The sequence below is a fragment of the Planktothrix paucivesiculata PCC 9631 genome (assembly GCF_900009265.2).
Taxonomy (GTDB): domain Bacteria; phylum Cyanobacteriota; class Cyanobacteriia; order Cyanobacteriales; family Microcoleaceae; genus Planktothrix; species Planktothrix paucivesiculata.
In genome coordinates this window covers 256,312-299,690 of sequence record NZ_LR735008.1, presented here as the reverse complement: position 1 = coordinate 299,690, position 43,379 = coordinate 256,312, and the positions used below count along the sequence as shown (strand labels likewise).

Genomic DNA, 43,379 nt, shown 5'->3' with positions numbered 1-43,379 from the left:
GAACAAACTTCTGTTTCTTCTGATGCTATCCCCGTTGATGCTAGAAGCCCACACTTACTCGTAGAGAAGTGTGGGTAGTTCACCAGCCCCTTGAAACTTGATCTATAATGGGGCTAAATTCATGCTCTGTTCCCATGGTTACAAAAGCTAAAAAAAAGCGAAAAACCACTCAAAAAAAATCTAAATCCAAGAAACCGACTTTAAGCAAACAAGAAATTAAACTTCGCCAAAAGCAACGGTCAAAAGCGATTAAGAAAGTTATATCTTCCTCGTCAGGAATTATTACTGCTGCTGTTGTTGTGGGAGCGATTTTATTTGTGGTTGCTGGCCCGAAATTAGCGATCGCCGGGGGAGGAGGAATTTTAATTGTAGCCCTATCCTATCTTTACCCAGATATGGCATTATGGGGGTTTTTAATTTATTTACCATTTAGTGGCACAGTCACCTACTGGATTGGTGGCGGAAGCCCCATATTTCAACTTGCTAAAGATGGCTTTTATTTTCCCGCCTTATTTGCCAAATATAAGGAATGGAAAAGCAAGCGAATGCCGATGATTGTTCCCAAAGGATTAAAGCAACCTTTGATGGTACTTCTCGCTATTTGTGGTTTAACTTTATTATTAGTAAATGGATTACAACAACTCAAACCCGAAGGCGACAAACCGATTTTACTCGGACTCATGGGGTTAAAATCTTTTATTGGATACTTGCCCTTAATTACCTGTGCCTATTATCAAATTAAAGGTAAAAAAGAACTCTTATTTTTAACTCGTTTAACCCTGGTTTTAGCCATAATTTGTTGTGTTTTAGGAGTCATACAATATCAATTTCTAGCCAGTGGCCGTTGCCAAGGAACCGATCACCTTACCGGGGATGATTTATTCAAAGCCACTCTGGATGCTAAATGTTTTGTAGGTGGATCTTTAGTTTTTAGTCCCTCTCAAAATATGATTCGTTTACCCGGAACCTTTGTGGCTCCTTGGCAATGGGCCTGGTTTTTAATTGCCAATGCCTTTTTTACCTTTGCTAGTGCTTTTAGCGATCCTTCTCCCCTGTGGCGAATGACGGGTTTAGTCGGAATGGCACTGGTATTTGTTAATGCCGTAATTTCCGGTCAACGAATTGCCTTAGCATTGGTTCCCGTTGTCACTATTATCTTGTTAGTTTTAACCGGACAAGTTGCTAACTTAAAAAGATTTCTTCCCATCCTCGCCGGACTGGGTTTAATCTTAGGAATTGCGGTAGCAGCCAGCCCAGCATTTTTACAAGAACGAGTCGATAGTTTTGTCAGTCGTTGGAATGCTTCCCCCCCCACCGATTTCATTTCCGAACAGTTTGGACATAGTAGCGGCGGACAAAAAGGGATTTTAGGAAAGGGACTGGGACGAGCCACAAATGCCGCTCGTATCTTTGGGAAAACCGCCTTAATTGAAACCTACTATCCTAAACTGATTTTTGAAATTGGGCCCTTGGGAGTTGCCGGTTTTCTCTATTTAGTGACTACCATGGTCGTTATTGGGTTTAAATCCTATCGTTCCGTTAAAGATAAAAATTTACGTAGTTTTGGGGCTTGTTTTTGGGTTTTTGTGTTAATTATTAGCTACAATACCTACTATTACCCCCTAGATGTTGATCCGGTTACAGTTTATTATTGGTATTTTGCTGGGGTACTCTTTAAACTCCCCGAAATTGATCGGGAAGAACGAAAAAAACTGCTCGAAGCTGGGGAAATCGATCCCGAGACTTAAGTGATTAGCGGGGTGCATTGAGATCATTTTTTTAGAAAAACTATTCTATCACTATTTAAACCTAATATTGGGAGAAAAAATTAATGAATTTACCGCTAATTTCTGTGATTATTCCCACCTATAATCGTGAACAAGTCCTACGGGAAACCTTAACAGAAGTATTACAACAAACCTATCCCAATTTTGAAGTTTTAGTAGTTGATCAAACCTCAACCCATGAACCCGAAACCCAAACCTATTTAGAACAGTTAACCCAATCTGGAAAAATTCAATGGTATCGTTTAGATTGGGCGAGTTTACCCGGGGCTAGAAATTACGCTGTTCGACGTTCTCAAGGAGATATTCTCTTATTTATTGATGATGATGTGCAACTTCCTGAAGGATTTTTAATGGCCCATGCTCGTAATTATATCCCCGGAGAAACCGCCGCCCCCGAGAAAATTGGCGCCGTTGCGGGACGAGTTTTTGATCGGATGAAATTAGGTGATTCTGGGGGAGAATTAACTATTGAAGATTTACCCCTGGAAGCTCAAGATCCGGGTATTGCTTGGTATCATATTGATTTAGTTCATACCATTAAACCCCAACAAGTTATTTCCGCCAGAGGATGTAATATGTCCTTCCGGCGAGAAATTTTTGAACAATTTGGTTTAACCTTTGATGAACGATTTAAAGGCAGTGCGGTGCGAGAAGAATCGGATTTTTGTTTAAGAATTAGAAAAACTGGATATGTTATTTGGTACGATCCCGAAGCCTATTTAATCCATTTAGGAGAAGAAGTTGGAGGCTGTCATGATATGAGTACCCGTTCCGTACAATATCAGATTACCTTTTACCATAATCACTTCTTAATGGGGTTAAAAAACCTAACTCCGGGTCAATGTTTCCGCTTTTTTGCTAAACTATTTGATTGTCATGTTTTAGGACATCCTCCCTGTAATAAAAGTGGTTCTCCCCTCAAAATTATTAGTCGTTTATTCTTCTATAAATTAGGCTTAATTAAGGCCCTAGGAACCTGGATCACCTCCCTCTGGGATCAAGGACAAATCTACACCCAACAAGACCCCTAAGCCGTTGTCGCGCCGTTGTTGCGCTTAAGCGCAAATCTTATAAGAGGGACACTCATCCCAACAATAGTAAAATGTTTAATAGTTTGTCTGCTTAAGCGCAAATCTTATAAGAGGGGCTAAAGCCCAACAACAAGCCCAACAACAAGCCCAACAACAGTAAAATCATAAAAACATTAAAAACCTATGAGAATTTTAGTAGCCAGTCATACCTATATTGTGGACTTAAATCGGGAAAAATTTAGAGCATTAGCCCGTTTACAACCCAATATAGAAGTAACAATAGTTGTTCCCAAACGTTGGCGACCCGGAGGCGTTCAGAATAAAATTATTGAATCTGAATATTTAGATGAAGGTAACTTTAAAGTGGTTCCGATTTCTAATTTTAGTGAAAATAATCAAGGCTTACTAACTTTTGGTTGGGATTTAGTCTCTCTCCTCAAAACCTTTAGACCGGATATTATTCAAGTTGAACAGGGTTCTAAAGCCCTTACCTATAGTCAATTGATTACTTTAAATAATCTTTTGGGTTTAAAAGCAAAAAATATCTTTTTTACTTGGTGGAATTTGCCTTATGAATTAAAATTCCCCGTTTCTCTCCTCGAAGCCTATAACCTAAAAAATACCGATGGAATTGTGGTGGGAAATCAAGATGGAAAAGATATTTTACGCCAAAAAGGATATCATAAACCCATTGAAGTTATGCCCCAATTAGGCATTGATGAACAGTTATTTAAACCCGAACCTCAGCCGGAATTAAAAGCCGAATTAGGAATTAAGCCCGATGAATTTGTAGTGGGATTTGTAGGACGTTTTGTTGAAGAAAAAGGATTAATGACCTTAGCCAAAGCCTTAGCAGGATTAAAAGAATATCCTTGGAAATGGGTATTATTAGGTCGGGGAGAATTGCGATCGCAACTCCTAGAAATAGCCGAAAAATTTGGATTTCAAGATCGATTAATCTTAATCGAAAGTGTCCCCCATGATCAGGTACAACGCTATATTAACCTGATGAATACCCTAGTTTTACCCTCCGAAACCACCTACAAATTTAAAACCCTAACCGCCGCCGGATGGAAAGAACAATTTGGTCATGTTTTAATAGAAGCTATGGCTTGTCAAGTTCCCGTCATTGGTTCCGACTCCGGTGAAATTCCCCATGTTATTGCCGATACCGGATTAATCTTTCCCGAAGGAAATGATCAAGCCTTGCAAAACAGCCTGAAACAGTTAATCACAGATCCCGAATTAGCCAAACATTTAGGAGAAAAAGGGTATCAACGAGCCATGACCCACTACACTAATAGGGCACTCGCTCAAGAATTGTTAATCTTTTATCAACAATTACTATAAAACCAATAAATTGATAATAAATATGGCTAAAATCACATTTTTTTTCCCGACTAACCTATGCACTCTCTTGTACTTTTTGCTCCTCTGGCCCCTCCCCACCCTCGCCCAAGAATCAGAACCCCAAGCTCCAGATCTCAACCCTAAATTAAACATCGGTGTAGTACAGCATTTTGGGGAGAAACCCACCGACCAACTGATTCTCAAAGCCCAACCCGGAGATCACCTAACCCTGAAATTTCCCACACCCGAAGGGGAAAAACAACTCCATACGGAGACGGTGATCCTGAAAATGGGAGTTGAACCCTTACCGGAACCGGAAGTTTCCGAACGAGTGGTTTTGAGCACCCACCGTAGCTATGAAAATGCCGAAGAAGATGCTGAAAAATGGCGATCGCTCGGTTTAGAGGTGGAACTGGCCCAACCCGATCGCTGGCAAGTTTGGGCCAAACGCAGCGTTTATCATACGCCTTTGTTGCGTCGCTGGTTAATCGATAGTTTACAGGCCCAAGGCCATAAAATTCCCCGCCTGGAAACCCAAGTGCTCACCCAGAAACGGACTCCCTATTGGATGGCCGCGGGATATCGCTACAACCGCAATCAACTAGAGATTACCAGCCCCCAGAATGTGATTCAAGTTAGTCAAAAAACCAATGACCCCGAACCTTTGGTTTATGGGGGGAATTTGCGACTCCAGCCCGACGCCTACGGAACCTATACCCTTGTGAATAACGTGCCGTTAGAGACCTATTTACGGGGCGTCGTACCCCATGAAATTGGAGCTTGGCCCCCGGCAGCCTCCATCGAAGCCCAGGCCGTTCTAGCGCGAACCTACGCCTTGCGAAATCTGCAACGGTTTGAAGCCGACAACTATCATCTGTGTGCTAATACGGACTGTCAAGTTTATAAAGGATTAACGGAAGTTTATCCCAGTACGGATCAAGCGATTGATGTGACTAAAGGGTTAGTTTTAACCCAGAATAATCAACTCACGGATGCGGTGTATTTTTCCACCAGTGGGGGAGTCACGGCAAATTATAATGATATTTGGAATGGAGAACCCCGGCCTTATTTACAAGGGGTGATTGATGCCCCGAATAAAATTTGGGATTTATCCCAACAAAATTTAGCTTTAGAACCGAATTTTAGAAAGTTTATCAATCTGAAAAGTGGATTTAATGAAGCGGGACAATTAGATTTTCGTTGGCGGGAAGAAACTACCTTAGAAGCCATTGCCGAACATCTACGATATTACTTAAAACGGCGTAATCTTCCCCAGGCTAATTTTAAAACCGTTAAAAAAGTTGAGGTGGTGGAGCGATCGGCAACGGGCCGAATTTTGAAAATGACAGTAACCACGGATCAAGGAGTTTTAGAAATTGCCAAGGATGAAATTCAAAGTGCCTTTTTACCACCGATTAGCACCCTATTTTATATTGATCCTGTTTACAATCCGAATAAAACTCTCAAAGGTTATGTTTTTGTTGGCGGCGGGTTTGGACATGGGGTGGGAATGAGTCAGACGGGATCATATCACCTGTCAAAATTAGGATGGTCAAGTGAACAGATTTTAAACTTTTACTTCCCAGGAACCCAACTACAACCTTTAAATTCATCCATGCTGTCGGGGAATTAATTATATTGCTCAGGAATTTCGACAAAAAATCCAAAAAGACCGCCATCGCTGCTAACCCCGCAAGGGTTTGGCAGTGATGGGATCAACAAAATTGAACTTCAAATCGAGAGCAAATTAATATAAATCTTCTTCTTTATTCGTCTCGATCACACAATCAGAAGTGGGGTAAGCTACGCAGGTTAAGACATATCCGTCTTTGATTTGGTCATCATCTAAGAAAGACTGATCGGATTGGTCAACCGTACCCGATTCAATTTTACCTGCACAGGTGGAACAAGCACCTGCACGACAAGAGGAGGGCAGTTCCAGTCCGGCTTCTTCTGCCGCATCTAAAATGTACTCATCATCAGGGACTTCAATTGTATGTTCGCCCTCGGGAGTTTTCAGTGTGACTTTGTAAACAGTAGCCATGTAGTGATCCTCTCATGAATTTCGATAAAAACTCTAAAAATCCCCTATCCCCAGCAAAAACTTTGATTATCTTTGGTCGGGATTGTAGATTTTCTTCGCCCTCTGATATTACGAGAAAAAGCCAAGGTTGTAAAACCCGATTGGGTTAGGTTTTGAATTGTATTTGTTATAACTTCTTAGAATTACATCTTAATTACTTATATTTAGTTCGAGTATTGCTCCGATCAGTTATTTTAGGCAAAATTAACCCCACCTCTAACACCGCAAAGGTTTAGGGGTGGGGGTCATCAAAAGCGTTAAAACTTTAACCTAGATTATAGTTCTTCTTCTTGATGAGTTAGGATCGTGCAATCAGAAGTCGGGTAAGCCACGCAAGTTAAAACGAATCCATCGGCAATTTGGTCATCATCCAAGAAATTCTGATCGTCTTGGTTGACCGTACCTGAAACCAGTTTACCTGTGCAGGATGAGCAGGAACCTGCACGACAGGAATAGGGCAAATCAATCCCTTCGTCATCTACTGCTGCGTCCAAAATGTAGACATCATCAGCGACGGAAATGGTTTTGTCGCCATCTGGGGTTTTCAATGTGACTTTATAAGTGGCCATGTAGTGTTCCTCTCGTAAATTTCGATAAAAATATAAAAATCCCTTATACAAGTCAAAAGCATTAATGGGCTTTTGGCTGCATTGCAGATTTTTTTCTCCTCTCGATATTAGGAGAAAAAGCCGAAGTTGTAAAACCTTGTCAACCTAGATTTAGAATGGGATTTGTTATAAATTTTTCTAATTGCATCTTGATTACTTATATCTAGCACCCTTGTCCCTAACCCTGATATCATGAGTCGATTTTTATTTTCCTCTGTTGGTAAGGTTTCCCAACCTCTACAAGTGGGAATTGTTGGTACTGGATATGTGGCCAAAATGCGGGCGGCGGCTTTAAAAACCGATTCGCGATCGCAACTGGTGGCCATGGCGGGTAATACCCCTACCTCCACCATTGCCTTTAGTCAAGAGTTTGATGTCACGGTTTTGGCTTCTTGGGCCGATTTAGTCGAACGGCCAGATATTGATTTGGTGATGATTTGTTCGGTAAATCGAGATCATGGCAAGATTGCCCGTTACGCTTTAGAACAGGATAAACACGTTGTCGTCGAATATCCCCTAAGTTTAGATCCCGAGGACGCAGAATCTTTAATTAACCTGGCTCAAGAGAAAAATAAACTCCTCCACGTCGAACATATTGAATTGTTGGGGGGACTGCATAATGCGATTAAAAATTCCCTGGCGGCCATTGGTCAAGTGTTCTATGTTCGTTATGTTACGATTAACCCCCAACATCCGGCCCCGGCTAAATGGACATATCAACCGTCTTTATTTGGTTTTCCCATAACTGGAGCATTGTCCCGTTTACATCGATTTACGGATTTATTTGGAACGGTAGCTAGTGTCAATTGTCAAGCCCAATATTGGGATATTGAACCGGATCTTTATAAAGCTTGTTTATGTAATATCCGGTTAATTTTTAATAATGGCATCCTGGGAGAATCTGTTTATGGGAAAGGGGAAGTTTTTTGGCAGTCTGATAATACTTTTACCCTCTATGGTGAACAGGGAACCTTAATTTTTACTCCCGCAAAGGGTCAACTGATTCAAAACGATACTATTCAAAATATTGAGGTAGCTTCCCGTCGGGGATTATTTGTTAAAGATACCCAGATGGTTTTAGATTTTCTCTATGAAGGCACACCCCTTTATGTTAGCCCGGAAGCGAGTTTATATACCCTAAAAGTGGCGGAAGCGGCGCGAATATCTAGTTTATCGGGGGAAACAATCAAGATTCATTCTTAGATTTAGATTATTTCCTAACATTTATTGGGGTTAATTTACAATAAAACCCAACACTTTTTTATAGATAGAAACCGGGTTTCAGAAACAATATAGATAATATAGATTTTTTACCCTAAATCAAGGCTAGAAACCCGGTTTCTGCGATTATTTGTGTTGTTCTAAATATTTTTGTACTCCTTTGCCCATATCTATCAAATTGGGTTCGAGTTTACTTCCTAGGATTTGTTCAAACAAACTAGCTAATTGAGTCTTGAGAAAATCGGGAATTCCATCAATTTTACTGGGGTCTAGTTGAATTTCTCCTCGTGTTTGAATCAGGGTATTATTTTTATCCTCTAAAAAGCTATTTTTCCCTGAACATTGGAATGATTCTGTAAAAATTTGGGTTTTAATTTGCCAATCTAAGGTAAAGTCTTGATTATTCCAGGTGTCGTATTCTGTCCAACGCAGTTTGTCCTGTTTTAATACATTTTCAATCAGGGCGGGAATATCTTCATCCGATTGCCAATCATAAACAGTATAAACCGTATCGGCTTCTACCCGACGAGAGACTAATTTAACATCATTTTTATTCGGTAATGAGTTAACTACATCCATTAAATTGTCTCTGTAGGTACTAAAAACCAGGGGACGAGGGAAGGGAATTTTGATGTCGGTGGCAAGTTTCATAATTAAGTTAGGTAAAATATTCTAATTTGATATTATACACTTTAAAAGATTAGGATTTCAGTTCCAAAAACTCATTTAAGTTTTCAAAAGTTCCCCCATAGGTAATTGTAGGGGTATCATAGCCTTTGAGATTAACAGTATATTGTTGAAAATTTTGTTTAGGACAAGCCTGGGCTAGATATTTATAGGTAGTTTCTCCTAATGCAATATCCATACCGATTTCTTTAGTCGAAGATTCTAAACGAAATGCTGCATTGACCGTATCTCCCAAGGCTGTATAATCCGCAGTTCCACCGCTTCCAGTATTGCCGACCATGGCATATCCGGTATTGATTCCCGCACCGACTCGCAACGGGAAAGGTAAGGGATAATGATTACTCAGTTCTATTGTAATTTTATGTAATTGACTTAATGCGTTAGCAATTTTTAACATTTCTTGGGGAGTGACTCCTTGGGTTCCATGAAACCAAACGGCCATAATTGCATCGCCAATATATTTATCAACCCAACTGCCATTTTCCCGAATAATTTGTCCGGCGTGACGAAACCAACGACCAATGACTTCAGATAAAATTCGTTCATCTAATTGTCGAGTTAAAACTGTAAAATCCCGAATATCCATGACCATGACCGATATCAAACGGCGAACCGTTAAGGTGGCGGTAAAATCTTCAGATTCGGGTTCGGAAGGGTCGGTTTCTTGGGTGACATCAGGACAATAGAATTCTACTTCCATTTGTCCGAAAACAATATGGTCTCCATTATGAAGGGTAATAGGAATAGTCACCCGCCGACCATTGACAAAAGAACCATTCCGACTTCCTAAATCAATTAAAAAAAACTCTCCATTTTCCATGCGTTGTAACATGGCATGGTTACGAGACATCCATCGGTCTTTGACGACAAAAGTGTTGTCCTCACTGCGACCCAATGTCCAGTAATTTTTACCCATCAGTGGTAAATAGCGATTACCACCTTCGGTATGTAAGACTAAATGGGGAGTTGGTTCCAAGGTCGTATAGCGCGCGATAGAGAGCATTGGGGGATTAAAAAGCCACACCGAATATTGCCACAATTTTGAGGGGCTGGGTGCGGAAGCCAAGTCCGCACGTTCAAGGGTCTAACCTTGAGTCACCGAAAGCTCCGATTTCGATAAAATTGCCCCCTGCTGTTGGAGGTAACTGAGTAAATCTAAACTTATATTAATTGCACCTGTAAAATTGGCTTCCTGAACCGTTGAATCCGTGAAATTAGCATCTTTCAAATTAGCTCCTCTGAGATTCCCATGATTCAAATTCGCTTCCACGAAATCAGCTTTTAATAAAGTGGCTCGACTCAGATCAGCATAACTCAAATTTGCCAAGGATAAAGTCGCCCCACTCAAGTCCGCCCCACTTAAGTCGGCTCCACTCAGGTTAGCCCCGGTTAAATCCGCCCGGGTCAAATTAGCCCCACTCAGGTTAGCCCCACTTAAATTAGCACAGTAGAGGTTAGCACCAACAAGATCGGCATTGTATAAATTCACCCCAATTAAGTTAGCCCGAAATAAGTTAGCCCGAAATAGGTGACATCGAAATAGGCTGGCTCCACTCAAGTCAGCATTATTAAAATCAGCCCGGAATAGGTCTGTATCTCGAAAATCGCGCTTTCCCGCTGCATAAGCACTCAAAACTTCTTCATTAGTCATATCTTATTTTCCCAACTTTAGGATCTATTCTATTGTCGCCCAAAAATAGGTTATCAAGCCCTCTCCTTCTGCTTGGGCCTTGAATCTGTCAACTTCTAGGGCGGTGAGTGTCAAAACTCCCTCAAATCAATGCTAATCTCTACAAAAGCGGTAAATTGGTGTTTGGTTAGGATGACTCCCCATCATCCACTTCAGCCTTACCAATGGATAACCCAAAAACCCCAACTTTACTTAGGGTTAAGGTGGTTGAGGCAATAGGGCTTGCCAATTGCTGATCAGGTTGTACCAGAACTGCCATCGGCTTTAATATTTGCAGACTTGCTCACATAATTTACGAGGTTCAGATCAGATGAATAAAGAACAACTGGTTCAAAACACAGCGATTAAAGCTGGTGTCACCAAAAAACAAGCGGATCTAATTGTTTCAGCTATTTGCGAATCGATCATGGAAGCGGTGGCGGATGGGGAAAAAGTGACTTTGGTGGGTTTTGGGTCATTTGAAGCCAGAGAACGCAAAGCCCGCGAAGGTCGTAATCCTAGCACGGGCGCGCCCATGACCATCCCAGCAACCACTGTTCCGGTATTCTCTGCGGGTAAAGCCTTCAAAGAGCTAGTTTCAGGGGTTTCTGATGAAGTGGCTTAAGCCTTAATCAGTGATCAGTGATTAGTGTGGAGACGTGCCATTGGGGAGTTAATTCCGCTCTTGCTATTGGCGCGTCCCTATGAGTGAGTTAATGGTTGATATTCCTAAGCTGTTGAGTATTAAAACCTTCTACTTGACCGATTCAATCAGACTGCGGGATCAATTAACGGGGGGTTTGGAGTTGCCCTCCCATGCAGCGAGGATAACCCTTTTCATCGCGTAATTGTAAGGTTTGATTTCCTTTTTTAATCTCTCCAACCATTATAATGGGTTGTCCTCCTCTGTTGACTCGCATTCCCGTCACTTCTACGGTGTCATTGGGTTGAATTTGAAAGTTTTGTTGTTCTAAATACCACCGGGGGCCAAGATGCAGTTCTAGGGTTTCTGTATTCGTTTTCATCAATAAATGAACCCCTTGAGACATTCGATTTCCTCGATTTCCGGCTTGTATTTCTGTTACTATTCCTTGAACTGTTTCTACACGACTCGGATCATACATTGACCCTGAATATTGCCCATTTCCCCCTGAACGTCCCCATCTACCTTGACCCATCATCGGATGGTTTTGACCCATGAGTTCGCGGCAGGGTGGCTCAAAATCATTGTCATTGTTCGGAGTTGGCTGGGGAGAATTTGAGTTAGGCTGTGCAAATAGAGGCGGGGAATTACTCAGGGAAATAAAAGCAATTCCCGCGACTATCAAAACACCTGCAATCTGAGTTTTAGATAAATTCATTTTCATAATTCAGTCCTCCTAATCAGTTAACCAATTTTACTGACAGTTATATGATAAAGTATCCCCTAGGGGGAGAGTCCCGTTAAGTTGATAAAACTTTAAAAAACATAGCAAAACTTCATCTGATTAAGAATAGATTAGTTTGTTGATTTACCTTGAGAATAAGTTATAAAAGTGGGGGTCGGTTTTAGGGGAAATCTAACAGTAAAAGTGCTACCCTTTCCGGGTTGACTTTCTACCTCAATACTACCACGATGGGCTTGAATAATAGCTTTAACAATGGCTAATCCTAAACCTGAACCTCCGGTTTTTCGAGAGCGATCGCTATGCACCCGATAAAACCGATCAAAGATGCGATTTTGTTCATTTAAAGGAATACCAATCCCCGTATCTTTAATTTGAATTATTGCCTGTTGATGACGGCTATCTAAAGATAAAATAATCTGACCACCGGGGGGAGTATATTGAATTGCATTAATAACTAAATTAAAAATAACTCGATAAATTTGTTCTTCATTTCCTATTATATAAATGGGTTCTGTACCTCTAATTTCTGTTTTTAAAAATATTTCGGCATTTAATACCATTGTAGCTAATTCTTCGTGAGTATCATTAATTAAATCATTTAAACAGCATGATTTTTTGGATAAGGATACGGTTGCTTGATCCATCCGAGATAATAATAATAAATCTTTGACTAATTCGGAAAGTCGATAATTTTGTCTTTCTACGGTTTTTAAAGTTTCTTTGGCTTCATTTTCGCTCAAAGGTTCCAGTCTAATTGTGGATTCTACGGTGGCACGAATGGCCGCTAAAGGTGTTCTTAATTCATGGGCTGCATCGGCGGTAAATTGTTGAATTTGTTGATAGGAATAATAAATCGGTTCCATGGCAATTCCCGATAATTTCCAACTGGCAAACCCTACTAAAATTAAAGCTAGGGGTAAACCAATAACCAAAATTAATGTTACAATGATCATATATTGATCAAAATCTTGGAGCGATCGCCCTAATTGTAGCGTTCCCCAATTCTGTTGATTTCGGGTATGTAAAATTAAAGAATATTGACGATAGCGAATTCTTTTTTTATCCCTGAAGGTTTGCCAAATTTCTCCTTTAGAATGCGGAAATAAATCGAGGCGATGGGTTCCGGTAAAAGCGACTAAATCCCCTGAATTATTTAATAAACGAATTAAATAAGAGTTATTGTGATAGGGTGCTAATCGATGAAACTCTTGTCCATTTTTATCAATAATAGGTAAACAATTAAATTTTGAAATAGGATCATTTAAGGGTGTCTTTTTATCGGATTTGGGATCGGGATAGTGAGTAAAAACTAACTGAATAAGCCCGGTATTTTCGGATTTTATCAAACACAAATCAGGAATAATTCTTAAAACATCTGGTTCTAATTTTCCTGGCTGTTGTAGAACCGTTTCTAAACTATCATGTAATGCTCCCGCAACGGATTCTATTTCTCGATCCAAGGTACTCCAATGGGCGTGGGCGATCGCTTCATAAACTCCTAAACCGCAAATACTGAGGATCACTCCCATTACCCCAGCATAGTAACAGGTTAACCGTAATTTTGTACTTTTAAAAAGTGAGTTTTGATTCATTAATTATTATCTATAATAAAACGATATCCTAACCCATAAACCGTTTCAATTAAAGGATCACAACCGATTTCAGAAAGTTTACGTCTGAGTAAACGAATTTGAGCCGCCACCACATTACTTTCCGGTTCTGAACCCACTTCCCAAAGTTGACCTAAGAGTTGATCTCGGGTAACAATTTGGTTAGGATGTCGCATAAAATAATCTAACAATTGAAACTCTTTCTGGGTTAAACGAATGGTCAAAGGATGATTCTTATATTTTTGAGAAGAAAATGTATATAATTGATAATCTAACATCAGATGATTCAGCTTTAATTGTTGGGGTTGCAGTTGAGGAGAACGCCGTTGTAAAGCGCGTAAACGGGCTAATAATTCTCCCATGCCAAAGGGTTTAACTAAATAATCATCCGCCCCCGCATCTAACCCCATAATTTTATCCGCTTCCGTATCCTTTGCTGTTAACATTAAAATCGGGATCAAACTCCCTTGGCGTCGTAGTTTTTGACAGAGTTCAATTCCCGATAACCCAGGTAATAACCAATCAAAAATCGCCAAAGTGTATTCCGTCCAGCGATTTTCCAGATAATTCCAAGCCTCTGTCCCATCCTGAACCCAATCTACAATATAGGCTTTTTGCGTTAATATCCGTTTAATGGCTTCCCCTAAATCGGGTTCATCTTCCACTAATAAAATTCTCATGGGTTAAAATGTCTAAAATGATCTAAAATTCTTTCCTGTATAAACGACCAAAATAGTGCTATGATTCGCCGACGTTCAACTCCTTGGATTCATCAAAAATCAAGATTTATTATTGCTAGTCTAGCTGCTTTTGGTGCAGTGATTACCGCCTATTTAACCCTAGTGAAACTGACGGGGGGAAATGCGGCTTGTCCGATAACCGGGTGTGATCAAGTTTTGTCAAGTCCCTATGCGGTGATCTTTGGTTTACCCTTGGCGTTATTCGGGTTTGTAGCCTATATTATTATGGCGGGGATGGCAGTTTCTCCGTGGTTAATTAACCCGGAAACTCAAAAAAGTTTAAGAACAAAAACAGAAGATTGGACGTGGCTCTTGATTTTTGCTCAAGCCACTGCCATGATGATTTTCAGTATTTATCTAATTTATTTAATGGCATTTGTCATTAAATCTCTGTGTATTTATTGTATTGCTTCGGCTATTTGCTCCTTGGCTTTATTCATTTTAGGGTTATTGGGTCGAGATTGGGAAGATCGGGGTCAACTGTTTTTTATTGCCGTGGTTGTAGCCATGATTACATTAATTGGAACCTTGGCGATCTATGCTCCAATTAATAGTCCTCGCGCCGAAAAAAATACCTTTCAAATTACAACTACCTCTGAACCAGCTAATATCGAACTGGCTCAATATTTAACCCAATCTGATGCTAAAATGTACGGGGCATTTTGGTGTGAGCATTGCCATGATCAAAAAGAATTATTTGGTCAACAAGCGGTAGAAAAATTAACCTATATTGAGTGTGATGAAGCCGGAAAAAATCCTCAACCTGATTTGTGTAAAGCGAAAAGTATTCAAGGTTATCCCACCTGGGAAGTTCAGGGTCAAATGTATTCAGGAATTCAAAGTTTAGAAAAATTAGCGACGGCTTCAGGATATAAGGGATCTCGGGCTTTTGGTGCTCGTTAATATCAATCAAAACCCACAAACTTCGTTGTTGCACTTTAGTGCCAATTCCTAAAAGTAAACCCTAACTGAAATCAGTTTTAAGTTAAACTTGTCGGGTGTGGCTGTGCTAAAGCGCAACAACGGAATATAATTAGGTTAGAATTTATGCAGTTTATACCGAATTTCAACAAATCTCGTCGCAATTTCATACAATTGAGTGCTTTAGTTGCTGCTTCTTTTCCCCTTTGGTTAAGTTGTCAAAATAATTCTCAGGCTATTTCAGAAAATATTATTATTATTGGTGCGGGAATTGCGGGAATTGCGGCGGCAAAAACCTTAAAATCTCAAGGATTTAAAGTTACTATTTTAGAAGCTCGCGATCGCATTGGGGGTAGAATTTATACAGATAAAACTTTAGGTTTTCCCGTCGATTTAGGGGCATCATGGATTCATGGAATTCAAAATAATCCGATTGGCAAACTAGCCCATGACTTTAATATTGGTATTAAACAAACCAATGATTATCATGTGGATTTCTATACGAATAATCAAAATAAAATTCCAGATTCTGAATTAGAAAAAGCTGAATCCCTATATGAAAAAATTATAGCCAGGGCTAAATCTTGGAGTGAAAATCAAGAGCAAGATGTCTCAGTTAATCAAGCTGTTAACCGCTTTTTTAAACCTGATAATTTATCACTCCGTCAAGCTAAATTAGTCAATTGGTTATTAACTTCAGAAATTTTAATTGAGACAGGAGCAGACTTAGAAAAACTTTCAATTTGGGAATTGGATGAAGATGAAGCTTTTGACGGAGAGGATTATCTTTTTCCTAATGGTTATGAGCAAATTATTCAAAACTTAGCCCAAGGACTAGAGATTAAACTTCAACATCCCGTTACTGAAATTCAGTATAATAATCAACAAGTTACTGTAAAAACTCCTCAAGGTGATTTTTCAGGAAGTGCGGTATTAATCACCATACCATTAGGCGTATTAAAAGCCAATCAAGTTAAATTTATCCCAGAATTACCCCAGGACAAAAAAACGGCAATTCAGAAATTCAACCTGGGAGTTTTAAATAAAGTTGTGCTCAAATTCCCTCAAGTATTTTGGGAAAAAAGTTATGAATTTCTAGGATATTTGCCTGAAAGTAGCCCCAACTTTACAGTATTTATGAATTATGATTATTATAACTCATCTCCGATGTTAATGGCTTTAACCGGAGGGAGTTTTGCCCGCAGTTTAGAAACCATGACTCAACAACAATTAACCGATAAAATCATGGCAGTTTTGCGAGAAATGTATGGCAATTCTATTCCTAACCCCCAAGAAATATTAGTCACTCGTTGGAGTTCTGATCCCTATACATTGGGTTCCTATTCCTATATTCCCCCCGGAACAACGGCGAAAGAACGAGATAGTTTAGCCTCTCCAGTTAATAATATGCTATTTTTCGCTGGAGAAGCCACCTCTCGTCAATACCCGGCAACCGTTCATGGAGCCTATTTATCAGGATTAAGAGAAGCACAACGAATTCAACAAATTTTTATGAATTGATTTAACTTCTCCTATTTAACTGATTTAGGATGATTTAAACCGGAATTGCTAATATCCATACTGCGAATTAAGTCGGAATTAGCTGGTTTTTTACAACCGCTCAACATTAAAATCAGAAAGAACAAACCCAAAACAAAAATTACTGCCCAAACTCCATCAAAATTCCAACCTTCATCTTTTTTGATAAAGCGTTTATTACATTCTGGGCAAAAACTTTCCCGATGTTTATCAGGATCAGGATGAGAAATAATATTACACATTTTTTCGCCTTTCCGATTTTTGCGACATTCCATAAAACCTCCTGTTTAACTTTCAATAGAAACTAATAACAAAACACTTCCTAATGCAAAAACACTAAGCTCAATAGCGATTTCTTCTTGTTGGCTCATTTTTCCCCAATAGTGAATACTAGCTAAGAGTTTTTCCCAGTTATTCGCTAAGTTTTTAACTTGAGTAAAAGACTTTATCAAAACCAATTGATCAGGGATAATTTCACCGTTTTGGTTTTTCCACCATCCCAGAAAATCGGGTAAGACTGTTGCACCGCCCAAAATATCGGCAACATTCTTTGATAACCCTTGAATTTGATTAGAATACTGTTGAGGAAAAGGGATAGCAATACAGGATTCACAACAGCCAATATTAGGGGATGAAGACTGGATAATCTCTAAAATCGGGGGAACAATAACGGAGTTTTGGGGAAAGGCGATCGCATTTTGATTTAATTGTTCAAATGCTGTTTTTAAGGTGGAATTATCTTGTGCCATTTCCAGCATAATCTCTTGAATGTGTTGCAGTGTCATCCGTCCTCCTAATTGAGTTTAACGATAGCTTGTGTAAGGGCGAGACGCACCTCGCCCCTACGGATTTTTGTTTAATAGGGCAAGGTTAAAACGAGTTTCTGCTCTGTAAAACCCCCTAAATGTAAACAACTTGCTGCCTGAAGAATTAGTTCAGAAAACAGGATTCTGTGATATAATGAATTGTTAGTTAGAGTGCAGAAATATTGACAAGCTGCCAACTCCCCTTCCCAAGAAAAATCCCACCCTCCTAAGATATGATGGCTGTCATGAGTAGCCCGGAAATAAAGATTTTCTTGAGAAGACAACACTACGGGATCATTAAAATCAGTGCTGATTTTTAATACGCCTGTTTGACGGACATCTTCAGTCATTTCAGCAGCCGTTTTATATGGTTGTCCTGCAACATATTCGACTGGAAACGGAAGTTCTTGATAAAGTTGGCCTACCCATTTACTAAACCCTTTTTTATCGGAATCGTTGAGGGTATCACCAGGGGAATCCTCGTAGTGAATGGCCAGGCGATTCTGATAGTTGGGACTAGATTTGGCCCTTTGGAAATCAAAAAAGATCGATCGTTGAAATCGAGTCGGTGATGCTGTTAAACTAGACATAAGTAAATTTGTTTGGTCGTTGGTCAATCAGTGATCAACGGCTTTCCTACAGAGAGGTAAACCGTTGTGCTATCAAATTTTCGAGGTTCGGTGAGGTTAAGGAAACTAACTCGGTTTTGCTAATCTCTCAACCTTTAAACACAATGTACAACGGGCTTTTGATATCCTCTATAAATTGGAAAAACTTTCCACTGTTGAGGAAAAGAGCGGAAAATTTTTCCAGTTACTTGTCAAATTCCTTCCTGTGTGTCTAACCTAAGTTGTTAACCCAATATGAAAGTTCCTCATCCAGATATTTTTTTAGACTGGTTACAAAAAGAATACAAGTTAACTTCTTTGCACAAGGAGATTTTAAAAGCAAAATATTTAAGTTGTGATGATGAAATTTTGAATGATAGAGAAGTAAAAAATAAATTAAAGAAAGACAATACTAGAACTACTCGTAATATTTATATAAAAATTCAGGATCATTATCTTGAGGAAATAAATAAAGACAAGAGAGAGAATAATTTATCTAAATTCTGGGAAGAACAAGGAACTGAAAGAGAAAAACTATTTTCAAAGTGGCTACAAACTCAATATGCAAGTCCTGAGTTTCAGCAATATCTGACAGAACATACAGACTCAAATCAGGAGGAGGATGAACAAGCAGAACAAGTTTATCAATCGCTTCTACGACTTGATTTTAGAACGCCTTCCGGTATTTTTGCGGATTGGGAACAACAGAATAAACCTGCTGCTTGTTTATTAGTTTATGGCAAAGAAAGGCATGGTCAAAACTGGATTATTAAGAGATTGATGACTAAACCAAAATATTCTAAAAAAATAATTTATAGATGTTCTTTTAGATCCTATATATCTGACTCGAAAAATCTATGGAAATGGCTAGGTGAAAAAGTCGGAGAACCATTTAATACAAGAAAATTATTAGAAGAAAATCAACCTAGGATTATTAGGGCTTTAAAAAAACAGCTTCAATATAATAATATTGTTTTAATTTTTGAAGATTTACAAGCAAATAGTTCAGAATATCCTCAAGAATTCATTGATCAATTTTGGTTTCCCTTATGTGATCGATTGGTTCCACGACAAGCACAACCTAATTCTTGTAATAAGCTCCTAGTTTTTTTATTGGCTTATGAACCCGAAATTGAAAATTGGTGTCCAAATTGGGTCGGTAATATTAATGAAAATTGGTCAATAACAGAGCCGATAAAATTACCAAAACTTAAACTAATTTGCCCAGAAAATGATTTGATTCCCTGGCTAAACCAAGAAACTGATTATCTTCCCCGACACTTAACAGTTAATCCTCGGAAAACGGCTCAAGAGATTTTATCTAAAACAAATCAAGGAGTTCCTGAAACTGTTTTAATGTATATTTATAGTGATTTGTGCCAGTATGATCAGTCAATATTTGAGTCTTATTCAATCTTAAAATGAGGTAAAACAGATGAAATATGCTATTTTCGATGCTCGCTATCATTACACAGGAACAAAACCCGAAAAACCTGTGGAGTACGCTGATAAAAAGGTTTATCCCTATATTGCTAAAGAAGGGTTAATAGAAGCCGTTAATTTAGCGATAGAATTAGACCGACCTTTACTATTAAAAGGTGAACCGGGATGTGGGAAAAGTTGTTTAGCTGCGGCGGTTGCTTATGAATTAGATTTACCTTATTTTGAGCGCACGATTAAATCTACCAGTCGAGCTTCAGATTTATGCTATCGATATGAAGGAATTAAACAACTTAGAGATGCTAATTTAGCTCAACTTAATCGGCTTTCAGAGAAAAAAATTAAACAATTAGATGAGCCTTCTAACTATATCATACCAGGGATTTTTAAGCAAGCCTTTGAAACCCAAAAAAGAGCCGTTGTTTTGTTAGATGAAATTGATAAAGCTGATTTAGATTTCCCTAATGATCTCTTGGAACTTTTGGAAAAAAAACAATTTGTGATTGAAGAAATAGGAGAAACTATTCAAGCTAAATATTCCCCTATTATTTTTCTTGCTAGTAATGATGAACGAGATTTATCCGATGCGTTTTTACGCCGTTGTTTAGTTTATTTTCTTGAATTTCCTGAATCAGACCAACTGGAAAAAATTTTAGAAAGTCGTTTTAATGATGTGCTAGATCAGAATTTGGTGAAAACTGTAATTGAACGATTTGAAACTCTACGAGAGGAAATGAGCGGAAAAAAAGTTAGCACCAGTGAACTAATTGACTGGTTTACAGTTTTAAAACGCTATGATAAAGATCAAGTCATTCAAGAATTAAACAAGGGTGGATTACCCTTTTCTAGTGTTCTGCTCAAGAGTTGGGAAGATCATCAGAATTATCTATTAGAAAGAGGTGAATTAGATGAGTAAACTTCCTCTCTATGAATTATTTTCTCAACTTCGTGAAGCGGGGTTTTCTTTAGGAATAGATGAATATCAATTACTAATAGAATCTTTAAAACGTGGGTTTGGTGTCGAGAATTTATCGACTTTAAAACGTTTATGTCAAACCCTGTGGGTTAAGTCTGAAGAACAACAACGGATTTTTAATGATTGCTTTGACTCCCTGATTTTAGATTGGAAAAACCAAAGCGTGAAACGAATTTCTGGCGGAGTTTCAGATTCCCCTTTATCTGCTGTTGAAATTTTATCCCCAACTACCCCAACTCATATAACCCCAATTGAACAACCGCAGCGTTTACCCGCAGAATCTATTCTTGAATCTTTTGATCAATGCCAAAATATAGATTATAGTAATGAAAATGATAGTCAAAAATTAGCCAGTCAAGAAATAGCTGAAAATCCAGTTCCAGTATCCCCTAATTTAACAGAACTTCCGACAACAGCAATTTTAGACATTGAAGATGAAGTTCAAGTTGTTGCTGCGGTTAAAACCAATTATTTTAAAGTTTCCGATTATTTACCCGTTAGTCGCCAACAAATGAAAAAAACTTGGCGAAATTTACGACAATTGAAACGAGAAGGAAGACCAGAAGAATTAAATTTAGAAGCGACTGTTGATCAAATTATTCGCCAAGGAGTTTATTTAGAACCTGTTTTACAACCCAAGCGAGTTAATCAAATTCAATTATTACTTTTAATTGATCATCGGGGTGCAATGATTCCCTTTGAAGCATTAACTGAACGCTTGCGAGAAACATTACTCCCAGGAAAAAATCTTAGTAAAATTAATCTTTACTATTTTGAGCAATATCCTAATGAACATCTCTATCGTGATCCTTATCATCGCCAAGGTGAACGAATTAGCGAGATATTGTCTCAACTCAATCCTCAGAAAACGGTGGTTTTAATCATTAGTGATGCAGGTGCAGGACAAAGAAGTAAAAACCGTCAACAACTAGCCGAAATTCAAGCGTTTTTGCACCAATTAGTTCCTAGTATTGCTTTATCTGACTTTACAGGTGTAGATGCTTCTATTCTTCTAAAAGGTCAAAATCAACAACCGCGAGTGCGTCAAATTGTTTGGTTAAACCCATTACCTGAATATCAATGGCGGGGAACACTTGCAGAAAAAATAGCTAATATTGTCCCTATGTTTGAGTTAAGTTATCAAGGGTTAAAAGATACTATTCGGGTACTTAGAGGAGAAAAAATTAAGAGGTTATATAGCCGTTATCGACTTTTAAAAAAAGGTCAAGAAAACGGAAGAAAGTTAAATCTAATTAAATCTGATTTACGAGAAAATTCAGTAAAAAAACAGATACAATCTTTTTGTGAAATCTATGGTCAATCCCATCTCTATTTTGCTTATCACGCTGCTTTTCCTTTAACTTTAACCCCAGATTTGGCTTACTGCTTATGGAAAAATTTCACATTAGATTGCCAAAATAATCCCTTAGAGATTCCTTGGGAAGCGGTTGCTAATTTATTGCTTTCGAGTTTATGTAAATCCATTGATGATGGCTTATATCAAATAGATCGAGATGTCAGGAATGAGTTGCTCATGCAGTTAAAAACCGATGAGAATTTTCGCATAGAACGCTTTTATCAGTTATCGGATTTTCTCTTAACTTATGTCGAAAAAAAGCTGCAACCTAGTCTTAACCCCATTCAGCAAGATTTAGCAAAATCCCAACGGTGGTTAGCGCTCAGTTATGCACGAAACCCTCAACCTGCTGCTCAGGAAATTGCTCAAGCTTTGCAAGCAGCTTATGAAAATAAAACTGAACAAATGTGGTTAATTTCGGTTGTCGAGTCCTTGGCAGAACCTCTGATTGATAATGGTTTTGAACCCTTGTTAACTTATGGTCGAGGCATCAAAAAATATAACCAAAGTAACTCAGAAGAAAAGCTAGAAGTGGCTAGGGAATTGCATCGTCAAACTCCTATTGTAGTTGAGGGAATTTCATTACCGCTTCCAGAACTTCCGACACCAGAACCCGATGTTATTCTGGTTCCAGAACTTCCGACACCAGAACCCGATGTCGATCTTCTTGAAAGTTTGCTAACCTTCTCCTTTGAAACCGTTACTGTTAATAAAAAGGGTGAAATAATCAAACGGGAAACCAAACAAGCGCGGTACTTCACCGAAGACTTGGGGGATGGAGTCACATTAGATATGGTTTATATTCCAGGGGGGACATTCCTCATGGGTTCACTGGAGGGGGAAGGAGACAAAGATCAACGCCCCCAACATCAAGTTACAGTTCCCCCCTTTTTCATGGCTAAATATCCCATCACTCAAGCCCAATGGAAAGCCGTTGCTAAATGGCCCAAAATTCAACGGGATCTCAACCCTAACCCTTCTAACTTCAAAGGAGATAACCGACCCGTAGAAAAGGTTAAATGGTACGATGCAGTCGAATTCTGTGCCCGACTACTCCAACGCACCGGACGCCCCTATCGTTTACCCTCAGAAGCCCAATGGGAATATGCTTGTCGTGCTGGAACTCAAACCCCGTTTTACTTTGGGGAAACCCTAACCAGTGATTTAGCCAATTATCATGTAAGCAGAACCTATGCAGACGAACCCAAGGGGAAATATCGAGGACAAACCACCCCCGTTAATGAATTCCCTCCCAATTCCTTTGGGTTGTATGATCTGCATGGCAATGTCTGGGAATGGTGCGCTGACCCTTGGCATGAAAACTATGAAGGAGCGCCAACACAAGGAGAAGTTTGGGATGAGCAGAATAAGAATGATAATCGTTATCAAATCTATAACATTGAAAATTTAGTCAACTTATTAAGCGATGAAAGAAAACACTGTCTGCGGGGCGGTTCTTGGGTCAACTATTCTGATGACGGCCGTTCTGCTGATCGTTGGGGGTGCCCCAACGTCTTCGGCCGCAGCAGCGGCTTTCGGGTTTGTTGGGTTGTGGGTGCGTCGTAGGTTAGCGTGCAGGATTCTTAGCCCTTTTTTCTTTCGCTATTAATTTTGATTAAACCCCGTAGGGGCGGGTTCGCGTCAACCTAAAATTCCCACCCCAAAATGTCCTAAACTTGCCCTGAACCCCGCAATAATTAACAAATAATTGGATATTCCGGTGGGGTTGGGCGGGTTTATTCAGGTTATTTATTATTATCAAATATTGTGGCGGGGTTGGGCGGGTTTATTCAGATTATTTGTTAATATCAAATATTGTGACGGAACCCGCCCCTACGGATTAATAAAAATAGCCATTAATTTTGATTACACCCCAACCCCAGGGGAAGATCCCCCTCTATCCCCATTAAAAAGGGGGACAGGATGTTAGGAGAAATTTGTGGCAAATTAATCTACAATATCTCGAAGCATCCAAATATCTAAACCCACGTTTGCATAACGAAGTGCGGCATCATTAGTCAGAAAAACAGTGCATCCGGCTTCCACGGCTGTCGCTAAATGTAAAGCGTCAATCAAGCCCAAATTGCTACTCCCTCGCAACCGGGCTGCTGCAATCACAACCGTCTGAGTCACAGCGCAAAACCTCAGATGGGGGAAGCAGGGTAGATCCTGAGCGTACTCCTGGGCAATTTCGGGATATCCTTCACGCAAGGGCTTAACCATTAATTCAGCCAGCACCAAGTCACAGGCGACACCTTGACACTTCCCCTGCTCGATCAACTCAAAAACTTTTCGAGCCACCTCGCCAAACTCCCGATTTCCTTCTAAAGCATAAATGAAAATCACGCTATCCAAAGCGATTGTAAGCCCATCAAGGTCTGCTAATCGCGCCATGAATCCCGCAATGAGCGAACGTAGGCGACGGCATCAACCCCTTGCCAGAGGTTTTGATGTTTGGCAAACAAGCGTGATGTGTAGCTAGGAACTGGCATCATCACCACAGCACCATCTACAACTTTGACTTCCAGCGCATCACCCGGCTTCAACTTCAATGTTTCTCGAATTGTCACCGGAATCTCGATTTCATAGTTGCCACTCAGTTGAGCTACAGTCATGGGTTAAATCTGAAGAATTTTTTTTATTTTATCAGAAAAATGGGTTTTAAACCCCGTCGTTTGGGCTTTAGGCGGGTTAATTTAGGTTATTTATTATCATCAAATATTGTTACAGCACCCGCCCCGACCATCCAATCTAATAAAATAGGATTAACTAATTCTGGAGCTTCATCTTGGGGACAATGACCCACACCTTCTAATCGAATAAACTGTTTAACCGTTGAATATTGTTTAAATTGTTCTCCGAATTCTATCGGTTCCCAAGGGTCATCGGTTCCCCATAATATTATGGCTAAACAGGGTAATTTAGGCAATAAATCCTCCGGTAACGGCCCCTGAGAATAGCGGGTAAAGGCGGCAAAAACCTCCACCGCTCCTTGATCTTGGGCAGGTTTTAATAACATTTCTACTAATTCATCTGTAACGGCTTCATCCCGTTTATAGGCTTGTAATAATACTTTTTTAACAGTTTTTGGGGTTGCTAAAAGATTAAAAAAGAATTGATTAAACCAGGAATATTTTAATAACTCTTGAACCACACTGGAGCCATAATTTCGATACCAAGGAAGTTCCGAGCGTTTGCGATCGTGTAATAATCTTAAAGAACAGTTTAATAAAGCAACTTCTCGAACAATATCAGGATAATCAACAGCCGCTTGCATCACCGCAATACAACCAATGGAATTTCCCACTAAAAACACTTTATCTTGAACAATTTCTCGACAAAAATCAGCAATTTGTTCTCCCCAAGTTTCAAAAGTATAACCCATTTCTTGACTCGGTTTTGGTTTTGCTGACCCCCCAAACCCAATTAAATCTATAGCAAAAACTCGACAATGTTTTGCCAATTCAGGAATATTTTTTCGCCAATGACCCCAAGACGCCCCAAACCCATGCACCAAAACCACCGCCGGGCCATTATTGCCTTCGCTGACATAACAAATCGGGTATCCTTTCCAAAGCCAAGTTTGCGGTACAGATGAAGTGGTTAACATGGGGAATTATGAATGGGGAATTACGAATTACGAATTACGAATTACGAATGGTTAATGATGATTTATTCTTTAACTGTTATTATTATAGCAATAAATTATTCTATTTTCTGATTCTGTGTCAAAATTAAAAGTTGTTAGTTTCCTAAATTAAAATGACATCAACTCTCCCGACGACTACTACTATAGACTTTTTGGGTTCTGAAATTGTACCAGAATATGAAACCGCTAAAGTTGTGATTTTACCGATTCCCTATGAAGCCACAACCAGCTATAGAAAAGGATGCGAGAACGGCCCCGAGGCAATGCTGGAGGCTTCCCATCAGTTAGAATGTTATGACGAAGAACTTGATCGAGAAATCTGTTTTGATGCGGGGATTTTTACCCATGCTCCGATCGCAGATACTCGCCACGGAAAGACCGTTTCCGATGCCGAAATGTTGCGGGTGACTCAAGAAACCCTCCAGTCTTTAATTGAACAGAAAAAGTTTGTGATTTCCATTGGGGGAGAACACAGTATTACCGAAGGAGTTGTACAGGGATATCGTCAAGTATATCAAGAATGTTTTACCGTGGTTCAAATTGATGCCCATGGGGATTTAAGACATGAATATCAGGATACAATTCATAGTCATGCTTGTGTTATGCGTCGGGTTGTGAATATGGGATTACCGACGGTGCAAGTAGGAATTAGAGCCATTTGTCAAGAGGAAGCTGACTTAATTAAGGAGAAAAATTTAACAGTTTTTCGAGCAAGAGAAATGGCTTTTAATCTGGATTGGATTGAAAAAGCGATCGCCAGTATTCCAACAGAAAAAGTCTTTTTAACTATTGATGTTGATGGCATTGATCCGAGTTTAATTCCGGGGGTAGGAACTCCTGAACCGGGCGGATTAAATTGGTATTCTACCCTAACCTTTTTACGCCGTTTATTTGAGTCTAAAGATGTAATTGGGTGTGATGTAATGGAATTAGCCCCCGTGGTTGATTCAGTGGTTTCTGAATTTACCGTTGCTAAATTAACCTATAAATTAATTGGCTATCAAACCGTGGCTAAGGGATGGATTAAGGATTAAAAATTAAGGATTAATGCTTGAGGGTTGAGGAGAGCCAAAGCTGGTTAACTTCAGCCCCAAACCTCGCTTTTTTGCCTTCCCCTAACCGATGGAAACCGTCGAGGAATCAAAAAGATAGTCGGTTTCCGCACAATTCCAAGCCTTACCATCTAATGCCATTTGTTCAATCAAACTGGCTAGACGTAGGGCTTTTAAGGCTTGTTCTCCGCCTACAGAGGGTTGATTTCCTCCCCGAACACAACTGACAAAATGTTCTAATTCAGCGTGTAGGGGTTCGATATTGCTGGTATGAACTTTTTCAATTAATCCATCTTGGCGATAGAGAACTTGACCATAATTAGTAACATAATTCGCCGTAGTTTGTCGATGAATTAAAATTTCATTATTGAGAAAATCGGCTTCAGTTAAAGAGTTTTTGCAATGGGCAGCAATAGAACGTAATTTACGATGGGTGACTTTACTACTAATTAAAGTTGCTACCACCCCATTTGCAAAACCGAGGGTAGCCGTCACATAATCTAAATACCCAGAGTCGGAAGCTCGACTACCACTAGCTGTTAATTTAATCACGGGAGCGGCGACTAAATCTAACATCAAATCAATATCATGAATCATCAAATCCAAAACTACCGAAACATCATTAGCTCGGTCAGAATAGGGACTCATGCGACGGGCTTCTAAGGCTAAAACTTCCTCGGTTTTTAAAACTTTACTAAATTCTTGAAAAGCGGGATTAAATCGTTCAATATGACCCACTTGTAAAATTCGCTGATAGTCGGCGGCGGCATTGACTAACAATTCTGCCTCGCCAATACTCGCAGCAATGGGTTTTTCAATTAAGACATGAACCCCGGCTTGTAAACAGGCCATCCCCACGGGATAGTGTAACCGAGTCGGGACTGCGATGCAAACAGCATCTACTAAGGGCAAAAGGTCTCGATAATCTTCAAAAAACCTAACTCGGTACTTACTAGCGGTATCGAGTCCCCGTTCAACATTGACATCGGAAACTCCCACGAGTTCCACGTCCTTGAGCATACTCAAAACCCGGGTATGATGCTGCCCCATATTACCTACACCGATTACACCAACTTGAATCGGGTCAAGGTAATTTCTTCCAGTCATAGCATTTGAATATCCAAGGGACATCCTATTTTGCACTCCTCTACTCTCCTCCACCACAGAAATTAAGCCCATAGGCTGTCCATCAGTAGTGTAAATCCATCCAGATACTATCACAGCCTTGGATTTTGTAAAGAAATTTTAATCAGGGATTGGCAGTTGGGTTTTAGTCAGGAAGGACGCACTCCGGGTAACTTCGCCAACGCCTAGCTTTCACTATTTTTGATTCATCGAAGGTTGAAGCATTCCAGCTTTAGCCGGTGAGAGTGTCAATAAAGATCCGATTTATTTTATAATGTGTTTAGCTGTAATCCAGAATTAGTGCCTAACCCGTCCCTAATTAAATCAAAGGTTGGGAAAATTTCACCCATGAAATTAATCACGGGGTTAAGTATAAATTATGAGTTCACCCTGTAAAAAACTAGGTATTCATCATGACAGTTAGCTCATCTACACCAAAAAAGGGGGATGCCCCGAAGCGAACCGGTGAAACAGCAAACTCAAATCAAGATAATAAAACTGAAGCTGATCAGATTAAAGTAGATCTTGTGGAAAAAAAACCAACTACGGATATGAGCCAAGAAACAAAATTAGATATTGTGGACAAACCTGCAAAAAAAGGCTCTGAAGCCAATACTGCACCCACCCAAATTCAAGTCGCTTCAATGGCGACATATATGAATCGTCCCATTGAACATAGCTATCTTGAAATTTCAGGAATGCTATCACCAAGACGTCCTATTTTTAAAGCGAATAGTGCTAGTAATGTGTCTTTTATTCATTTAGAAGATGCGGTGGGAGGTTTAGCCCATCGCCCCATTGAAGTCAGTCATTTAGAAATTACTTCAATGATAATGAACCGTCCTATTGCCAATAATGATATTGATGATCCCTTCACTTTGATGGGATTTTTGGATTAAACTTCCAATTGAATCATTTTTCATAAAAATCGGGTTTCTGAACCAAGGCTTATGTTTTAATTCATGAGTTAGATAGCGGAAATCCGATTTATTTTATTTCTGTGTTCTTGGCTATAATTTCTATCTGAGCATAAAATGTTTGATTCCTTAAATGACCCTTCTGTGATTTTAACTTTGGCAATTCTTCATGGTGTTATCGGTGCGATCGCAGCTTTTGTAGCTCGAGAAAAAGGACGTAATTATTCCCAATGGTTAATCATTGGATTAATCGGTGGAACCCCGGCTTTAATTGTAGCATTATTATTAAAACCTACTCCTGATAATTCTTGATTGGATAATAGAATTAAGGACAGATAAAATGGATTATCAGACTTTATTTAATACAATTGAAATCTTGGTTTTGCAACATTCCCCCAGTGGGGTAGAAGCGGAAATTAATCAAGGTTTATTAGAACGATTTTCTCAACTGGGAGTAAAAGTTTGGCAAGATCAAGCTGATAATATTATCGCTAAAATTCCCGGTCAAACTTCCGAAAGAGCGCTCGCGATTACCGCCCATAAAGACGAAATTGGCATGATCGTTAAAACCATTGGAGAAAAGGGAAGGGTTGCGGTTAGAAAATTAGGCGGTTCATTTCCTTGGGTATATGGAGAAGGAGTCGTCGATTTATTAGGTGATCATCAAACTATTAGCGGTATTTTGAGCTTTGGATCTCGTCATATTTCCCATGAATCTCCTCAAAAAGTTTACCAAGAAGAAAAAGCCTTGAAATGGGAAGATACTTGGATCGAAACTCAATGCACCCGCGAAGAATTAGAAATTGCAGGAATTCGCCCGGGAACCCGGGTAGTTGTGGGAAAACACCGTAAAAAACCCATCCGAATTAAAGATTATATTGCTAGTTATACCCTCGATAATAAAGCGTCTTTAGCAATTTTATTAGCCTTAGCAGAAACCGTCAAAAATCCCCCTATTGATGTGTATTTAGTGGCTTCGGCAAAGGAGGAGGTAGGGGCTATTGGAGCCTTATATTTTACCCAAAGACAAACCCTAGAAGCGTTAATTGCCTTGGAAGTTTGCCCCCTAGCACCGGAATATCCCCTCGAAGGCGATGAAAAGCCGGTGTTGCTGTCTCAGGATAACTATGGCCTTTATGACGAGGGTTTGAATGGTCAATTGCGACAGGCGGCAACCACCGCCGGAGTGCCCTTACAACTAACGATTCTGAGTGGCTTTGGAAGTGATGCTTCTATTGCGATGAAATTTGGCCATGTAGCCCGGGCTGCTTGTCTCGCGTTCCCTACCCAGAATACCCATGGCTATGAAATAGCCCATTTGGGGGCGATCGCTAACTGTGTTAAAGTTCTACAAGCCTTCTGTGAACAGGATTTCAGCCTCAAATAAAAAAGATCAAAAAAAAATTTCCAAAAGGGTTGACACCGATAAGAAGATAGGCTACATTAATAAAGGTGAAAGGCAAAAGACCTAAATTCAAACGGGTCAAAGCCAACAACCAAACGACCTAAGCCCCCATCGTCTAGAGGCCTAGGACACCTCCCTTTCACGGAGGCGACAGGGATTCGAATTCCCTTGGGGGTACTAAATATAAAATAAAGCCTGGGATTAGTAATGAGTCTCAGGTTTTATTTTTGCGCTCAGAGGATGAGTTAGCCAGGGTTTAACCACAGGGTATCCAAATAATCAATCCGGGCGGAGGGACTCAAGGCTGTTAATACCTGTTCTCCGTAACTCCGATGGAAGACCCGACTATCAAATAGTGCCACAACCCCCTGACTATCCCGCACCGTAGCAACGGCCCGTTGGAGTTCACTTAAGGCTTTTGGTAATAAATAAAACCTGAACCAATCCAGATGTCGTTGTTTATAGTAGGCAACCTGTCCCGCCACTAAGGGATCTTCTAAAGAAGGGATGGGTAAAGTTGCGATCGCTAACAAATAGGGTGAGGGTAAACGGCTCTGATGCTGTCGCCAAAACTCCCAACCTGTAACTAAAACCCCATTTTCTGGTAAATCCGTGGTTTCTACCCGCACCCGCGAACCAAATTCCGCCGCCATGGCTGTACTAACTTGGGCTTTTAACGGAACATCTCCAATTAATAAAACACTGAACCCCCGTACCGATACACTCATACATAAAATAGTATAAATCTCTTTAATCAAAGTTATTTTATACTGAGGCGTATTCGGCAGGGGAAAACGGGATGGGATATAAAGTTGAATCAGTTGGCTTTGTCGATCTGGGGTAAATTTCACCGAGGTAATCTCCCCAAGTCCCACCAGCTTACGATAAATCGGAGCCTGTTTTTCCAAATCTAAAGCTCCTCCAATTAAGACCACGGGCTGTTGGGGCCAAATCCGACTTAACTCCGATGCCACATCCACCGGCCCACAAAAAAGAGAAAAGGTTCCTAATGTCCGATCCACTACGACCCATTTTAACGGTTCCGGTCGTTGCCAACCTTGCCAAAACCTCTGCCATGGAGCCAAGGTGGGCCCAACAACTCCATAGAGTTGCTCAATAATTTTCTGTTCTGGACTGTCCAAAACATAGCATTGATAGGGATTGGGTGGATGTTGGAATAAGATCCGAGTCAGGTGTATGCGGGTATCTCGAATGATTTCCGCTTCTTGGGGTTGCTGTTCCATGAGATGATTCCAGTCCTGGGGATGCAAACTAACGGTTAGGGTTTGGCGTGTCCAGGTTTCTAAATCATCGACCCCATCAATAACAGTGAGAACCTGGTCAGGAAAGCCGTGATCATTCCCGAGGCGACTGGATAACCAGGCTGAGGGGGTGGTGAGCAAGACCCCGGAAAAGCTATAATCTGGCCAGCGATCGCCCCTAAGAATGGGTTTATTAGCAATCAGGTCAGGATGGTTGAGGGTTTCTGGGTTAATCCAGGGTTGCAAATCCAGCCGTTGAAGTTCGTCCAAAATCCCATCGGGGGCCACTACAATTACCGGTTGATGCCAGACTAATAACGGTATCCAATAACTCAACCGATAGGAATGCTCATAGTGGCTGGGGGGAATCCCCGTTTGAATTAAAGCATCCCGTCCCAAACGTAACGCCCGAGCCACCAGGCGAGCCATCGTCAGATGATGGGGCCAAAAGGCTTCGGTCTGGGACTTGAGCAGGTTTCGCAATAAATTATGGACTTCAACTTCTATCAAATTCGTTCAAAAATGCAAACAGTAATTGTGAGATTCACCCTCAACGACTAAGATAATCAAAACTTTCAATAAAATCAATCACTTGTTGTAAATCCGGTAGGTGAGATTGATTAGAATTGAGGGTTAAATCAACATCAGTTTGACGACTGGATAGTTCATCAAACCGTTTCCCAAAATTAGCATTATTATGAACCAGTAAGCTTTGTTGGCTGCTATTTTTTAATAGGGTTTGAGTGGCGGATTTAAAAAATATAGACCGGGAATCACTTTGATTTTCTTTAACTAAGAGTTTAAATTCATTAGCTTTAACAATCACTTGATTCATAGCTGTTAAAATTTGAATTGTGCGATTTTTACCTAAATTTTCTTCTTTGATTTTTTTCACTAAATTAATAATATTTTTTTGAGTTGCCGAAGCATCATCAAAGGGAAAAATAGTCATACAAGCCAGGGGAAATAAATATTCTTCCCGTTCGACAACAAAGGTTAAGGTTGTGCGCCGATAATCAACCTCAATACTTGGTGGACGATTCATCACGGGATAGACTTGGGCTAATTTATAATAGATGGTCATTAAAGTTAAACTGGACTCAAAATCCAACGGAGCATCAATAAAAATTTGTACCAGGGGAAGACTTTGATTAAAGAACTTTTTCAGCGTTTCAGGATTAAAATGTACAACATGACTATGATCTCCATTGGGGCTTAAATCAATCCATTCACATTTGAGATCTTCGGCTTTTAAACTAAATCGATGTACTTCATAAAGTTTGGCTCCGGTTAAGGTGGCTCCCGATAAATCGGCCCCTACCCAGTCCGATTGAATTAAATTAGCTTGGGTTAAATCCGCATGAACAAAACTAGCTTTGACTAAATTAGTATTACTTAAATTAGCCCCAGTTAAATTAGCCCCGCTCAAATTTGCTTCACTTAAATTGGCTCCTCCTAAATTGGCTCCCCGTAAATCGGCCCAGCGTAAATTTGCCCCCCCTAAATCCGCCCCACTTAAATTGGCATGGGTGAGGTTAACCTGGCGCATTTCTGCATAGTTAAAATCGGCTTTGGGTAAATCGGCTTTAGTTAAATTGGCTCCCCTTAAATCCGCTTTCCTAAAGCAAGTTCCCACCCCAAAAATAGCGCGTAAATTCGCCCCACTTAAATTCGCATAGGTAAAATCGGTTTGTTCAACTTTGGCTTCTCTTAAATCCGCCCCATTTAAGTTAGCTTTAATTAATTTAGCTTTACTCATCAGGGCTTGAATTAATTCCCCCCGAATTAGTAGACTTTCAATCAGAGAGGCTTCGCTTAAATCGGCTCGGACTAAATTACTAACATTGAGGGTAGCTCGATCTAAAATTGCGTTACTCAAATTAGCATTACTTAGTCGAGCAACATTAAAATTAGCTCCGGTTAAGTTACAGCCACTTAAATTAGCAGCAGTTAAATTAGCCACCATAAAAGAAGCCCCACTTAAATTGGCTTGACTCAATTTAATCCGGCTTAAATTATTTTCATTCAGGTTAATTCCACTGAAATCTCGATCTCCTTCTTGATATCTTTTAACAATTTGGTAGACTTTTACTAATTCACTTTCTATCATAAGAGTGATCCTTTAACCCTGGTTAAATGAACGATTATTGATTCTCGGTTATGGGTTCAACATTTATAAAAAAAACTAAAATCCCCTAATAAAATTTAGGATACTTTCGGTGTCCAGAGGTTTAGGATTGAGATAAGGATTGTTCAGGGATTCTGAACTTTCTGATGATTCGGAAGAACATCCTAAACTTCTGCCGAAATAAGCATGGCTATGCAGGATTAAATTTTGATGACTAGAACTTCTGAGTAAGGTTCTGGTCGGATTGAAAAAGAAAGGCGTTGAGGTTTCAATTTCTGCTTGCGAAGATTGGGGAAGTTTAATATCACTCAACAAACGAATTTGTTGAGCGATCTCCACTCCTAATTGCACAATTCGATTAGATAACTGTACCGGAAAATGACCACAGTTGTCTGGAGTTAACTGTTTAATTGCGGTTTCAATTGCCTTTTGGGTAACATCAGCATCCCTAAAGGGTAAAATGGCAACATAAGCAACATTAAATAGTTGTTCATTGGATTCAATTTTGAATGAAATTACTGTGCGCCGGGAATTAACTTCCAAGGTCGGCGGCTGAGTCAGTAAGGAGGATTGTTGTTGCAAATAATGATAAATTTTAGCAAGAATTGTGTGAGCTTCAAATCCCAATCGGGTATCTACACTAATTTCCACGGTGGGAAAGGTAGCATTAAAAAATTTATTTGCTTCTTTAGAACTAAAGGTTTGAATCTGATTACTGTCTCCTAGGGGACTTAAATCAATCCAGTCACAGGTAATTTCTTCGGCTTTTAAATCAAAACGAGATACTCCATATAATTTAGCCCCGGTTAAGGATGAACCTGTTAAATCCGCTCCGGTACAATCGGAATTAATTAAATTGGCTTGGGTTAAATCGGCATGGATTAAAACCGCATTCATCAGGTTAGCACCACTTAAATTTGCCCCGCACAAACTCGCCCCACTTAATCGAGCTTGTTCTAAATTTGCCCCACTTAAATTGGCGCCATTCAAATCGGCCCAACGGAGATTTGCCCCCCGCAGATCGGCTCCACTCAAATTAGCTTTAGACAGGTTGACCTGTCGTAATTCACCATTACTTAAATTCACCCCTCTTAAATCGGCTTTGGTTAGACAAGCTCGATGTAAACTCGCCCTTTCTAAATTAGAACCAATTAAAATCGCATCGGTTAAATTAGCCCCATTCAAATTGACTTGTTCCAGGTTGGCTTGGCGTAGGGTTGCTTCTCGTAAGTCCGCTTCGCTGAGATTTGCTCCCATCAATAAGCCATGGCTGAGATCGGAACGCATGAGTTCAGCCCGAATCAGAGAAGCATTGATTAAAGACGCTTCTCGCAGATCTGCCCGAATTAAATTGGCAACATTGAGAACCGCATCATCGAGTCTAGCGCGGGTTAAATTGGCACCACTCAAGCGAGCAACATTGAGTTTAGCCTGAGTGAAATTGACATCAGAAAGATTGGCGCCACTGAGATTTGTAATGCTCAAAATGGCGTGACTGAGATTGGCATGACTGAGATTGGCTCGACTGAGATTGGCTTCACAAAGCAAAATCCCTGTAAAGTCTCTTGTCCCTGATTTATATTTGAGCAGAAGTTCATCGGCATCCATGCCTTCTAACTCTCCAAATTAGTGAGGTGGGTTATAGAAAATTATAACAAAATATGGTAGAATATATCCATATTATTCAATCAGAAAAATATCTATAAAAATATTTATTCAAACTTTAAAGATTTAAACAATCTGTTTTAAATTTAACTAGATATTCCAGAGTTTAATGAACAACTAAACCGTTTTAACTGAACTTGACAAAATATTGTAAAATTGAGCTTTAAGTGATAGATTTAATAACGCTTTTCCTTAACAGTTTTAATGGAGTCTTTAATTGATGAATATTGGTATTATTGGACTGGGTTTAATTGGCGGATCACTCGGTTTAGATTTATTCACCCATCGACAACAAACCCAAACCCCAATTCCCCCATGCCATTCTCCGGCATCCCCACCCCTATCCTATCGCATTTTGGGTATTAGTCGTAAACAACAAACCTGCGACGTTGCCGTTGAACGTGGGGTTGTCGATGCGGCCAGTGTGGATTTATCTTTGATGGGTGAAGCGGATATTATTTTTATTTGTACACCCATTGCCGCGATCGCTCCCACCATTGCGGAATTAATTCCCTATTTACAACCCCATACGATTTTAACGGATGTGGGTTCTGTGAAAAAACCGATTGTAGAAACTTGTTCACAATTATGGCCGAATTTTGTTGGGGGACATCCCATGGCGGGGAATACGGAAACCGGAATTGACGCGGCCCAACATCATCTATTTATTAATAAACCCTATGTGATTACACCTACGGATCATACCCCCCCAGAATCGATTAAAATTGTAGAATCTATTGTCAATTTATTGCAAGCTAAAATTTATCATTGTCAACCGGAAGAACATGATCGGGCCGTGGCTTGGATTTCCCATTTACCTGTTATAATTAGTGGCAGTTTAATTGCAGCTTTAAGATTAGAAGATAACCCCGATGTTGATCTATTAGCCCACTATTTTGCCAGTTCAGGATTTAGAGATACCAGTCGGGTTGGGGGGGGAAATCCAGAATTAGGATTAATGATGGCAAAATATAATCGAGAAGCCCTATTGCGATCGCTCAAATCCTACAAACAAACCTTAGATCAAATCACCGATTATATTGAAAAAGAAGACTGGCAAACCCTAGACAAACAATTACACCAAAACCATTCAGATCGACTAAAATTTGACTTCTAACCCGTAGTGAGTCCTTCAGGACTCTCTGATTCTATTTATTAGAGATTCCCCTTCCCCCTCAAAAACGACGATTAATAACTAAATCCCATAACCTTTGAGGTAAGTGAATTAAATGGTTTAAAAGTTCCTCGGGCCCAATTCCAAAAACAAGCTGTAAAATTAATACAATAATTGCGATCGCAATTGCCGTACTCACACTCGATTTCAACACCTGAACCGCCCAGGCAAACACCAACCAAGCCACCAATAAAGAAGCCAATAAAATAATTAATTCAATCATTATCAATTAAACTTGTAAGTGCTGGTGCAAAATAAATTACCTAGTTGAGAAAGGGAACAGGGAACAGGGAACAGGGAATAGGGAATACTTCGACTTCGCTCAGTAACAAGGGAATAGGGAATACTTCGACTTCGCTCAGTAACAAGGGAATAGGGAATCACCAAATGTGTAAATAATTATGTTTAGGTACTTAGAATATTGTAGCAAATATTTAAGGATTTCATATTAATTAATTGCATAAATATACAGAATTATACAAAAAAAATACCCAGATTATAAGGCTTAAAAACACCTAAATTCCCCGATCAGGGGGAGGAGAATACCTCGCCCCTAGTGTTAAATTCCTAGCCTTTTTTACAACAAAAATTAGGTGTCTGAATTGGATTCGGGGGAATTTTTGGGTATAGATTTTAACTGTTTAGGTACAATCGGAGGAATCGGTTGGGAGGGGGAATTTTTATGACCCATGGTTTCAATAGTTTCTGCCAAATCAATCCCCGTTGTTTGCTTTAATTCCGTTAAAAATGCCGCCAACTTTGTCGCAGTTCCTCCTTGCTGACTATTGATAACCGTAACATTATCCACTTCCACTTGAGGAACCGTTTCCACAATAGTTTTTAACAATACTTCTAATTTTTGATAAAGGAAAATCTCCCGGGCATTTGACCCCGCTAACTTCCAAGATTCAGCTAATCGTTTAGTCGCTTCCGCTTGAGCTTTTCCAGCTTCCAGTATTTGGGACGCATTCCCTTTAGCTTCAGCCATAGCCCGTTTACATTGAGCCTCAGCAGGGGCAACTACATCCGCCTGTAACTGTTGTTCTACTTGCTTAATTCGGGCTTGCTGAACTAACACCTGAGCCTGGGTTTTTGCCACCTTAGAAGCCGTTTCCGACTCCGATTCCGCAATCACAGCTTGTCGTTTAGTCACGGCATCTTTAACCCGTCTTTCTGCCTCGGCTTTGGCAACTTCAATATCCGTTTCTAACTTTTTCAAAGACGTATTTTTTTCATTCTCTGCGGTTTGAATAATTGATTCCGCATGGGCTTTAGCCTCAGCAATTCGAGAATCTCGGAATAAATCTGCCCGTTGTTTTCTGCCGATAGAATCCAAATATCCCACTTCATCAAAGATATTTTGAACTTGCAAGGTATCTAACACTAACCCCAACTTTTCTAAATCATCTTCTGCTTCCACCAATAAACTCTTAGCAAAAGCTAATTTATCCCCATTCACCTGTTCCGGGGTTAAACTGGCTAAGACCCCGCGTAAATTCCCTTCTAAGGTTTCTTTTGCTAATTGTTCAATTTCCTTCCGACTCTTTCCTAATAACCTTTCAATGGCATTATGAATAGTTGGTTCTTCCCCGGCAATTTTAATATTAGCCACCCCTTCAACGGTTAACGGAATCCCTCCTTTAGAATAGGCATTGGAGACTTTTAACTCAATAATCATATTGGTTAAATCCATCCGAAAAGCATCTTCTAATAAAGGAATTCTAATGCTACTTCCCCCTTTAACTAAACGATACCCAACGTCCTTTCCTCCTTCAACACTGCTACGACTTCCAGCAAAAATCAAGACTTCACTGGGTTGACAAATATAGTATAGGTTGCGAATAATTAAAAATCCCGCCCCCGTTCCCAATCCCAAAATCCCTAATAAGGCAATGATAATTCCCATGTTTGAAATCTCCTAAAATATGTTGTTGCGCTTAAGCGCAATCTTTAAGATTTAAAGCTCAACAACGTTAACTTCCCAAATCAAGATAAGAGGGCTAAAGCCCAACAACAGCCCAATAACGTGATTATTTTGCCGACAATTTAACCCCCAAAATATGCTCAACCGTTTCCAGAAATTGCCGAAAAATTTCAGGATAGATATTAACCACACCCGCCACGGATTTACCATCCCCACTATCAATAACATTAATATTTTGTAACTTCACCCGGTTAGGAACCTTCGCCGCTTCGCGGAGAATCATTTCAATTTGTTGTAAATTAAATAATTCCGAAGCATCTGATCCTGTTTCCTGCCAAACTTGATTTAATAAATCCGTTACCGTCGCCGCCGCCAAAGCATTTTCGGTTAAGGATGCCGCCTCTCCTCTGGCTCTTAATTCCTGCGCTTGACGTTGAGCATCGGCCGGTAAAACCTCATCGGATTCTAACCGTAACCGCTCTAATTCTGCGCGAACTGTTTGTAATAATTGTTCCGCTTTTGCCCGGGCTTCTTCCCCGGCTGCGGTGGTTCTTTCTTCTTCTGAACGGGCTTGCTGTTCTAATTCAGCTTTGATTTTTCTCAGTTCATTTTTCTTCTGTAAAACAATAGTTTGGGCTTGGGTCTTTGCCACTTCTGCTTGTCGCCGACAGTCGGCTTCAGTTTGTTCAGCTTCGGCCATAGCATTAGATTCGGCGATTTCCGCATCTCGCACAATTAAAGCAATTTGACGGCGACCAATGGAGTTAAGATAATCCACATCATCGGACACACTTTGGATTTTTAAAGTATCTAATTGTAAGCCTAATTTCGATAAATCCCGGGAGACATCTTCGGCGATACTTTCGGCAAATTGTAGACGATCTTCGTTTAATTGTTCTGGGGTTAAAGTTCCCACCACACCCCGTAAATTTCCTTCTAAGGTTTCCTTAGCAACCCGAGAAATTTCTGAACGATCGCGCTCTAAAAACCGTTCGATCGCATTTCCCACAATTTGTCGATCATTAGATATTTTAACATTAGCGATCGCCTGAATATTTAACGGAGTTCCGCCTTTAGAATAAGCATTTTTAATTTCCACTCGCACGGGCATTGTCCGCAAGTCCATGGTTTTGACGGTTTCTAAAATTGGAATACACATTGTCCGACCGCCAAAAATTACCCGATAACCCAGTTCCTGTCCCTCTTTATTCCGACGTTTGCGACCGGATAAAATCAAAATTTCATTGGGTTTACAAATTTGGAGAAAGGTATTCATAAACCACAGAAAAACAATCACACCAAAAATAGAAAGGGCGACGGGTAAAGCCGCTCCAATACTGCTAGAACTATTATCAGGAGGATTATCCGCGTTAGGAACCTGAGCAACTTCTGTAATCATTGATGAAGTGTGAATTTTGGGAATATAATTTTGGGTCATTTTTACTCCTGTGAATCAGTTAAGGGGGAACGGGGAAATCTCCATGATTAAAATTAGGGGATTGGGAGAGTATTAATTATCTATTATCTTGGATCTTTTGTGGATTCTCCTCAATCTTAATCCTTAATTCAAGTTTTCCTCGGAAATTACTAAGACCTTATTATGACTTCTACCAACAACAAAAACCTTATCCCCTTTTTCAAAGCTCTGGGTATCTTCGGTAATGGCGACAACATCTACCATGGATTCCTTCAGATATAATCGGACTTTACCTTTGCAGTTTTGATCAAAGGGAATTTCAACGGTTCCCGATAATCCAATCAGATCTTCAGATAAAATTAAACTATTGGCTTGTTGTCGGCGAAGTTTGCCTAAAATTCCGACAATTATGGTTCCAAAGCTAACTCCAATTCCTAGGGAAATAGCAAAAATTAAGGGAGGAGGCAAGAACGGATTAAGTTTTGTTAAAACAAATCCAGTTAAGCCAAAAAAACAACTCCCAAACGTCCAAAATCGCAAACTAAAAAATGGTAAGTGAAATACTGGTTTAGGGGATTTGCGATGGGTTCTGGTGGTGCGGGTTTCTGCGTCCTTTGCTGGTTCAGACAGTTCCACATCCATCTCAAAATGAGTATCAAAATCAATCCCGTCTAGTCCAGCAAAGACTGATAAAATTACAAAACCCCCACCAATAGCAAGACAGAATAGATACAGCGTCAGCATAATGGGGTTCCTATGTGCGGAAAAACCATTGAAATAATTCTATTGTGACAAAGATGGGAGAAAATGTAACTATTTTTGTTAAGAAAGTTTGCAGTTTGATCGGGATTAATTAGTTAAATTTCATTCCCTACTTGTCTACTTCCTTCTTGGCCAAGGAATTTGATCCAGTTCAACTAACTTTTGAGAAACCGCCACCGCCCCATATTGATTTAAGTGACTTGGATCGGAAAAATAATCATAGTTTTGTAACCATTCTCTGGATAAATCAATAAACAAAAGTTCGGTTTCTTGACTAATTGATTGCATAAAATATTGAAACTTTTCTTCGTAAGCCATCCGTACTTGATCCAGATAATCCTCAGTCAAAGGCATATTAACAAACACCAAATTTATATTTTTAGAGTCTACATATTCAATTAAATTTTTTAAAGCTGTGGTTTGTTTTCCCTCTAATTCAAAACCTTGATAATCCCCATCATAATAGCCAGAAACTTGAGAATGATTTTGATAATAAACTTCCGGGCTAAATTGAGTAGATAAAGGTAAAAATCCACTCGGTAAAAATTCAGAGGTTTTCAGCGATTGGTCATTAAAAGGTTCAGCTTCATCAACGGGGGATTCCATCTGGCTTTTAAATCCTTGTCCCCTGACTATGGACTGTAATAGAAATTGTAGGCGATCGCGTTTTCCATAAACTTTTGATCCCCCAACAAAATGTTGATTTAATTCCGTTTGAAACTCCTCAAAATTTAACTCCCCCTGACGAAATTTTACCGCCAAACTTCCTAAAGTAGATTGCCAATTTAGAGCCGATGGTTCCTGATCCGGTAAAGAATTGCCCTGGGGAGTCTCTATTTGAAATGTTCCCTGGGAAATTTGTTGATAACCTTCCGAGGCAGAAATTGTTTCATAGGTACGATCAACTCGACCACTATTAAGAGCGCGCACCCCATCGGCTAGAATAATTAATTGAGGTAATTGTTCCGGGGGTAAAATCTGACGAATAATTAAATCAACGATTTGTAAGGTTGCCCCATTTACCCCAAAATTATAAACTTTTAATTCCCCATAACCTCGGGCTTTCAACTCCGTTTCTAAAACCTGCGGATCAATCCCCCGTAAAGCCCTAGAACTGCCAATAATCAGAATATCCGGGGGGCGTTTTTCCCTTAAAATAAAATGTTGATATCGAGCCAACTGCTCATCTAATTGGGGGCTTTTAAAAGTTGGATAAAGCAATTGGGCTAACTTACAGGCTTGTAACCCTAACTTTGTATCCGATAAATTGCATTTTGGCGTTTTTCCGCTAGAAGAAATAAAATTACTTCCATTAAATACATCATTTTCCGAGGAATTGGCTTGAGTTTCCCTCAGATCGGAAGCAACAACAATTTCTGAAGTTTTTTCCTCAAAATCAGTGGGATTAGTCGGCGGGATCACCGCTTCACCCAACCCATTGATTGGAATTTCCCCTAACCATTCCCCCAGGATTTGATCCACCTGTACAACCCATAATCCCCCCAAGGTAGCCCAAACTAAAGCCAAGGCAATTTTTTGATAACGCTGGATTTTGCTGGGGACAGAAACCATCATCGCCGCCCGAGGAACAAATAACCGGGTCGTGACCAACCCTTGGGCGAGAACTTCAGCCCCACGACCGAAAACCTCTCCCCAATTGGGATAGAGCAGGTTGAAGCGTCGGGGAACATCCGCTTCGAGATGATCCAGGTTTAAATCAGGGCGCAGGACTAAACCGTCGGGTAGGGATGACTTTTCTCCCAGGGTTTCGCCTTCCTCCGGGGGACTAACAAAATCCGGTAAGGTTGAGGGGACAGTATCAGGTTGACTGGTTTTTAAATAGACCCCATAGCGCCAGAGAGGCAGTTTCTGTCCTGAACGACGGCCATAAATTCTCACCCCGGAAATCCCACTAATCCGATAGGTGCGTAAAAATCGAGCAATCACCGGGGCCACCTGAGACTGGGACGGACAAGTAGCTCCCTCGGTCATGACGTGCAGTAATTCGGCTTTTTGTAATAAAAGTACCCCAATCCCGCCCGTGGCTAGTTTTAGCTCTAAATCGGGATTAATTAAACGACTCAGAACAAAACGCAAGGCGGAAAGATTCCCTTGTTGGGCTAAGGTTAGGGCCGTGGGCTGGAGGTCAGAATGTTGGGCGGCGGGTAAATTTAACCAATCCACCCAAATCGGAGCGCCCGGTTTAGGTTGGGTGGCGGTGGTTTCTAAACCATAGACCGTGGCGGCGGAAATTCCTTGAGGAGCCAGGATATCCAATAGGGGGATAACAATATCCATCACCGTCTGTTTATCGGGAACCTGACGCCTGCGGCTTTTGGTTGCACCGTTCGGTTGAAGGCAATGACAGAACAGATGCAGGGTGGATTCTTTCAGGGTAGTTCGGACTTCTACCTGAAACTGACTCAATTTGTCATTCAGTAAGCGGGCGATCGCCTGTTCATCTCCCCAGCGTCCCCACTGTTTGAGAATCCGATCCGGTGGGGTTAAATCAATCCGTAACATCCAGTCCGGGGTAGATTCCCCTTGGACTTGCAACAAAATACAAGCATCCCGGAACCCTTCAAGCTGCAACTGTCGCAACCGTTGAGCAATGGGTTGGGCTAATAGGGAGGGATCGGGACTATAGGCCGATTCACACAACACCCACAGCCGCCGCCCCGATGGATTGGTTTCGGGTAGGGCTTCGGTTTTTTTCCCTTTCGGGGATTTTTCCCGAATTGTAACTTTCACCCCCACCCCCAATCCCCCTAAAATCTCGCTGAGGTAGCTGGCGATCGCATCGGGATAACCCTGGCGCGCCAAACTTTCAGTCGAAACCTCAATGGCGACAACTTTTGAGGGTTGCTGATCGGTTATGGACGGTTGTGTATCAACGGCCGATGGTGGTGTAGGAGCGGTTAACTCCTGGGTATCAGGGAGGGAGGACGCTCGCACTGCTTCGGATGCTTCGGTGTGAAATTCCAAAGGCATAGAACTGAAGGCCAGACCTTCATCGGCAAGGGAAGAAAATGGTTCAGGTTCAGGTTGAATCGTCTCCTCACCCCCCCCTGCTTCCCC

The 43,379-nt window shown here is 40.3% G+C and carries 40 protein-coding genes and 1 tRNA gene; 17 read left to right on the top strand and 24 right to left on the bottom strand.

Annotated features, from left to right (window positions below):
* The first annotated feature begins 134 nt into the window (after positions 1-134).
* The 4 genes from hpsL to PL9631_RS08260 all read left to right on the top strand — a co-directional run bounded on the left by hpsL (position 135) and on the right by PL9631_RS08260 (position 5,801).
* A complete protein-coding gene (hpsL, locus tag PL9631_RS08275) occupies positions 135-1,748 on the top strand; it encodes a hormogonium polysaccharide biosynthesis protein HpsL (protein ID WP_083618870.1) in 1,614 nt (537 codons plus the stop codon).
* An 83-nt stretch (positions 1,749-1,831) separates the two neighbouring features.
* Positions 1,832-2,818: a hormogonium polysaccharide biosynthesis glycosyltransferase HpsN gene (gene hpsN, locus PL9631_RS08270; protein WP_083618868.1), complete on the top strand. Its 987-nt coding sequence runs from the start codon at positions 1,832-1,834 to the stop codon at positions 2,816-2,818.
* 183 nt (positions 2,819-3,001) lie between these two features.
* Positions 3,002-4,168 (top strand): hormogonium polysaccharide biosynthesis glycosyltransferase HpsO, encoded by a 1,167-nt coding sequence (gene hpsO / locus PL9631_RS08265; protein WP_083618866.1) that lies wholly within the window; start codon positions 3,002-3,004, stop codon positions 4,166-4,168.
* 22 nt (positions 4,169-4,190) lie between these two features.
* Positions 4,191-5,801, top strand: a complete 1,611-nt coding sequence (locus tag PL9631_RS08260) for a SpoIID/LytB domain-containing protein (protein WP_083618864.1) — start codon at positions 4,191-4,193, stop codon at positions 5,799-5,801.
* A 114-nt stretch (positions 5,802-5,915) separates the two neighbouring features.
* On the opposite strand, the gene PL9631_RS08255 is transcribed toward PL9631_RS08260, so the two are convergent.
* Complete coding sequence (locus PL9631_RS08255; protein WP_083618862.1) at positions 5,916-6,212, bottom strand: ferredoxin; 297 nt, start codon at positions 6,210-6,212, stop codon at positions 5,916-5,918.
* A 314-nt stretch (positions 6,213-6,526) separates the two neighbouring features.
* Positions 6,527-6,820: a 2Fe-2S iron-sulfur cluster-binding protein gene (locus PL9631_RS08250; RefSeq protein WP_083618860.1), complete on the bottom strand. Its 294-nt coding sequence runs from the start codon at positions 6,818-6,820 to the stop codon at positions 6,527-6,529.
* A gap of 231 nt (positions 6,821-7,051) precedes the next feature.
* Between PL9631_RS08250 and PL9631_RS08245 the strand changes: the two genes are divergently transcribed.
* On the top strand, positions 7,052-8,062 hold the full coding sequence (locus PL9631_RS08245; protein ID WP_083618858.1) for a Gfo/Idh/MocA family protein: 1,011 nt from the start codon (positions 7,052-7,054) through the stop codon (positions 8,060-8,062).
* 144 nt (positions 8,063-8,206) lie between these two features.
* Here the strand turns inward: PL9631_RS08245 and PL9631_RS08240 are convergent, their stop codons facing one another.
* From PL9631_RS08240 to PL9631_RS27015, 4 genes are all read right to left on the bottom strand, one after another.
* Positions 8,207-8,731 (bottom strand): hypothetical protein, encoded by a 525-nt coding sequence (locus PL9631_RS08240; protein WP_083618857.1) that lies wholly within the window; start codon positions 8,729-8,731, stop codon positions 8,207-8,209.
* Positions 8,732-8,780: 49 nt separating this feature from the next.
* The gene (locus tag PL9631_RS08235; protein WP_083618855.1) at positions 8,781-9,770 is read right to left on the bottom strand and encodes an adenylate/guanylate cyclase domain-containing protein; all 990 of its coding nucleotides are present in this window, start codon (positions 9,768-9,770) and stop codon (positions 8,781-8,783) included.
* Between the two features lie 81 nt (positions 9,771-9,851).
* Positions 9,852-10,418, bottom strand: coding sequence for a pentapeptide repeat-containing protein (locus PL9631_RS08230; RefSeq protein WP_083618853.1), 567 nt, complete (start codon positions 10,416-10,418; stop codon positions 9,852-9,854).
* 166 nt (positions 10,419-10,584) lie between these two features.
* On the bottom strand, positions 10,585-10,716 hold the full coding sequence (locus PL9631_RS27015) for a hypothetical protein (RefSeq protein WP_269321692.1): 132 nt from the start codon (positions 10,714-10,716) through the stop codon (positions 10,585-10,587).
* A gap of 51 nt (positions 10,717-10,767) precedes the next feature.
* On the opposite strand from PL9631_RS27015, the gene PL9631_RS08225 reads away from it, so the two are divergent.
* On the top strand, positions 10,768-11,061 hold the full coding sequence (locus PL9631_RS08225) for an HU family DNA-binding protein (protein ID WP_083618851.1): 294 nt from the start codon (positions 10,768-10,770) through the stop codon (positions 11,059-11,061).
* Between the two features lie 163 nt (positions 11,062-11,224).
* On the opposite strand, the gene PL9631_RS08220 is transcribed toward PL9631_RS08225, so the two are convergent.
* From PL9631_RS08220 to rppA, 3 genes are all read right to left on the bottom strand, one after another.
* Positions 11,225-11,803: a hypothetical protein gene (locus tag PL9631_RS08220; protein ID WP_197046295.1), complete on the bottom strand. Its 579-nt coding sequence runs from the start codon at positions 11,801-11,803 to the stop codon at positions 11,225-11,227.
* Positions 11,804-11,934: 131 nt separating this feature from the next.
* Positions 11,935-13,416 (bottom strand): two-component system sensor histidine kinase RppB, encoded by a 1,482-nt coding sequence (rppB, locus tag PL9631_RS08215; RefSeq protein ID WP_083618849.1) that lies wholly within the window; start codon positions 13,414-13,416, stop codon positions 11,935-11,937.
* Positions 13,416-14,114 (bottom strand): two-component system response regulator RppA, encoded by a 699-nt coding sequence (gene rppA / locus PL9631_RS08210; protein ID WP_083618847.1) that lies wholly within the window; start codon positions 14,112-14,114, stop codon positions 13,416-13,418. The genes rppB and rppA overlap by 1 nt, the downstream gene beginning before the upstream one ends.
* 60 nt (positions 14,115-14,174) lie before the next feature.
* Here rppA and PL9631_RS08205 point away from each other — a divergent pair, with 60 nt between their 5' ends.
* Entirely contained in the window at positions 14,175-15,077 is a 903-nt protein-coding gene (locus PL9631_RS08205) for a vitamin K epoxide reductase family protein (protein ID WP_083618845.1), read from the top strand.
* 144 nt (positions 15,078-15,221) lie between these two features.
* Complete coding sequence (locus PL9631_RS08200) at positions 15,222-16,616, top strand: FAD-dependent oxidoreductase (protein ID WP_083618843.1); 1,395 nt, start codon at positions 15,222-15,224, stop codon at positions 16,614-16,616.
* Between the two features lie 11 nt (positions 16,617-16,627).
* On the opposite strand, the gene PL9631_RS08195 is transcribed toward PL9631_RS08200, so the two are convergent.
* The 3 genes from PL9631_RS08195 to PL9631_RS08185 all read right to left on the bottom strand — a co-directional run bounded on the left by PL9631_RS08195 (position 16,628) and on the right by PL9631_RS08185 (position 18,030).
* The gene (locus tag PL9631_RS08195; protein ID WP_083618841.1) at positions 16,628-16,909 is read right to left on the bottom strand and encodes a hypothetical protein; all 282 of its coding nucleotides are present in this window, start codon (positions 16,907-16,909) and stop codon (positions 16,628-16,630) included.
* Between the two features lie 12 nt (positions 16,910-16,921).
* Complete coding sequence (locus tag PL9631_RS08190; protein WP_156090483.1) at positions 16,922-17,419, bottom strand: hypothetical protein; 498 nt, start codon at positions 17,417-17,419, stop codon at positions 16,922-16,924.
* Between the two features lie 71 nt (positions 17,420-17,490).
* Positions 17,491-18,030, bottom strand: a complete 540-nt coding sequence (locus tag PL9631_RS08185) for a hypothetical protein (protein ID WP_083618835.1) — start codon at positions 18,028-18,030, stop codon at positions 17,491-17,493.
* 273 nt (positions 18,031-18,303) lie between these two features.
* Here PL9631_RS08185 and PL9631_RS08180 point away from each other — a divergent pair, with 273 nt between their 5' ends.
* The 3 genes from PL9631_RS08180 to PL9631_RS27360 are packed head-to-tail and all read left to right on the top strand — an operon-like array spanning position 18,304 to position 23,387.
* On the top strand, positions 18,304-19,473 hold the full coding sequence (locus PL9631_RS08180; protein ID WP_083618834.1) for a hypothetical protein: 1,170 nt from the start codon (positions 18,304-18,306) through the stop codon (positions 19,471-19,473).
* Between the two features lie 10 nt (positions 19,474-19,483).
* On the top strand, positions 19,484-20,404 hold the full coding sequence (locus PL9631_RS08175) for an AAA family ATPase (protein WP_083618832.1): 921 nt from the start codon (positions 19,484-19,486) through the stop codon (positions 20,402-20,404).
* A complete protein-coding gene (locus tag PL9631_RS27360; RefSeq protein ID WP_407947576.1) occupies positions 20,397-23,387 on the top strand; it encodes an SUMF1/EgtB/PvdO family nonheme iron enzyme in 2,991 nt (996 codons plus the stop codon). The genes PL9631_RS08175 and PL9631_RS27360 overlap by 8 nt, the downstream gene beginning before the upstream one ends.
* A gap of 381 nt (positions 23,388-23,768) precedes the next feature.
* Here PL9631_RS27360 and PL9631_RS08165 read toward each other — a convergent pair whose 3' ends face one another.
* From PL9631_RS08165 to PL9631_RS08155, 3 genes are all read right to left on the bottom strand, one after another.
* Positions 23,769-24,215, bottom strand: a complete 447-nt coding sequence (locus PL9631_RS08165; protein WP_083618828.1) for a type II toxin-antitoxin system VapC family toxin — start codon at positions 24,213-24,215, stop codon at positions 23,769-23,771.
* On the bottom strand, positions 24,203-24,436 hold the full coding sequence (locus PL9631_RS08160) for an AbrB/MazE/SpoVT family DNA-binding domain-containing protein (RefSeq protein WP_083618826.1): 234 nt from the start codon (positions 24,434-24,436) through the stop codon (positions 24,203-24,205). The genes PL9631_RS08165 and PL9631_RS08160 overlap by 13 nt, the downstream gene beginning before the upstream one ends.
* A gap of 86 nt (positions 24,437-24,522) precedes the next feature.
* Positions 24,523-25,431 carry an alpha/beta fold hydrolase gene (locus PL9631_RS08155; protein ID WP_083618822.1) on the bottom strand — a complete coding sequence of 303 codons (909 nt, stop codon included), beginning with the start codon at positions 25,429-25,431 and terminating at the stop codon, positions 24,523-24,525.
* A gap of 152 nt (positions 25,432-25,583) precedes the next feature.
* Here PL9631_RS08155 and speB point away from each other — a divergent pair, with 152 nt between their 5' ends.
* The gene (gene speB, locus PL9631_RS08150; protein WP_083618819.1) at positions 25,584-26,504 is read left to right on the top strand and encodes an agmatinase; all 921 of its coding nucleotides are present in this window, start codon (positions 25,584-25,586) and stop codon (positions 26,502-26,504) included.
* 81 nt (positions 26,505-26,585) lie between these two features.
* Here the strand turns inward: speB and PL9631_RS08145 are convergent, their stop codons facing one another.
* Positions 26,586-27,653: a Gfo/Idh/MocA family protein gene (locus tag PL9631_RS08145; protein ID WP_083618816.1), complete on the bottom strand. Its 1,068-nt coding sequence runs from the start codon at positions 27,651-27,653 to the stop codon at positions 26,586-26,588.
* Between the two features lie 407 nt (positions 27,654-28,060).
* Here PL9631_RS08145 and PL9631_RS08140 point away from each other — a divergent pair, with 407 nt between their 5' ends.
* The 4 genes from PL9631_RS08140 (at position 28,061) to PL9631_RS08125 (ending at position 30,146) form a co-directional block, all read left to right on the top strand.
* Complete coding sequence (locus PL9631_RS08140; protein WP_083618814.1) at positions 28,061-28,546, top strand: hypothetical protein; 486 nt, start codon at positions 28,061-28,063, stop codon at positions 28,544-28,546.
* A gap of 135 nt (positions 28,547-28,681) precedes the next feature.
* The gene (locus PL9631_RS08135; protein WP_083618811.1) at positions 28,682-28,876 is read left to right on the top strand and encodes a hypothetical protein; all 195 of its coding nucleotides are present in this window, start codon (positions 28,682-28,684) and stop codon (positions 28,874-28,876) included.
* A 28-nt stretch (positions 28,877-28,904) separates the two neighbouring features.
* On the top strand, positions 28,905-29,951 hold the full coding sequence (locus PL9631_RS08130) for a M42 family metallopeptidase (RefSeq protein ID WP_083618809.1): 1,047 nt from the start codon (positions 28,905-28,907) through the stop codon (positions 29,949-29,951).
* Between the two features lie 122 nt (positions 29,952-30,073).
* Positions 30,074-30,146 (top strand) — tRNA-Glu (locus PL9631_RS08125).
* Positions 30,147-30,214: 68 nt separating this feature from the next.
* On the opposite strand, the gene PL9631_RS08120 is transcribed toward PL9631_RS08125, so the two are convergent.
* The 3 genes from PL9631_RS08120 to PL9631_RS08110 all read right to left on the bottom strand — a co-directional run bounded on the left by PL9631_RS08120 (position 30,215) and on the right by PL9631_RS08110 (position 34,967).
* Positions 30,215-31,741, bottom strand: a complete 1,527-nt coding sequence (locus PL9631_RS08120) for an ATP-dependent DNA helicase (RefSeq protein ID WP_083618807.1) — start codon at positions 31,739-31,741, stop codon at positions 30,215-30,217.
* A gap of 40 nt (positions 31,742-31,781) precedes the next feature.
* On the bottom strand, positions 31,782-33,341 hold the full coding sequence (locus PL9631_RS08115) for a pentapeptide repeat-containing protein (protein WP_083618805.1): 1,560 nt from the start codon (positions 33,339-33,341) through the stop codon (positions 31,782-31,784).
* A 75-nt stretch (positions 33,342-33,416) separates the two neighbouring features.
* Positions 33,417-34,967 carry a pentapeptide repeat-containing protein gene (locus PL9631_RS08110; protein ID WP_083618803.1) on the bottom strand — a complete coding sequence of 517 codons (1,551 nt, stop codon included), beginning with the start codon at positions 34,965-34,967 and terminating at the stop codon, positions 33,417-33,419.
* Positions 34,968-35,244: 277 nt separating this feature from the next.
* On the opposite strand from PL9631_RS08110, the gene PL9631_RS08105 reads away from it, so the two are divergent.
* Positions 35,245-36,141 carry a prephenate/arogenate dehydrogenase gene (locus PL9631_RS08105; RefSeq protein ID WP_083618801.1) on the top strand — a complete coding sequence of 299 codons (897 nt, stop codon included), beginning with the start codon at positions 35,245-35,247 and terminating at the stop codon, positions 36,139-36,141.
* A 58-nt stretch (positions 36,142-36,199) separates the two neighbouring features.
* On the opposite strand, the gene PL9631_RS08100 is transcribed toward PL9631_RS08105, so the two are convergent.
* The 5 genes from PL9631_RS08100 to PL9631_RS08080 all read right to left on the bottom strand — a co-directional run.
* Positions 36,200-36,421: a hypothetical protein gene (locus PL9631_RS08100; RefSeq protein WP_231516675.1), complete on the bottom strand. Its 222-nt coding sequence runs from the start codon at positions 36,419-36,421 to the stop codon at positions 36,200-36,202.
* A gap of 366 nt (positions 36,422-36,787) precedes the next feature.
* Positions 36,788-38,104, bottom strand: a complete 1,317-nt coding sequence (locus PL9631_RS08095) for a flotillin family protein (RefSeq protein ID WP_083618799.1) — start codon at positions 38,102-38,104, stop codon at positions 36,788-36,790.
* Between the two features lie 124 nt (positions 38,105-38,228).
* On the bottom strand, positions 38,229-39,560 hold the full coding sequence (locus tag PL9631_RS08090; RefSeq protein WP_083618797.1) for a flotillin family protein: 1,332 nt from the start codon (positions 39,558-39,560) through the stop codon (positions 38,229-38,231).
* Between the two features lie 123 nt (positions 39,561-39,683).
* Complete coding sequence (locus PL9631_RS08085; protein ID WP_083618795.1) at positions 39,684-40,283, bottom strand: NfeD family protein; 600 nt, start codon at positions 40,281-40,283, stop codon at positions 39,684-39,686.
* 135 nt (positions 40,284-40,418) lie between these two features.
* Positions 40,419-43,379: hypothetical protein (locus PL9631_RS08080; protein ID WP_083618793.1), on the bottom strand; the 2,961-nt coding region annotated here is incomplete at its 5' end.

Bases quoted from the DNA above. Each gene is read 5' to 3' on its own strand.
- hpsL (WP_083618870.1), top strand. From the start codon at position 135: ATGGTTACAAAAGCTAAAAAAAAGCGAAAAACCACTCAAAAAAAATCT.
- hpsN (WP_083618868.1), top strand. From the start codon at position 1,832: ATGAATTTACCGCTAATTTCTGTGATTATTCCCACCTATAATCGTGAA.
- hpsO (WP_083618866.1), top strand. From the start codon at position 3,002: ATGAGAATTTTAGTAGCCAGTCATACCTATATTGTGGACTTAAATCGG.
- PL9631_RS08260 (WP_083618864.1), top strand. From the start codon at position 4,191: ATGGCTAAAATCACATTTTTTTTCCCGACTAACCTATGCACTCTCTTG.
- PL9631_RS08255 (WP_083618862.1), bottom strand. From the start codon at position 6,212: ATGGCTACTGTTTACAAAGTCACACTGAAAACTCCCGAGGGCGAACAT.
- PL9631_RS08250 (WP_083618860.1), bottom strand. From the start codon at position 6,820: ATGGCCACTTATAAAGTCACATTGAAAACCCCAGATGGCGACAAAACC.
- PL9631_RS08245 (WP_083618858.1), top strand. From the start codon at position 7,052: ATGAGTCGATTTTTATTTTCCTCTGTTGGTAAGGTTTCCCAACCTCTA.
- PL9631_RS08240 (WP_083618857.1), bottom strand. From the start codon at position 8,731: ATGAAACTTGCCACCGACATCAAAATTCCCTTCCCTCGTCCCCTGGTT.
- PL9631_RS08235 (WP_083618855.1), bottom strand. From the start codon at position 9,770: ATGCTCTCTATCGCGCGCTATACGACCTTGGAACCAACTCCCCATTTA.
- PL9631_RS08230 (WP_083618853.1), bottom strand. From the start codon at position 10,418: ATGACTAATGAAGAAGTTTTGAGTGCTTATGCAGCGGGAAAGCGCGAT.
- PL9631_RS27015 (WP_269321692.1), bottom strand. From the start codon at position 10,716: ATGGCAGTTCTGGTACAACCTGATCAGCAATTGGCAAGCCCTATTGCC.
- PL9631_RS08225 (WP_083618851.1), top strand. From the start codon at position 10,768: ATGAATAAAGAACAACTGGTTCAAAACACAGCGATTAAAGCTGGTGTC.
- PL9631_RS08220 (WP_197046295.1), bottom strand. From the start codon at position 11,803: ATGAAAATGAATTTATCTAAAACTCAGATTGCAGGTGTTTTGATAGTC.
- rppB (WP_083618849.1), bottom strand. From the start codon at position 13,416: ATGAATCAAAACTCACTTTTTAAAAGTACAAAATTACGGTTAACCTGT.
- rppA (WP_083618847.1), bottom strand. From the start codon at position 14,114: ATGAGAATTTTATTAGTGGAAGATGAACCCGATTTAGGGGAAGCCATT.
- PL9631_RS08205 (WP_083618845.1), top strand. From the start codon at position 14,175: ATGATTCGCCGACGTTCAACTCCTTGGATTCATCAAAAATCAAGATTT.
- PL9631_RS08200 (WP_083618843.1), top strand. From the start codon at position 15,222: ATGCAGTTTATACCGAATTTCAACAAATCTCGTCGCAATTTCATACAA.
- PL9631_RS08195 (WP_083618841.1), bottom strand. From the start codon at position 16,909: ATGGAATGTCGCAAAAATCGGAAAGGCGAAAAAATGTGTAATATTATT.
- PL9631_RS08190 (WP_156090483.1), bottom strand. From the start codon at position 17,419: ATGACACTGCAACACATTCAAGAGATTATGCTGGAAATGGCACAAGAT.
- PL9631_RS08185 (WP_083618835.1), bottom strand. From the start codon at position 18,030: ATGTCTAGTTTAACAGCATCACCGACTCGATTTCAACGATCGATCTTT.
- PL9631_RS08180 (WP_083618834.1), top strand. From the start codon at position 18,304: ATGAAAGTTCCTCATCCAGATATTTTTTTAGACTGGTTACAAAAAGAA.
- PL9631_RS08175 (WP_083618832.1), top strand. From the start codon at position 19,484: ATGAAATATGCTATTTTCGATGCTCGCTATCATTACACAGGAACAAAA.
- PL9631_RS27360 (WP_407947576.1), top strand. From the start codon at position 20,397: ATGAGTAAACTTCCTCTCTATGAATTATTTTCTCAACTTCGTGAAGCG.
- PL9631_RS08165 (WP_083618828.1), bottom strand. From the start codon at position 24,215: ATGGCGCGATTAGCAGACCTTGATGGGCTTACAATCGCTTTGGATAGC.
- PL9631_RS08160 (WP_083618826.1), bottom strand. From the start codon at position 24,436: ATGACTGTAGCTCAACTGAGTGGCAACTATGAAATCGAGATTCCGGTG.
- PL9631_RS08155 (WP_083618822.1), bottom strand. From the start codon at position 25,431: ATGTTAACCACTTCATCTGTACCGCAAACTTGGCTTTGGAAAGGATAC.
- speB (WP_083618819.1), top strand. From the start codon at position 25,584: ATGACATCAACTCTCCCGACGACTACTACTATAGACTTTTTGGGTTCT.
- PL9631_RS08145 (WP_083618816.1), bottom strand. From the start codon at position 27,653: ATGTCCCTTGGATATTCAAATGCTATGACTGGAAGAAATTACCTTGAC.
- PL9631_RS08140 (WP_083618814.1), top strand. From the start codon at position 28,061: ATGACAGTTAGCTCATCTACACCAAAAAAGGGGGATGCCCCGAAGCGA.
- PL9631_RS08135 (WP_083618811.1), top strand. From the start codon at position 28,682: ATGTTTGATTCCTTAAATGACCCTTCTGTGATTTTAACTTTGGCAATT.
- PL9631_RS08130 (WP_083618809.1), top strand. From the start codon at position 28,905: ATGGATTATCAGACTTTATTTAATACAATTGAAATCTTGGTTTTGCAA.
- PL9631_RS08115 (WP_083618805.1), bottom strand. From the start codon at position 33,341: ATGATAGAAAGTGAATTAGTAAAAGTCTACCAAATTGTTAAAAGATAT.
- PL9631_RS08110 (WP_083618803.1), bottom strand. From the start codon at position 34,967: ATGGATGCCGATGAACTTCTGCTCAAATATAAATCAGGGACAAGAGAC.
- PL9631_RS08105 (WP_083618801.1), top strand. From the start codon at position 35,245: ATGAATATTGGTATTATTGGACTGGGTTTAATTGGCGGATCACTCGGT.
- PL9631_RS08100 (WP_231516675.1), bottom strand. From the start codon at position 36,421: ATGATTGAATTAATTATTTTATTGGCTTCTTTATTGGTGGCTTGGTTG.
- PL9631_RS08095 (WP_083618799.1), bottom strand. From the start codon at position 38,104: ATGGGAATTATCATTGCCTTATTAGGGATTTTGGGATTGGGAACGGGG.
- PL9631_RS08090 (WP_083618797.1), bottom strand. From the start codon at position 39,560: ATGACCCAAAATTATATTCCCAAAATTCACACTTCATCAATGATTACA.
- PL9631_RS08085 (WP_083618795.1), bottom strand. From the start codon at position 40,283: ATGCTGACGCTGTATCTATTCTGTCTTGCTATTGGTGGGGGTTTTGTA.